This window comes from Priestia sp. TSO9 (assembly GCF_021029645.1).
Taxonomy (GTDB): domain Bacteria; phylum Bacillota; class Bacilli; order Bacillales; family Bacillaceae_H; genus Priestia; species Priestia megaterium_E.
This window is the reverse complement of sequence record NZ_JAJEKD010000013.1, coordinates 288,139-345,809: the sequence shown is the minus strand read 5'-3', so window position 1 is coordinate 345,809 and position 57,671 is coordinate 288,139. Positions and strand designations below refer to the sequence as shown.

General features: G+C 37.7%; 58 protein-coding genes and 1 pseudogene (2 of these 59 only partly in view). 16 read left to right on the top strand and 43 right to left on the bottom strand.

Features of this window, described 5'->3' with window-relative positions; translation table 11 throughout:
• A protein-coding gene (locus LJC66_RS09965) for a formate--tetrahydrofolate ligase (protein WP_195694379.1) crosses the window boundary here: on the bottom strand, positions 1–283 show its 5' end (the start). Its footprint begins 1,406 nt before the window's first position; the window shows 283 of its 1,689 coding nt (coding positions 1–283); the start codon lies at positions 281–283; the stop codon falls past the left edge of the window.
• Between the two features lie 351 nt (positions 284–634).
• Here LJC66_RS09965 and metA point away from each other — a divergent pair, with 351 nt between their 5' ends.
• The gene (metA, locus tag LJC66_RS09960; RefSeq protein ID WP_043982019.1) at positions 635–1,546 is read left to right on the top strand and encodes a homoserine O-acetyltransferase MetA; all 912 of its coding nucleotides are present in this window, start codon (positions 635–637) and stop codon (positions 1,544–1,546) included.
• A 214-nt stretch (positions 1,547–1,760) separates the two neighbouring features.
• On the opposite strand, the gene LJC66_RS09955 is transcribed toward metA, so the two are convergent.
• Entirely contained in the window at positions 1,761–2,489 is a 729-nt protein-coding gene (locus LJC66_RS09955; RefSeq protein WP_230932456.1) for a hypothetical protein, read from the bottom strand.
• Between the two features lie 103 nt (positions 2,490–2,592).
• Between LJC66_RS09955 and LJC66_RS09950 the strand changes: the two genes are divergently transcribed.
• Positions 2,593–2,838, top strand: coding sequence for a hypothetical protein (locus LJC66_RS09950; RefSeq protein WP_050690031.1), 246 nt, complete (start codon positions 2,593–2,595; stop codon positions 2,836–2,838).
• Positions 2,839–2,848: 10 nt separating this feature from the next.
• Here the strand turns inward: LJC66_RS09950 and LJC66_RS09945 are convergent, their stop codons facing one another.
• From LJC66_RS09945 to LJC66_RS09925, 5 genes are all read right to left on the bottom strand, one after another.
• Positions 2,849–3,046 (bottom strand): hypothetical protein, encoded by a 198-nt coding sequence (locus LJC66_RS09945; RefSeq protein WP_230932455.1) that lies wholly within the window; start codon positions 3,044–3,046, stop codon positions 2,849–2,851.
• Positions 3,047–3,387: 341 nt separating this feature from the next.
• Positions 3,388–3,630, bottom strand: coding sequence for a hypothetical protein (locus LJC66_RS09940; RefSeq protein WP_050690033.1), 243 nt, complete (start codon positions 3,628–3,630; stop codon positions 3,388–3,390).
• A gap of 29 nt (positions 3,631–3,659) precedes the next feature.
• Positions 3,660–3,860, bottom strand: a complete 201-nt coding sequence (locus LJC66_RS09935) for a hypothetical protein (RefSeq protein ID WP_223260161.1) — start codon at positions 3,858–3,860, stop codon at positions 3,660–3,662.
• A 639-nt stretch (positions 3,861–4,499) separates the two neighbouring features.
• Entirely contained in the window at positions 4,500–4,688 is a 189-nt protein-coding gene (locus tag LJC66_RS09930) for a hypothetical protein (protein WP_014460480.1), read from the bottom strand.
• 84 nt (positions 4,689–4,772) lie between these two features.
• On the bottom strand, positions 4,773–5,183 hold the full coding sequence (locus tag LJC66_RS09925; protein WP_025752021.1) for a hypothetical protein: 411 nt from the start codon (positions 5,181–5,183) through the stop codon (positions 4,773–4,775).
• 160 nt (positions 5,184–5,343) lie between these two features.
• Here LJC66_RS09925 and LJC66_RS09920 point away from each other — a divergent pair, with 160 nt between their 5' ends.
• Together LJC66_RS09920 and LJC66_RS09915 are read left to right on the top strand one after the other, a co-directional pair.
• Positions 5,344–6,075, top strand: coding sequence for a polysaccharide deacetylase family protein (locus LJC66_RS09920; protein WP_230932454.1), 732 nt, complete (start codon positions 5,344–5,346; stop codon positions 6,073–6,075).
• A gap of 464 nt (positions 6,076–6,539) precedes the next feature.
• On the top strand, positions 6,540–6,704 hold the full coding sequence (locus LJC66_RS09915; RefSeq protein ID WP_013056680.1) for a hypothetical protein: 165 nt from the start codon (positions 6,540–6,542) through the stop codon (positions 6,702–6,704).
• Positions 6,705–6,826: 122 nt separating this feature from the next.
• Here the strand turns inward: LJC66_RS09915 and LJC66_RS09910 are convergent, their stop codons facing one another.
• Positions 6,827–7,522, bottom strand: coding sequence for a peptidoglycan-binding protein (locus tag LJC66_RS09910; RefSeq protein ID WP_230932453.1), 696 nt, complete (start codon positions 7,520–7,522; stop codon positions 6,827–6,829).
• Positions 7,523–7,644: 122 nt separating this feature from the next.
• Positions 7,645–8,394 (bottom strand): Cof-type HAD-IIB family hydrolase, encoded by a 750-nt coding sequence (locus LJC66_RS09905; protein ID WP_195694393.1) that lies wholly within the window; start codon positions 8,392–8,394, stop codon positions 7,645–7,647.
• 245 nt (positions 8,395–8,639) lie between these two features.
• Here LJC66_RS09905 and LJC66_RS09900 point away from each other — a divergent pair, with 245 nt between their 5' ends.
• Positions 8,640–9,482, top strand: a complete 843-nt coding sequence (locus LJC66_RS09900) for a sulfurtransferase (RefSeq protein WP_195694395.1) — start codon at positions 8,640–8,642, stop codon at positions 9,480–9,482.
• 75 nt (positions 9,483–9,557) lie between these two features.
• On the opposite strand, the gene LJC66_RS09895 is transcribed toward LJC66_RS09900, so the two are convergent.
• The 4 genes from LJC66_RS09895 to LJC66_RS09880 all read right to left on the bottom strand — a co-directional run bounded on the left by LJC66_RS09895 (position 9,558) and on the right by LJC66_RS09880 (position 11,857).
• Positions 9,558–10,202 carry a FusB/FusC family EF-G-binding protein gene (locus LJC66_RS09895; protein ID WP_230932452.1) on the bottom strand — a complete coding sequence of 215 codons (645 nt, stop codon included), beginning with the start codon at positions 10,200–10,202 and terminating at the stop codon, positions 9,558–9,560.
• A 135-nt stretch (positions 10,203–10,337) separates the two neighbouring features.
• On the bottom strand, positions 10,338–10,607 hold the full coding sequence (locus LJC66_RS09890) for a CD3324 family protein (protein ID WP_230932451.1): 270 nt from the start codon (positions 10,605–10,607) through the stop codon (positions 10,338–10,340).
• Positions 10,608–10,982: 375 nt separating this feature from the next.
• Entirely contained in the window at positions 10,983–11,111 is a 129-nt protein-coding gene (locus tag LJC66_RS09885) for a YuzL family protein (protein ID WP_013056674.1), read from the bottom strand.
• A gap of 65 nt (positions 11,112–11,176) precedes the next feature.
• Positions 11,177–11,857: a class I SAM-dependent methyltransferase gene (locus tag LJC66_RS09880; protein WP_050690040.1), complete on the bottom strand. Its 681-nt coding sequence runs from the start codon at positions 11,855–11,857 to the stop codon at positions 11,177–11,179.
• A 104-nt stretch (positions 11,858–11,961) separates the two neighbouring features.
• Here LJC66_RS09880 and LJC66_RS09875 point away from each other — a divergent pair, with 104 nt between their 5' ends.
• Together LJC66_RS09875 and LJC66_RS09870 are read left to right on the top strand one after the other, a co-directional pair.
• Entirely contained in the window at positions 11,962–12,186 is a 225-nt protein-coding gene (locus LJC66_RS09875) for a DUF3892 domain-containing protein (protein ID WP_013056672.1), read from the top strand.
• 12 nt (positions 12,187–12,198) lie between these two features.
• Complete coding sequence (locus LJC66_RS09870) at positions 12,199–12,345, top strand: hypothetical protein (RefSeq protein WP_013056671.1); 147 nt, start codon at positions 12,199–12,201, stop codon at positions 12,343–12,345.
• A gap of 303 nt (positions 12,346–12,648) precedes the next feature.
• Here LJC66_RS09870 and LJC66_RS09865 read toward each other — a convergent pair whose 3' ends face one another.
• The 3 genes from LJC66_RS09865 to LJC66_RS09855 form a co-directional block, all read right to left on the bottom strand.
• Positions 12,649–13,524 (bottom strand): helix-turn-helix domain-containing protein, encoded by an 876-nt coding sequence (locus LJC66_RS09865; RefSeq protein ID WP_014460489.1) that lies wholly within the window; start codon positions 13,522–13,524, stop codon positions 12,649–12,651.
• A 434-nt stretch (positions 13,525–13,958) separates the two neighbouring features.
• The gene (gene ribD, locus LJC66_RS09860) at positions 13,959–15,050 is read right to left on the bottom strand and encodes a bifunctional diaminohydroxyphosphoribosylaminopyrimidine deaminase/5-amino-6-(5-phosphoribosylamino)uracil reductase RibD (RefSeq protein WP_230932450.1); all 1,092 of its coding nucleotides are present in this window, start codon (positions 15,048–15,050) and stop codon (positions 13,959–13,961) included.
• Positions 15,047–15,796, bottom strand: a complete 750-nt coding sequence (locus LJC66_RS09855; RefSeq protein WP_170943785.1) for a GTP cyclohydrolase II — start codon at positions 15,794–15,796, stop codon at positions 15,047–15,049. The genes ribD and LJC66_RS09855 overlap by 4 nt, the downstream gene beginning before the upstream one ends.
• 356 nt (positions 15,797–16,152) lie before the next feature.
• Between LJC66_RS09855 and LJC66_RS09850 the strand changes: the two genes are divergently transcribed.
• Entirely contained in the window at positions 16,153–16,494 is a 342-nt protein-coding gene (locus LJC66_RS09850; RefSeq protein ID WP_230932449.1) for a winged helix-turn-helix transcriptional regulator, read from the top strand.
• 123 nt (positions 16,495–16,617) lie between these two features.
• On the opposite strand, the gene LJC66_RS09845 is transcribed toward LJC66_RS09850, so the two are convergent.
• The 4 genes from LJC66_RS09845 to LJC66_RS09830 form a co-directional block, all read right to left on the bottom strand.
• Positions 16,618–17,826, bottom strand: coding sequence for an MFS transporter (locus LJC66_RS09845; protein WP_230932448.1), 1,209 nt, complete (start codon positions 17,824–17,826; stop codon positions 16,618–16,620).
• 333 nt (positions 17,827–18,159) lie between these two features.
• Entirely contained in the window at positions 18,160–19,215 is a 1,056-nt protein-coding gene (locus LJC66_RS09840; RefSeq protein ID WP_230932447.1) for a tartrate dehydrogenase, read from the bottom strand.
• Between the two features lie 148 nt (positions 19,216–19,363).
• A complete protein-coding gene (zwf, locus tag LJC66_RS09835) occupies positions 19,364–20,863 on the bottom strand; it encodes a glucose-6-phosphate dehydrogenase (protein ID WP_230932446.1) in 1,500 nt (499 codons plus the stop codon).
• A gap of 125 nt (positions 20,864–20,988) precedes the next feature.
• A complete protein-coding gene (locus LJC66_RS09830) occupies positions 20,989–21,900 on the bottom strand; it encodes an AEC family transporter (RefSeq protein ID WP_230932445.1) in 912 nt (303 codons plus the stop codon).
• Between the two features lie 256 nt (positions 21,901–22,156).
• Here LJC66_RS09830 and LJC66_RS09825 point away from each other — a divergent pair, with 256 nt between their 5' ends.
• The gene (locus LJC66_RS09825) at positions 22,157–23,674 is read left to right on the top strand and encodes an alpha/beta hydrolase (RefSeq protein ID WP_230932444.1); all 1,518 of its coding nucleotides are present in this window, start codon (positions 22,157–22,159) and stop codon (positions 23,672–23,674) included.
• A gap of 105 nt (positions 23,675–23,779) precedes the next feature.
• On the opposite strand, the gene LJC66_RS09820 is transcribed toward LJC66_RS09825, so the two are convergent.
• Positions 23,780–24,469 carry a DUF421 domain-containing protein gene (locus tag LJC66_RS09820; protein WP_230932814.1) on the bottom strand — a complete coding sequence of 230 codons (690 nt, stop codon included), beginning with the start codon at positions 24,467–24,469 and terminating at the stop codon, positions 23,780–23,782.
• A 135-nt stretch (positions 24,470–24,604) separates the two neighbouring features.
• On the opposite strand from LJC66_RS09820, the gene LJC66_RS09815 reads away from it, so the two are divergent.
• Positions 24,605–25,234: an NUDIX hydrolase gene (locus LJC66_RS09815; RefSeq protein ID WP_230932443.1), complete on the top strand. Its 630-nt coding sequence runs from the start codon at positions 24,605–24,607 to the stop codon at positions 25,232–25,234.
• Between the two features lie 4 nt (positions 25,235–25,238).
• On the opposite strand, the gene LJC66_RS09810 is transcribed toward LJC66_RS09815, so the two are convergent.
• The 4 genes from LJC66_RS09810 to LJC66_RS09795 all read right to left on the bottom strand — a co-directional run bounded on the left by LJC66_RS09810 (position 25,239) and on the right by LJC66_RS09795 (position 29,832).
• A complete protein-coding gene (locus LJC66_RS09810) occupies positions 25,239–25,637 on the bottom strand; it encodes a PaaI family thioesterase (RefSeq protein WP_098626762.1) in 399 nt (132 codons plus the stop codon).
• Positions 25,638–25,748: 111 nt separating this feature from the next.
• The gene (locus tag LJC66_RS09805) at positions 25,749–27,902 is read right to left on the bottom strand and encodes a DNA topoisomerase III (protein ID WP_230932442.1); all 2,154 of its coding nucleotides are present in this window, start codon (positions 27,900–27,902) and stop codon (positions 25,749–25,751) included.
• A 265-nt stretch (positions 27,903–28,167) separates the two neighbouring features.
• Positions 28,168–29,466, bottom strand: coding sequence for an arsenic transporter (locus LJC66_RS09800; RefSeq protein WP_230932441.1), 1,299 nt, complete (start codon positions 29,464–29,466; stop codon positions 28,168–28,170).
• A gap of 15 nt (positions 29,467–29,481) precedes the next feature.
• Complete coding sequence (locus LJC66_RS09795; protein WP_013056623.1) at positions 29,482–29,832, bottom strand: ArsR/SmtB family transcription factor; 351 nt, start codon at positions 29,830–29,832, stop codon at positions 29,482–29,484.
• A gap of 295 nt (positions 29,833–30,127) precedes the next feature.
• Here LJC66_RS09795 and LJC66_RS09790 point away from each other — a divergent pair, with 295 nt between their 5' ends.
• Both LJC66_RS09790 and LJC66_RS09785 read left to right on the top strand, forming a co-directional pair.
• Positions 30,128–30,808, top strand: a complete 681-nt coding sequence (locus LJC66_RS09790) for a hypothetical protein (RefSeq protein WP_230932440.1) — start codon at positions 30,128–30,130, stop codon at positions 30,806–30,808.
• Positions 30,809–30,880: 72 nt separating this feature from the next.
• Positions 30,881–31,582: a hypothetical protein gene (locus LJC66_RS09785; protein WP_195694433.1), complete on the top strand. Its 702-nt coding sequence runs from the start codon at positions 30,881–30,883 to the stop codon at positions 31,580–31,582.
• Positions 31,583–31,750: 168 nt separating this feature from the next.
• Here the strand turns inward: LJC66_RS09785 and LJC66_RS09780 are convergent.
• Both LJC66_RS09780 and LJC66_RS09775 read right to left on the bottom strand, forming a co-directional pair.
• Positions 31,751–32,534: pseudogene (locus LJC66_RS09780) on the bottom strand (YibE/F family protein).
• Positions 32,531–33,523 carry a YibE/F family protein gene (locus LJC66_RS09775; protein ID WP_230932439.1) on the bottom strand — a complete coding sequence of 331 codons (993 nt, stop codon included), beginning with the start codon at positions 33,521–33,523 and terminating at the stop codon, positions 32,531–32,533. The pseudogene LJC66_RS09780 and the gene LJC66_RS09775 overlap by 4 nt, the downstream one beginning before the upstream one ends.
• 526 nt (positions 33,524–34,049) lie before the next feature.
• On the opposite strand from LJC66_RS09775, the gene LJC66_RS09770 reads away from it, so the two are divergent.
• Positions 34,050–34,616, top strand: a complete 567-nt coding sequence (locus LJC66_RS09770) for a peptidoglycan-binding domain-containing protein (RefSeq protein ID WP_230932438.1) — start codon at positions 34,050–34,052, stop codon at positions 34,614–34,616.
• A gap of 223 nt (positions 34,617–34,839) precedes the next feature.
• On the opposite strand, the gene LJC66_RS09765 is transcribed toward LJC66_RS09770, so the two are convergent.
• The 3 genes from LJC66_RS09765 to LJC66_RS09755 form a co-directional block, all read right to left on the bottom strand.
• On the bottom strand, positions 34,840–35,160 hold the full coding sequence (locus LJC66_RS09765) for a 2Fe-2S iron-sulfur cluster-binding protein (protein WP_013082802.1): 321 nt from the start codon (positions 35,158–35,160) through the stop codon (positions 34,840–34,842).
• 524 nt (positions 35,161–35,684) lie between these two features.
• Positions 35,685–36,992: an MFS transporter gene (locus LJC66_RS09760; protein ID WP_195694441.1), complete on the bottom strand. Its 1,308-nt coding sequence runs from the start codon at positions 36,990–36,992 to the stop codon at positions 35,685–35,687.
• A gap of 324 nt (positions 36,993–37,316) precedes the next feature.
• Positions 37,317–37,874, bottom strand: coding sequence for a YdhK family protein (locus LJC66_RS09755; RefSeq protein ID WP_230932437.1), 558 nt, complete (start codon positions 37,872–37,874; stop codon positions 37,317–37,319).
• Between the two features lie 228 nt (positions 37,875–38,102).
• On the opposite strand from LJC66_RS09755, the gene LJC66_RS09750 reads away from it, so the two are divergent.
• Positions 38,103–38,531, top strand: a complete 429-nt coding sequence (locus LJC66_RS09750; RefSeq protein ID WP_195694445.1) for a hypothetical protein — start codon at positions 38,103–38,105, stop codon at positions 38,529–38,531.
• Between the two features lie 138 nt (positions 38,532–38,669).
• On the opposite strand, the gene LJC66_RS09745 is transcribed toward LJC66_RS09750, so the two are convergent.
• The 12 genes from LJC66_RS09745 to LJC66_RS09690 form a co-directional block, all read right to left on the bottom strand.
• Entirely contained in the window at positions 38,670–41,087 is a 2,418-nt protein-coding gene (locus LJC66_RS09745; RefSeq protein ID WP_230932436.1) for a heavy metal translocating P-type ATPase, read from the bottom strand.
• 85 nt (positions 41,088–41,172) lie between these two features.
• Positions 41,173–41,379: a copper chaperone CopZ gene (gene copZ / locus LJC66_RS09740; protein ID WP_195694450.1), complete on the bottom strand. Its 207-nt coding sequence runs from the start codon at positions 41,377–41,379 to the stop codon at positions 41,173–41,175.
• Positions 41,380–41,393: 14 nt separating this feature from the next.
• Positions 41,394–41,726: a metal-sensitive transcriptional regulator gene (locus tag LJC66_RS09735; protein WP_013056612.1), complete on the bottom strand. Its 333-nt coding sequence runs from the start codon at positions 41,724–41,726 to the stop codon at positions 41,394–41,396.
• 113 nt (positions 41,727–41,839) lie between these two features.
• Positions 41,840–42,520 (bottom strand): response regulator transcription factor, encoded by a 681-nt coding sequence (locus LJC66_RS09730; protein ID WP_230932435.1) that lies wholly within the window; start codon positions 42,518–42,520, stop codon positions 41,840–41,842.
• Between the two features lies 1 nt (position 42,521).
• Positions 42,522–43,898, bottom strand: a complete 1,377-nt coding sequence (locus tag LJC66_RS09725; RefSeq protein ID WP_230932434.1) for a sensor histidine kinase — start codon at positions 43,896–43,898, stop codon at positions 42,522–42,524.
• Positions 43,899–44,265: 367 nt separating this feature from the next.
• Positions 44,266–47,619, bottom strand: coding sequence for a trifunctional glycoside hydrolase family 18/polysaccharide deacetylase/glycosyltransferase family 2 protein (locus tag LJC66_RS09720; RefSeq protein ID WP_230932433.1), 3,354 nt, complete (start codon positions 47,617–47,619; stop codon positions 44,266–44,268).
• Positions 47,620–48,145: 526 nt separating this feature from the next.
• Positions 48,146–48,565 (bottom strand): universal stress protein, encoded by a 420-nt coding sequence (locus tag LJC66_RS09715; protein ID WP_060747452.1) that lies wholly within the window; start codon positions 48,563–48,565, stop codon positions 48,146–48,148.
• 175 nt (positions 48,566–48,740) lie between these two features.
• Positions 48,741–48,938, bottom strand: a complete 198-nt coding sequence (locus tag LJC66_RS09710; protein ID WP_195694460.1) for an IDEAL domain-containing protein — start codon at positions 48,936–48,938, stop codon at positions 48,741–48,743.
• A gap of 420 nt (positions 48,939–49,358) precedes the next feature.
• Positions 49,359–50,855 carry a CoA transferase gene (locus LJC66_RS09705; protein ID WP_230932432.1) on the bottom strand — a complete coding sequence of 499 codons (1,497 nt, stop codon included), beginning with the start codon at positions 50,853–50,855 and terminating at the stop codon, positions 49,359–49,361.
• A gap of 243 nt (positions 50,856–51,098) precedes the next feature.
• Entirely contained in the window at positions 51,099–51,344 is a 246-nt protein-coding gene (locus LJC66_RS09700; RefSeq protein ID WP_013082790.1) for a DUF2164 domain-containing protein, read from the bottom strand.
• A 118-nt stretch (positions 51,345–51,462) separates the two neighbouring features.
• On the bottom strand, positions 51,463–52,827 hold the full coding sequence (locus LJC66_RS09695) for a glycoside-pentoside-hexuronide (GPH):cation symporter (RefSeq protein ID WP_195694466.1): 1,365 nt from the start codon (positions 52,825–52,827) through the stop codon (positions 51,463–51,465).
• Positions 52,828–52,922: 95 nt separating this feature from the next.
• Positions 52,923–54,872: a beta-galactosidase gene (locus tag LJC66_RS09690; protein WP_230932431.1), complete on the bottom strand. Its 1,950-nt coding sequence runs from the start codon at positions 54,870–54,872 to the stop codon at positions 52,923–52,925.
• A gap of 1,044 nt (positions 54,873–55,916) precedes the next feature.
• Between LJC66_RS09690 and LJC66_RS09685 the strand changes: the two genes are divergently transcribed.
• Entirely contained in the window at positions 55,917–56,111 is a 195-nt protein-coding gene (locus tag LJC66_RS09685) for a twin-arginine translocase TatA/TatE family subunit (protein WP_043981948.1), read from the top strand.
• A 109-nt stretch (positions 56,112–56,220) separates the two neighbouring features.
• A complete protein-coding gene (locus LJC66_RS09680) occupies positions 56,221–57,312 on the top strand; it encodes an AI-2E family transporter (protein WP_016763781.1) in 1,092 nt (363 codons plus the stop codon).
• Positions 57,313–57,373: 61 nt separating this feature from the next.
• Here the strand turns inward: LJC66_RS09680 and LJC66_RS09675 are convergent, their stop codons facing one another.
• Positions 57,374–57,671 carry the 3' portion of a VOC family protein gene (locus LJC66_RS09675; protein WP_230932430.1) on the bottom strand. The gene runs 53 nt beyond the window's last position, so the window shows 298 of its 351 coding nt (coding positions 54–351); its start codon lies beyond the right edge, outside the window — the gene reads right to left on this strand; its stop codon occupies positions 57,374–57,376.

The following is a 57,671-nucleotide window of genomic DNA, read 5'->3' as shown; positions in this document are numbered from 1 at the left end:
CTTTTTTACCTAATCTATGTAATGCCTGAGCTAAGCCAACTGTCACTGTCGACTTCCCTTCTCCTGCTGGAGTTGGATTAATAGCTGTAACTAAAATCACTTTTCCATCTTGTTTTGTGTGTAAACGTTCCATAACGGACAAAGAAAGCTTGGCTTTATAATGTCCGTACGGCTCTAGCTCGGCCTCTAAAATATCCAGGTGCTCGGCAATCTCTTTAATCGGTTTAATCGTTGCCTCTTGTGCAATTTGCAAATCACTTTTTATTTGCTTCTTAGTTGTCATATAAAAACCCCTTTTCTGCTGAGAATTCTTTTTAAACACTTCATCAAAAAAGGATAAAATCCATTTTCTGGGGGAGATATGAAGTTTAATAAATACAAGAACGACTGTGCTATAAATTTTACTGAGTTTCAGTCAAGCTAAAAAAGCATAGCAACGCTCCAGTTTAACCTTATTGTACCATTTCATTTTAGCCATTACGCATATTAATGCTCTTTTTTTTCAAAATTCAATTGCTTAATATTCTGTATATTCCTATAATAGTATATTGTACATAAATGTTGGACCTCATCTTCACGTGAGAAAGAACATTTATACGCGTCATTACTTCGAAATCGAATAGGAGGAATTTTATTGCCTATTAATATTCCACGTGATCTTCCGGCAAAAGAAATTTTAGAAAAAGAGAGAATTTTCATCATGGACGACGTGCGCGCGGTTAACCAAGAAATTCGCCCGCTTAATATTGTTATCCTAAACTTAATGCCGGAAAAAGAAAAAGCTGAAACGCAATTATTACGTTTACTCGGGAACTCACCGCTGCAAGTGCATATTACACTTCTTTATACGGCAAGCCATAAAGCAAAAACAACGAGTAAAAATCACCTAGATCAGTTTTATAAAACGTTTGAACAAATTAAAGAACGAAAATATGACGGAATGATTATTACAGGGGCACCTGTAGAACATATACCATTTGAAGAAGTAAACTACTGGAAAGAGCTTCAAGAAATTATGGATTGGTGTAAAACAAATGTGACTTCTACCCTTCATATCTGTTGGGGAGCTCAAGCCGGACTTTATCATCACTTTGGCATTGACAAGCGACCTCTTTCTGATAAATGCACGGGTGTATTTACGCATGTGGTATCGAGTGAAGAACCGATTAAGCTGCTGCGAGGATTTGATGATGTCTTTTATTCTCCTCATTCTCGTCACACCGACGTCGACATGAATGAAGTAAAAAACCATCCTGGGCTTGAGCTTCTTTCCTACTCTGAAGAAGCTGGTGTTTATATGGCGATGTCTAAAGACGAAAAGTTTGTTTTCGTTACAGGTCACCCAGAGTACGACGTTCAAACACTGCAGGAAGAATTTCTTCGAGATACAGAAAGAGGGCTAGAACCAAAGCTTCCGGAACACTATTTCCCAAACAATGATCCTGACAAAAACCCTTTAAAAACATGGCGTTCTCATGCCAACCTGCTGTTTATGAATTGGTTGAACTATTATGTTTACCAAGAGACTCCATATCTGTGGGAATGAAAGAACCGATCTGTCCCAGTATTCAATTAAATTACGCATGCTCTTTTTTGTGTTAAAACTGCAGCAGCCGAGAAACAAACTAAAAAACCTGCTACTCCAAACAAGTAGCAGGTTTTCTATTACTAATTCTTCTTTATTCCGCAATTAAAGCTTCCTTTCAGAAATTCAGCATCAACAACACTGCTTTTGAAATCCAACATTCACATACTATTTCTTATTCCCCCTTTTCATCTTCATTTAGTTTTGTTTCATCCATTTCCTTCGTTTGTTCTTCTATCATTGTGTCCAGCCACTGGGGCGGCTTACCGTCTTGGTTTTCATTGTATACTTCCGATATACCTTTTTCTTCCAAAGAGGATAAGATGTCATGAATGTCATTTTGATTACCTAAAATATTGCCGAATCCTTGACTCACTTTTTTATGACTTCTAAAGTTTGTCGGAAAGTTATTGCCAAAATTCACAGCTGAAGCATCTTCGATTGTGCCAATGTGGATGTCACCTATGCTAAAAGTGGATTCTAGAGCTTGATCAGGCTCCCTCATTTCTTCCGTATGGATTAGTCTGTAAGGAACGCTTCTTTCATTAATTTTAACTGATATTTCAGAAGGGCCCTTTTCTTTATTTTTTGCTTTATTATTTTGACTACCCGATTTCCCATTAACATCAGAGTCATTTGTTGTTTGTTTACCTTTCTTTACCGGCGCTTGATATCGATTCGTTTGCGCAGGAAAAGTATTACCAATATTCAACGTTCCACTGAGTTCCTTTACATCAATATGTTCTAAATAATAAGACAGTTCGTCCAAGTTCAGTGTTTCAACGTTCTTTATATCCAAATGAAAAGAGTGGACCTTTTCTTTTGAAAGTTCATGCAGGTTTTTTTCTAAACTTGTGAGCCTTTTTTCAATGTTTTGGAGTATATTCAGCACCTTTTCATCCATAGAGTTTGACCCCTTATTTGATTTAACACTTTTAGCCCATTTACAACATATAGTAGTGTATTAGATAACTTGAACTAATGTCTCATATGTATCGGGAGGAATTATGAAAATACACCTTTGTTCTCCTCAAATCGTTTTTGATGATCTCACCGTAAATGCGGTTAAAAACAACGCAGGAGTTTTTATAGGGAAGAATGTTCAACAAAATTGGGAAACTACGATCAGCAGCAGTAATTCAGGTTTCGGCACAATTTCGGGAGATGATAATCAACTATCCTATAACACACATCTTGTTCTTGGTGAAGATGATGTAAATGATTCTTTTGAGCAAGTCGCAAAGAAAGCTTAACTCTACGTTCTTATTCATCATTCTTTTTAGGGATTTTCGCCACGGTGGTATTATTTAAAATTTTATTAGAATCACCAACTATTTTTCCGAAACCGTCAGAAATTCGACTTTTATGACTCCATTTATATTGAATATTAACGCCATAAAATAGGCCTGAACTGTTTTGAATTTTATTTACTTTGATGGAATGATAGTGAATATTAGACATAAAAACACCTCACAGACAGCAGTTTACTTCATCACATTCAATATAAAACTGAAAATACATTATCTTATGTTTAAATTCTTATCTGTTTACCTCAAATTGAACGTCTCTTTAATCATTTGAGCTTTTACGTCTTTTCTATGATACTTACTCCGTTTACGATAAAAGTATTCCTGTCATTACCTTTTGGTCTATGTTAATAGCTGCGATTACATCCTAAAATAAGCTAGCAAAAAACCATCTGTATAAAAGATGGTTTAACTCTATTACTAATCTATTCTCGCCACTCTGACAGAATAATAAGAGTGCTTAAAGGGGTATTTGCAGAACCCGTTTTTCCTCATTTAACTTTGTGTAACAGGGGCGTTGTTGACATCTATATTTTCAGAAAAATAGGAATCAACGACGTCATTATCGTTAATAACATTTACCATTTGAGAGGCAAAGTTATTATAGCCAATTATTTCACCAAACCCCGTATTACTTTTCCAATTCACTTCCCAATCTGATTGAGTATTTTCTCCTGTGAAAATACCAGAGTTATTAGAAATATACGTAACATTAAGATTAGTAAATTTTATAATCAACTTTTCTCAACTTCTTTCATCTTCTTTTCCTAGAACTGAGAAACTGGCTGAGGATTAATATTTTCCGGCTGAGTAATTGGCGTATCACAAACATCCTGATCATTAATGATATTTGTGCTGCCCAATATAGCTGAATTTATAGCAAAACCGTTTCCTAAGTTAAATTTACCTTGGGAATTCCAATCTGGCTGGCTATTTTGACCTGAAGCAATTACTGAATTGGACACCATACTTACCACGTTTATTTGGTTGAAAATGACGGAAACAGGCATTAGTCAATTCCTCCGTTTTCTAAAATTTTAATATAGTGTATGCTTCCTTTTAAAGTATGGTTCAATCGATTTTCTGCAATCAAAAATGTTAGTTAGGTCTTACAATTAGTCATTATACCTACTCTTCTTATAAATCGTTTTGCACTTGCCCTAATCAGCAAGCCTGAAGGGCGGAATTTATTGATTATCCTTAGGAAAAAAATTATTTAGCTATCTTTTTGCACAGCTATGTTTTTCTTTTTAATTTTCATTTAGAACATAGTTTTATCAAATAAACAGAGAGATTGAGACATAACGAAATCGATCTACAGACAAACAAATGAAATAAATGGTCTAATATGGATCGCTTGTTTCACCACTGTTGATTTCCGTACAAGACTTCGCTTTCCGCGGGCGGCCGATGAGCCTCCTCGCCGCTTCTGTTCCTGCAGGGTCTCACCTTTTCCGCTTTTCCCCAGAAGTCTTCACCTTACCCTCCAATCAACAGCTAGAAGCACCTACATACTGCCTACGTTCACTCTACCAATGAAAAAATCCGAACGCGTTTGATTCTTGGTGGAGAATCAAACGCGTTCGGATTTTCTTGTCCCAGCTTTTTTAAAGTTCTTTAATATATTCAATGACCGAATCTGGAAATTCGTTTCGAATTCCGCAATTCCCACAATAAAATCCGCTATATTCGTCTGTCGCAACGTACTGTCTTAAAAGAAACAATGTTAACCTGTTTGGGAGACCGCATTCTGTGCAAAACGCCAGGTATTTGCTGCGCTGTCTGTTTGCTGACATACGTTTCATCCTTTCGATTAACTATAGAAAGCGTTTTCTTATTTATATGGAGCTTTCTTGTTAGTTTATGACAGCAATTACGGTCTATCTCCAATTATTGTCGCGACGAGAAGGGCGGAATAAACGCAGAATTAAATTAATTATAAGCACAATAGCTAAAATGTTAATTAACAACCCAAAAATCCCGCCCAGTGCACCCATATGACCAAGCAAACCGCCAAATAACATCCCTGCCAGGCCGCCATAAAGCAGTCCACGAGCGAATCCTCCTCGTTTTGAACGGGTAACGCCTCGATTTACAGTTCCATTTCTGCGGTTTGAAAAATTAGACCTCGGCTCATTTTGTCTAACACTTGGCTGTCTATTAAACGACCGCTTCCCCGAACGATACGACCTTGCACTTGCGTTATAGTCATCATGATAGGAAATATATTCAGCTAAGGGAGATAAACTTAGCGAAAAAATCAATGCTACGGCAATCATTATTTTTTTCATCTGCTTTTTCCTTTCTTCACCTAATAGTAACTGTTTATTATAGTACGCTGTTTCATTCATATCATACGCTTTGACACAAAAGGGAAATTCAGCTTCATACAAAATTTTTAATCGGGTATCATAACGTTATACTTTGCCCTAGAAAGGAGCGTGCATGTACATGATACGAAAAATTAGCGTACTGCTTTTCACACTGTGTTTCTTATTTAATGGAGCCCTTCCTGCACTATGTAAAGCGGAACAAGTAAAAAATGTAGCTGTGCGTGACCGTTTGCTTTATCAAGGTAATAACCAACTAAAGCAAACCGCCCTAACATTTGATGATGGACCGGATCCGCGCTTTACTCCACATGTATTGGATCAATTGAAAAAGCATGGTATTAAAGCAACCTTTTTTCTTATTGGGGCAAAAGCTCACGAACACCCTGAGCTGGTGAAAAGAATGGTAGCCGAAGGTCATGCTGTTGGGATTCATACCTATTGGCACCCCAATTTACTAAAGGAATCTACTGAAAAGTTTCACTGGGAAATTGCCAAAACTCAGGCTATTATTAAAAACATTACCGGTTTTGAAACACAGCTGTTTCGTCCTCCATATGGAAATTTAACGAAAGAAATGATCAACGAGCTGCCAAATGAAAATGTCTATGCGATTAACTGGTCTTCTGATTCATTAGACTGGAAGCAAATCCCAGAAACAGAAATCACCAATAATGTATTTAAGAACATGCATGCCGGAACAATTGTTTTGATGCACGACGGCGGCCATTGGACCATGGACCTTTCTAACACCGCAAAGTCACTGGATACCATCATTCCTAGACTTAAGCAAGAAGGATATCATTTTGTGACCGTCCCAGAACTTTTGCACATCCCTTATCCAAAAAATTAAGCTCCAAAGAGTTTCTGATTTAGAAACTCTTTGGAGCTTTACGATTTCCCTTGATAGAAAGTAAATATGCCTCTCCTACAAAAAGAGCGTGTCAAAAGATCTAATTCAAATCCATCTTAACACTCAAAAATATGCCTTATTTCTTCAAAACATTATCATACTAAAGATACAAAAAGAGACATTCTTTTTTTGTTCCATCCCTCTACAATAGAGGGAATTTACGGATAACCTCTAAAATAGGTTTTAAGTTGCATGATTAGGAGTAAATATTACTATAACTACTCTCATATTTTTAGACAAGCTGCATATATATAAAATGAGAGAGTCGAACGCATTCCACATATCCCTAAATTTCTTCTTCTCACAAAAAAATTGACGAACTTTTTTTGTCAACAGGTGCGTATAGATATGATAGAATTCCTATATAATGACCTGGATTCATTTCTAAACAAGGAGTTTTGACTATGATTAATGAACAAGAGACGTTGTTATTTATTAAAGAACTTGGCCGCTTGTTGAAAGACTATCAAAACTGTTCAAACGCCTCTGTAAAAAGTGAAATATATAAAGATATCGTGTTGTTGAGCAATGTTATCCAGTTAGATCACGTGAACGTTTCTTACGCTTAGAAAATCCTTTTTATTTCTTTATAAATTTCAGTTTTTCTACTATAACTACAGAAAAGGAAGAAAGGAGACGATTTCCATCCATCTCCTTTCTTCCTTTTCTCGTTATCGGTTTTTATGGTTATTTAGAACATAGTTTTATTAAAATTATTGTAGAGCTTTTCGAGTGTTTTCGGTCCAACTATTCCATCTACCTGCAGATAAAGTGCTTGTTGAAAAGCTTTTACCGCTTTGAAAGTGGAAGACCCGAATATACCGTCTGCGCCTCCAAAAAGAGAATAACCTAAGTGAATAAGCATACGCTGAATTAACTGTACGTGATTTCCTCGATCTCCGTATTTAATTAACATGCTTGAAGCCTTTGGCGTCTGTTTTTTAGGTCCTTTTCCACTTCGAAGCTCCGACAAAGATAAACCGAATGTATATTGAAAATGAGGGTAATCTTTTAAGCTTGTCCAATCTCCTCCCCATTCCAACCCAATCCTTTTTCCTATCTCTCCCGCTTTGTCCCATCTTCGATCAATGGTCCAGTCAACTTTTCCGTCGTTATCGAGCAGCGCAATGTCAAAAGCTAGTCCATAGTTGTGATAAGAATACCCGCCTTTGGCATTAGTCACAATACTTCCTGGTGTTGTTCGGCCTTGTGAATATAGTTTGCGCTGATGCGCTATCGATCTAAATCCTTCAGTGATACTAACAAATATGCTTTCTTTATATGCTTGCCCAATGAGCTCGTACGCTTTTTCCTGCACTATTTCATGTACATCTTGCAACTTATTTTCTGCTTTTTGTAACAGCTTGTCTAATGATAAATCACTCATACTCCCCACTCCTTAACTAGATGGCTTCTCCTTATATATACGTATAAGACGAACTCTAAGGGAGGCATCCAGTATCAGTTTATGCGGGAAGCAGTTAAGTTGTGCAACATGGAGAGCTGCTGTTATTTCAGCACCCAGTGGCTGATAGCCTTCGCTACTCCGTTATTGACATTTGTATCTGTCACCCAGTCCGCTGCTTCTTTTACAGCTTCCTGAGCATTTCCCATGGCGATTCCACACCCTGCCGCTTCAATCATAGCCATATCATTTAAGCTGTCTCCCATGGCAATGACTTCATCCATTGAAATGCCCAAACGTTCACATACGGTCATGATCCCTTTTGCTTTGTTAATACCAAGTGCATTAATTTCTAGATTCGTTAAACTAGAGTTGCTAATTTCAAAATCTGAAATGCCTGCTATTTGTTTCAGCACATCTTCTCGTAAAGCATCATCTGGAATATCGTAGCCAAACTTCAGCCATTCCTGTGAGGCAATATCTTCTGGAAATTCGTCTCTCCATACTTTATCCGTAGTCACCGCCCAAAAGTTAAGCTTATGCTCTTGCGTTAAATTCCACATCTTCTCTATATAAGCAGCATCAATTAACTTTCGTTCTACAAGCTCTCCAGATTCATCCCAAATTTCACTTCCGTTTACTGTAATAAGGTAAGAAGATAGCTGAAGAGACTGCGCATATTCACGGCATGTTAAAAGAGATCGTCCCGTGCTTAGCACCACATGAACACCTTGTTCTTGAGCTTTAGCAATGGCATCACGATTTTCTTTAGAAATTTCTTGCTGATTGTTCAGCAGCGTTCCATCCATATCTAGTGCGATCAGTTTAAATTCTTTCTTTTCATTTGTTTGCATCTTTCTCTCTCCTTCTCTTCAATAGTAGGTATGACATTACGCTGAGCATTTGACTTACACTATGTAACTCTTATTATAACTGTAGCACAGGAGCATTTCGCTCTGCATCAGATAAGCGTTAAAATGGTCAATTATTCTACGGGGAATAATTGAAGGAAAACAAAATAGCTTTGCCGTAATTTACATATAACGCTTTTCATTTTTAGTTATTTCAACTAGAATTTTGGTAAAAGGATGTGAATGTTATGAATACTATTATTTCACCAGCAGACTTACATACTGCATTACAGCAACCTCAACACTCCATTGTGTTGCTTGACTGCCGATTTACCCTTGGAAATTCTGAGGCAGGCGCAAGCGCTTATCAAAAGGAGCACCTCCCGCATGCTCATTACTTGGATTTAGAGAAAGATTTGTCTTCTGCAGCTGCTTCTCCCGGAGGCAGACACCCGCTGCCTGACGTTCAAAAGCTAGCTCAAAAGCTCGGCAGCTTAGGAATTAATGCTGATTCAAAAATCGTCGTTTATGATGAACAAAACGGAATGATGGCTTCAAGAGCATGGTGGCTACTGCGATATATAGGAATTGAAGACGTGAAAATTTTAAATGGAGGTTTTAATAAATGGAAGCAATCGGGATATGAAACAACGAAGAACGTACCAGAAGCTTCTCCTCAAACGTTTGTACCTTTCGTTCAACAAGATTGGGGACTCGCAGGAGTTGAATACGTAAAAGAGAATCTTCATAACCCTAATGTTGTTCTTATCGACTCTCGTGAAAAAAGGAGATATCTCGGCTTAGAAGAACCCATTGATTTTGTAGCAGGACATATCCCAGGCGCCATTCATTCTTTCTGGCAAGATGTGTTAACTTCAGAAGGTTTGTGGAAAACAGATAAAGAGTGGAAGGAAATGTTTTCAGCTATTGATTCTCACGCTGAAATCATTGTATACTGCGGATCGGGTGTATCTGCTTGCCCGAACGTTTTAGCTTTAAAATCAGCAGGTTTTCCAAATGTAAAATTATATGCCGGCAGCTGGAGCGATTGGATTAGCTATCGTGACAATCCAATCGAGAAAAACAGATAGACAAAGAAGGCTCAGTCTCACCAAAAGTATAGAGGCTGAACCTTCTCTTTTTGTATTCTTCTTATTAGGCGCATGTTATTTACTAAGCCTTAACATAAAATCATGAAGCCGCTCTAAGGTAAGCAAATTTTGATTACATGCTTCGCTATCTTGACAAATATAATTTCCTCGTTGTGTAAATGTCCCTTGAACAGTTCCTTTGATTTCAGCAGTGAACATACCGACTTCCTCGTAGCTGTGGCAAAGTGTGCATATTCCCTTCTGGTTGATAGGTTTAAACGTTCCTTGAATACCTTTTAACTTCTGGGTATCCGGATCCTGCGCTACGATAAACTTTCTGTTTGAGCCTTTATCGATCCAGCTGACATAGGAAATGCTCGTTAGATCAATGCTATCAGCAGAAGGGACTTTTAACTTTTTCACTTTTGGAAACAGCTTTTTCACGCCAGCTTCTGTAAAAGATTTAAATGGAATCACGTAAGGCTTTATCGTTTCTAAAAACACCTCTGCTTGCTCCTTATTTCTAACCTCAGCAACTGACAGCAGTAATTCTTCCTGTTCATCGCTAAGAACATCAAACACATTTAATACTTTTTCTTTTGCAAGAGCTTTTAAAGCCTGCAACACATCAGAATTGTTTACTGTTCCATGCCCATTGATAAGAATTTGCGCTTGGCTTTTGATAAAATTATATTGATCATTTCTTATAAACGCTTCCACGTTCTTCACTCCTTCTTCATTTAATCAGCTACTTTTTACTTTACCGTACGGATTCCTTTTATGAAATGTAAAAAATAAATCAGAAATAAACTATACCTAAAAAAGCGCAGGCATTCAGTTGCCAGCGCTTGATTTCTACCGTTGCTTTTTATATACAATTTTTTTGATGGTTTCGGTTGATAAAAAGTATTCACGGGCTAGTTCCTCAATTGAAGTTCCTTTTTCAAACAAATTCTTAATCCGTTCGTTTCGCTCGTCAATCAACTTTCTTCCACCAGAGCAAGTTCCCCATTTTCTTTTTGCCTTCTGCGGCTTTGGAATATAAATGGTTTCTCCTTGAATGTATTTTTGAATTTCACTAATCAGCTCTTCAGGTAAAATATTTCTTGCTTTTACATACGTCATTTCTGCCAGCTCCTTATGTGGTTTTGCTTATACAATAAGGGGCAAAGCCGTATATATTAGAAATGAGATATGCGCGGTTAGGCGATGTCTATTACTAAACCGTCCACCCCATGCAAAGTATCGCCTTTCTAATATCAGGCTTTGCATGAGACGCTGCAGTATCCGGTAAACATCTTTTATTTACCATTTATTACACCTCCACTTTACATCGAATGTAAACCAAACTTGTATAAAATTACAATTATTGGCTCAGATTTTATTATAAGCTATCTATAATCTTGCACACAATACCTTCTTATTTATAAAACTGACCCCATAAATAAAACGAACTTGCAGGGAGCTCGTTGTTCTCCCTGCAAGTTCGTTTTATTTTTGTTATGAACGCTTCTGCTTTTTGTTAGCTGAACTGCTTTGAACACCTTGTTCAGAAGTGGTCGTCCCTTGTCCTTCTACATTTGGTGAACCCAGCTCTGATTTTGAGCGGTCTTTTTTAATTTTACTCATGTCACTCACCTCCAGTTTGTAGTGTACCCTTTGTACAGCTACATATAAGGAGAGGTGTGCTGTTTTTATTGTTTCTTGAGCATAAATAGCCATAGAAACGTTAAGGCTTGCTTTAATTCATTTGGGAGCTGTCCAATCAGTTTATCTGTAACATTTCGCTTATATACACCTTCGCCATCGATTACTTCCCATCCATTTTCTTTTGCAAGCTGTTCAAACTCCCACGGCATCATCGTATTGCAAATAACGTCTTCACCATATAGTCTTTGAAAACTATTGGTACGAGGCTGAGCAGTTGGTCCAAGAATACCTACACATGCATATCCTCCTGTTTTTACAACTCGGTGCAATTCCTTCAAAGCTAATCGCGGGTGCTCCGTCCATTCTAGGGCGTTGATTACCATAACCCCTTCTACTGATTCAGAAGACAGCGGAAGCTGCATAATATCAGCTTGAGCGAACGACAAATTTTCACTTTTATGCAGCTGGGATGCTTTTTGAATCATTTCTTCTGATAAATCAAGACCGACTGCTTTATATCCAGAAGCAGCTAGAAGAGACGTTCCAAACCCATCACCGCAGCCCACGTCTGCCACTATACCACCTGATTTAAGATGTTTTTGAATAAATGGAATCACTGTTTTCCGACTTCCGTTTTTCCACATCTCTTCACTTCGGCTATTCCAAAATGAGACTTTTTGATTCCATTCGTCTTGAGCTTGATCATGCCAATTAAATGTTGTCATTTTTTATCCCCTTTGCACTCTTTTCTTTACCTTATCACTTTTTATAATGAATAAAAACGACTATTTCAGCAACCATATAGATGTAAAGGAAGGTGTTTATTTGTATGAAAGAACGTTTCGTTGCAGTACGTAAAAATGCAGACGGTGACCTCTTAGAATTCCAAACGGCTTCAGGAGACGTTTTAACCTATGAAGAAGCGTTAAAGAAAGTAGAAGCCGGGGACGTTGAGCATGTGAGTACCTTTGTAGGGAAAGACGGCGGTACGTATATTCGCAGTATTCCTGATCATGACAAAACAAATAATCTCGATGCATTGCCATCGTTTTAAAGGAGAATGAAGATGACTAAAAAGAATAACAAAGGAAGCGCTAATCAAAGTAATCCAAAAACGCAGCACCATCTTGTTGAAATGGGTGAAGAAATTTCAAGCGGGGATAATTCAAAAGGAAACAAACGCAACAAAGATCAGTCAAGTAAAACACAATAAAAAAAGCCGTGCTTCTTAGCACGGCTTTTTTTATTAATGTTGGCTTGGAAGACCTAATGTTGAAAAATCTCCTGTTGCTACGCTTGTTCCAACTGAAGCAACACCTGCTACTAATGTAAACGCTAATGCCATACCGACTAATACTTTTTTCATAATTATTTCCTCCTCTTTCTTTGATTTGACTCTAGTGTATCACAGGATAAAAGTAGATGAATTCCTTTCTATCAGCATTTATCCCCTTAAAATCATGGATTTCCTCCATTTTAATAGAAATTTCTCAAAAATTATAATGATAGGAATATTTTAAACAAATAGAGCTTCAAGTTCTTTTTCTACTAGCTTGACAAATCGCTCATTTCGTTGCAGGGTGAAAATGGTCATAGACTTTTCCATATATTCTTTACCTTGTTCAATTTTACCTAATTTGATTAAGCTCTCTCCTGCTTGGTAATGAAGTTCTCCAAATAAATACATTGATTCATTACTAATGCACAAATCGATTCCTCGGTTGCTATATATTAATGATTCATCATAGTTACTCATATCTCCAAGCGTTTTGGCAAGTGCATTTAGAATTCTAATTTTTATATTTTCGTCTTTTGTTTGGGGCAACTCATTTAAGCTTTTGAGTGCTGTTTGATATGTATCTAGAGCCTGTTCATACTCTTTCTCTTCATAAAGAATAATTCCAATGCTATTTAAAATTTCAATTTCTCTTTCTTTATAAAACGTTGCCGATTGCTTAGTAAGCTCGATCGCTTGGTACATTTTAGACAGCGCATCTTCTTTGTTATGATGAATGTAATACACGCAAATACCTTCGTGCCACATTAAAAATTGCTTGTTCAGCGGATTTTGAAACAGCGGACTTTCTTTTTCTTTTACAATGATATTATGAATAGCATCATAATCTCTCTGACGAATATATTGACGAATTAACGATTGAACCGCATCTACGTAATCAAGTCGAGGTGATTCGACACTATCAAAAAAGTAGTTAACATCTACGCCAAGGCGCTTAGAAATTTTATAGAGGGTAATGCTTGATGGATATTCTTCACCGTTTTCAATTTTGCTGATTTGCGCTTGTGTACAAATGTCTCTTGATAATTCTTGTTGTGTCAACCCTGCCATTTTACGAAGGTCTCTCATAACACTCCCAATTCTATACTCTCTCATCTCTTTTCTCACCCTTACTTTCACATAATATATTCTCTCTATAAACATATAGTGCTTTTATTTAGATAGTCAACTGTAAACACGTTAAAAATTTATACGATGTTTCGAAATTGACCATTCCCTATAATAGCAAATTAATCTATAAGAGTAAAATAGTGTATGATTCCTCTTATCCAAAAAACCCCATAAAAAACGAGATTGAGACATAACTACATCAATCCAATCTAAAGACGAACAAATAGGATAAATAATCTGGACTACTTGTCACACCACCGTTGATTTTCGTGCAAGACTTCGCTTCGCCCTCCAATCAACCGCTAAAAGCATCTGCATCCATGAAACCTATGTTCACCATAACAGCAAAAAATCCGAACGATAAATCGCTCGGACCTTCCTTCAACTAACATATTTTTGTTCCAGTCTCATTCACATTTTTATTTATAAACAGGATATCCAACAAATTTAAAGTCTTTGCCGATTGACGTCACAGAAAGACGCTCCACGTCCACTGCGTCCCACATTTTCTCTACGCCTTTTCCTTCTAGGAAAGTAGGAGCTTCTTTTCCTCCTGAAAGCTTTGGAGCCATATACAGCACCAATTTATCAATTAAACGATTTTCCACGAATGCGGCATTCACTTCGCCCCCTCCTTCAATTAAAAGAGACGACACAAATTTCTGACCTAGTATAGAAAGCATATCTTCAAGATTTACTTTGTCCTCACCGCTTGTAACAAATACTTCGACGCCTTGCTTTTCGAGCTGTTCTTTTTTTTCTTTTGAATAGCCCTGACTTGTAAATACCCACGTTGGAGCTAAAGAATCCGTTGCTAGCTTAGATTCAAGCGGCATGCGCAGCTTTGAATCCATCACAATACGAATTGGACTGCGGCCGCCTTCAATGCGAGTTGTCAGCTCGGGGTTGTCCTTAATGACCGTGTTCACCCCTACTAAGATACCCGCTGTTTCATGACGCAGCTGATGTACATCCAAACGAGCTTCCTCAGACGTAATCCACTTGCTGTGAGAAGAAGCAGTTGCTATTTTACCGTCTAACGTAATCGCTGACTTTAATGAAACAAACGGCTTCTTCGTTCCAATATACTTATTGAAGACCTCATTCATTTGACGTGACTCTTCTTCACATACACCTGTTATGACCTCAATGCCTGCGTTTTCTAAAATTTCAACTCCATTACCTGCTACTAAAGGATTGGGGTCTAAAGTTGCTATGACCACTTTTTTTACACCGGCTTCAACTAGCGCTTCAGCACAAGGACCTGTACGTCCGTGGTGTGAACAAGGCTCTAGCGTTACGTAAGCAGTCGCTCCTTTTGCTTGTTCGCCAGCCATTCGCAGCGCGTGAATTTCAGCGTGCGGTTCACCAGCTTTTAAATGCGTACCAATTCCAACGATTCGATTATCGTTTACAATGACCGATCCTACAAGCGGATTTGGCTCTGTTTGTCCTTTTGTTGCTTTTGCGTTTTGTAAAGCTATATTCATATAAAATTCGTGATTGATCAAAGAAGAACCTCCTCTTTTAAATGTCCTGAACGTTTAACTTTAGTATCTAAATACTTTTCATTAAACTGCGATACATCTCCCCAAAGTGGAACGCGCCCTGATAAAAGTGCGCCGTTTTTCTCAAGCGCGATTAGCTTTTTCGGATTATTGGTAATCAGCGTAACCGGTTTTTGGCGCAGCACTTTTAACACGCTGATGGCATCACTATAGCTGCGAGTATCATCTTCAAATCCTAACCCTTCGTTCGCCTCTACCGTATCAAATCCGTTTTCTTGAAGAACGTATGCCATTGCTTTGCTGAATAGGCCAATGCCGCGTCCTTCATGATTTGCTAAATAAAATAGCGCTCCGCTTCCATTTTCGACGATCATTTTCATCGATTGTTTTAATTGAAAACCGCAGTCGCAGCGTTTGCTTCCGAATATATCTCCCGTATGGCAGATACTGTGCATACGAATGAGTGCCTCATGCGATTCTTGAAAATCTCCGTACACAAGAACACTCGATTGCTGCATGTCAGCTAAATTAGCTCCTTGCATTTTTTCAATAAGCTCTTCCGTACTTAAAGATCCTTCTTTTACATTATCAGAACGCAACCATGAATACCAACTAAATACTTGTGTCTCGCCATCCAGATTCACAGGAAGCGTAATAGGTCCTACTATATAAATAAAATGGTCTTCATTTTTTACTACGTTAATTTTATCTTTTAAAATTGAAACAACTTTTTGGTTAATCACAGTCATTTCCTCCTCTTATGTGTCTTTCACTTATCTACTATTTTCACATTGTGCTCAATCTCTCACATGAACAACTGTTTTTTTTAGCACTTCACTACATTTATCTTTTTTAGTTGATGTATCAGCTTACTAAAAGTAAGTAACTTTACTTGCTTAAAGTATTATATGACGATACATTTATCTTGTAAAGCTTTTATGCTCTTTTTGTTACTTTTAGTAATTAACTTCTATAATTATATAAATTATATAATCAAAATATAAATACGTAAAGTAATTTATAATCTTTAAGTAATTAAATTACATAACACTAGATAAAATGCTGACTTTGTTTTATAATATAGGAAGAGAATGGAGGTAATAACATGGACGGTTTAGCACTCTGCCCACGTTTTGAAAAGGCTGTTACTATACTAACGAAACGTTGGACGAGTTTGATCATTTTTCAGCTGCTTTCCGGCTCACAGCGGTTTTCTCAAATGCAAGAAGCACTTCCAGTAAGCGGAAGGCTCTTATCCGAGCGCTTAAAAGAATTAGAGCATGAAGGAATCGTCATTCGTACGGTTATTCCGGAAACTCCTGTTCGAATCGAGTATTCATTATCCGACAAAGGATTAGCACTAGCGCCGGTAATTCAGGAAATTCAGACATGGTCCAGTGAGTGGATTACAAAAGAAGAAGTGATTACAAAAGAAGAAGTGGAATAAAAGAAATCTCTAAAGAAATCAGGAGGCTTCTAAATCGATATGCTCACAGCCGTTTTCGTTTTCTTTAGAGCTCCATAAATAAAAAAGGCATGCTCCCCTTGAGCACGCCTTTTTTTATTTATGTTATTTTCCTAATGATTCATTTTGAGAAATAATGCGCTGTTTCTGACTTTTTCGACCGTGCAATACAAGGTATACTGCTATAGCTAAAAGAGCAACAATGGAACAGAATACATACATTCCTTTATACCCGGCTGCTGTGGATAAAATGCCTAATAAAAAGGACCCTAAACCCATTCCAGAGTCAAAAAACACAAAAAACGTAGCTGTGGCGACACCTCGGCGATGAGGAGAAGCTTTTTTTACAGCAATGGATTGAAAACTTGATGTAATCGTTCCAAAGCCTAATCCAATCAATGCTCCAGCTAATAAAAATACCCAGCTTGTCGTCGCTTGGCTAAGCAAAAAGATACCGATGGCTAAAGATAAAATGGACGGATATACCACGCTGTTTTCTCCGTATTGATCAAACCATTTTCCAGTAAAAGGTCTAGAAGCTAATAAGCACACCGCGTAGACAACAAAGAAAAAGCTTGAAGCTTGCGTAAAGCCCATTTCTTTTGCATAAATAGACACAAACGAAATAACACTTGCATATGAAAAAGCTACCACAAGCCCAGCAACAGAAATAGGCAGCGAACGGTATTCAAAAAACGCCGCAAGACCTTTAGCTGGCTGTATTTCATTTGTTACAGAAGAAGCTTGCACCTCAGGTACACGAAGTACTAGACTGCATAATACTGCTAAAACAGAAGATACAACCGCAACGGTAAAAACCGCTGTATGACTCAAAGTATTTGTTAACGTTAAGCCTACAAACGGACCTACTACCATCGCTAAGTTCATGAACGTCGCATAGTACCCCATCCCTTCGCCTTTTCTCTGTTCTGGGATTACATTTGCAACGATTGCTCCTGTAGCAGTTGTGCTCATTCCAAAACCAATACCATGAAGCACACGCAGCAGCAGCAGCGCAGATAATGAGTGAACGTTCATATATAAAATAGAACCAATTAAAAAGATAAAGACACCTATCAATAGCACTTTCTTCTGTCCTAATGTTGTCATCCACTTACCGGCTAGCGGTCTGAACACAATACCGGACACTAAAAAAATTGTCACAATTAACCCTAGGCTTTGTTTACTTGCATGAAGTTCATCTGTTGCAAACAGCGGCAATGTGACAGTTAACATATAAAAAATGACAAAAACAAAAAAGCTGGTCAATGAGACCGCTAAAAAATCTTTTGTCCATAATTTCGATTCCTGCATAATTTTCCTCCTTTTATTTGTTTATTCGTATCTATTTATTAAAACAAACTAAATCATAGTCTAGAAATAATATGTATACGAATTATCTCAACTCAAACTATTATAGGGTTCATATATGTAAGTGTCAACATGTATTTATCGATTTTGATTTCCGGGCAAGACTTCGCTTTCCGCGGGAATATTCGCCTTGCCCTCCAACCAACTGCTAGAAAGACCTACACAAATGAAACCTACGTTTACCACAAAAAAACAAACCATGAATCAAACACTTTGATCAATGGTTCGTTTTTCACTTCGTCTAATATTCTTTTGTCCTAGCCTCTTTTAGAACCTTCACTTCTTTAAATGAGAAATAATTTGATCCGTTACTTCACTAGTAGTTGCGCTGCCTCCAACATCTGGTGTAATGATACCCGATTCCGTCACTTGTTCGATAACCTCTAATAAATGACTGCCTAATTCTTGTTCACCAAAATGATCCAACATCATTTTAGCCGTCCAAATCTGTCCGATTGGGTTTGCAATGCCTTTTCCGACAATATCAGGAGCAGACCCGTGCACCGGTTCAAACATCGAAGGATATTTTCCGTTCACATTAATATTTGCAGCAGGAGCAACGCCAATACTTCCCATAATAGCAGCTCCGATATCTGTTAAAATATCTCCAAATAAATTGCTTGCCACAATTACATCAAAACGACTTGGATTTGTAACAAAAAAAGCCGCCAGCGCATCGATGTGCTGTGAGTCTGTTTCAATATGAGGATAACTCTTGGCAACATCTTGAAACACTTCGTCCCAAAACGGCATGGAATGAACAATTCCATTTGACTTCGTTGCGCTTGTAACTTTTGCTTTTCTTTTAGAAGCTAATTCAAATGCGCAGCGCATCGCTCGTTCTGTTCCTTTTCGAGAAAAAACCGCATTTTGAATAGAAATTTGATCTTCTCCTTGATAAATCCGGCCTCCTACTTCACTGTATTCTCCTTCACTATTTTCACGAACAACAATTAAATCAAAATCTTTTGGGTTCATTAGTGGAGATGCAATGCCTTTTAATCTCTTGGCTGGACGAATATTAATTACCTGCTGAAATTCTCGACGAATCTTAATGAGCAGCCCCCATAGCGACACGTGATCTGGCACAAGATTTAAATTTCCTACGGCTCCTAAAAAAATTCCGTCAAAGTGTTGAAGCTGCTTTAGCCCATCTTCCGGCATCATCTGTCCGTACTTCAAATAATAATCACAGCTCCAAGGAAATTCTGTAAATTCAAATTTTAATCCCCCGTGAAGATCTGCAATCGTACGAAGGACCCTAACCGCCTCCGGCACAACTTCTTTTCCTACTCCATCTCCTGGTATGTTCGCTATTTTTAACGTTTTCATCAAAAATCCCCCTGCGTCTTTTTATATTAATCTTTACACAATACTTCATGCATCTACTCTTTTGATTATACGCAGGGAACATAAGCGCCTCAAGAAAATTCAGAATATACAAAGTATGAAAAAGACACCCCTAAAAGAGATGTCTTTATTAAATCGGCAAAAACACTCCAGGTGCTTCCCCATGTTCATCGTCATCGAGCCACCACTTAAAGCCTTCTTGTTCAACTAATTTCTGGGCTTCTTCAGGACCTTGTGAACCCGATGGATATTCATAAAGCGGCAGCATGTCAGCTTCAAATGCATCTAATACAGGCTGTACCCATTGCCAAGACAGCTCTACTTCTTTCCAATGAGCAAAAAACGTGGAGTCGCCGATTAATGCGTCGTAAATAATTCGTTCATATGCTTCTGGAACACTTTCTTCTTCTCTTGAAAACGTAATACGAACCGGCTCAATAACACCATTTTTTAATGGATTTTTGCTGTTAAGCTGCAAAGCGACGTTTTCGCTTGGACTAATTTCAATAATAAATAAGTTTGGTGCTACTTTGTCATAAGGAGTTTCGTACAGACCTTTTAAAGAATCTTTAAATTCTACGACGATGCGAGTTGATTTTTCTTTCATTCGTTTGCCCGTTCGAATATAAAAAGGAACACCTTTCCAAAATGGATTATCGATCCATAAACGTACTGCTACAAACGTATCATTTTTAGAGTCTGCTTCTACGCCAGGCTCTTCTTTGTATCCTCTAACAGATTTGTGATCGATTTCTCCGCTTCCGTATTGCCCTCGTACAACATCGCGAGCTACTTCTTCCGCTTGAATTTTCCTCAGTGACTCCATTACTTTTTGCTTTTCTTCTAAAATGTTTTCTGAGCAAATTCGTTTCGGAAGATGCATAGCTGTCATCATGAGAACCTGCAGCATATGATTTTGAATCATGTCGCGTATGGCCCCCGTATGATCATAATACCCTGCACGATTTTCAACACCGACTGTTTCACTTGCCGTAATTTGTACGTTCGCAATGTGTTTGTTATTCCACAATGATTGCAGCACGGGGTTCGTAAATTCAAGCGCTTCTAAATTTTGCACCATCGGTTTACCTAAATAATGATCAATTCGATAAATTTCTTCTTCTTTAAACGTACTGCTTAGCTTCTCATTAAGCTCTCTTGCTGAAATAAGATCATGTCCAAACGGCTTTTCAATCATTAGACGCTTCCAGCCTCCAGTTTGATCTAAGCCGCTTTTTTTTATATGCAAAGCAATTACATCGAAGTATTCTGGTGCTACGGACAAATAAAACAAACGATTTCCTTTACTTCCATGAGTTGTTTCTTGCTCATTCACAAGTTTCAGCAGCTGTTCGTAATCTTCTGTTTTACTTGCATCTACTGCTTGATAATGAAACAGGGACAAAAAATCTTCTTCATTACTTTCCATTTTCCGTCTCGAAAAATCGTTTACAGATTGCTTTACACGCTCTTTAAAATCCTTATGAGACATCTGCTCGTACCCCGATCCAATAATAGAAATAGCATCAGGGAGCTTTTTGTCTGTAAATAAATTATAAAGAGCAGGAAAGATTTTTCTTTTTGCTAAATCACCCGTTGCGCCAAATAAAACAAAAGTTAAGGACTCCACTTTTTTTCCTCCCGTCAGGTTGTATGTATGATGGATTTTCTCTCCTCCTAGCTTACCTCTGTTTATTTGGGAATATCCTTTTTTCATCAAAAAGGACGCTCACAAGTGTGAGTGTCCTTTGCTATTTACATTAAAATGTTTGTCATTCCCCAAAGCAGCAAAAAGCTCAGCAGAATTGTCATATTTGACACGGTGCCGACAAATTTTTGATCGTATTTGAATTCTACTGCGTAAGGTAAAACTGACCCCGCTACCGGTAGAATGAAGCAAACTAAGATTGTATACCGGAACATATCTTCAAATGGAAGCAGGAAAAACAGCGCAATTCCTACGCCGAGTCCGATTACGTAGCGGATACTTAAAAACATAATAATTTTTTTCAAGTAGCTTTTTTGGAACGAGAAATTTAAATATACGCCTAAAAGCAAAAGAGAAAGCGGCATATTCGCTTTCGAGATAATGCCTGAAACGTCTAATACGTATGATGGTAAATGAATGCCTATAATCGCAAGAAGACAAATGATTATATAGGTAAGAAGCGGCATTGATTTTAATACTTTATATAAAATCTTTTTAAATTCAATGTCAATGTCATCCCTAGAGTAGTAGCTGCCAATTACATAGCATAAAACAAAAATAACAAAGGCATTTCCGACATCAAACATACCAAAGTATTTAAGTCCTTCTTTTCCCCAGATGCCTTCTACTAGTGGATAAGCAAACATTCCAATATTAAAACCTGGAATCATCATCATCAGCATGCCTTTCACTTTTCGCTCATCTTTTCGAAAAACAAAAATTCCTACCGCAGCTAACAGCAAGCCATAGACAATCCCAATAACTAATAGTAAGATAAGCGATCCATCAATTTTAATACTGCTGAATGTGACAATAATCAAGCAAGGCATTGTAATATTAAAAATAATTCTGGCTAAAGCTTCCCCGTCTTTTTGCTGAAGGAGGTTTGTTCGTTTTAGTATGTATCCTAATAGAATAATTGTAACGGAATACAAAAACTGATTGTTAAAGCTGCTCATAGACCTACTCCCTTGCCCTCTTTTATACTTATTTAATCGATTGTTTTACCCTGTCTTTTTTAATCCTTGTTTCATTATAATATAAGCAGCCTAAAAAGAAACTAGAGAATTGGATGCACTTTACCTGTTTGTTAGACAAAAACAGCTTAGAAACAAATGAAAAAATTTTCCTCCAAACTAATTTTAAAACAGGACATTTTTCTTTTTTATGGAATTTACTTAAAAGGTATGAGTATTTTTATGAGGAGGAAAAAATGTGAAACGAAAAATGATAGCGCTTACTTTTTCTGCTGCTCTTTGTTTTTCTGCTTCAGGATCTCTTGCTGAAGCTTCTAACAAAGCAGAGGTCATTCCAAATGCTGATCAGTCGGCAGAAACCTATTTTGACGGAGCGAACGGGAATTGGCTGACGACTAAAAACCCCGCTCAGTATCAGCAGGCTACGCTCTATGGCAATATTGGGCTTACTCCTTATAACTGGGGGAAACCTGAAGATGAATCGGGCTGGTATCGAATCAATCAGCCCGCTGAGGTCAAAGGAACGCAAGTGAACGGAATTTTTGAAGACGCTCAGTTCGTTATCCGCGTTCCTGATAACTGGAACGGAAAACTTGTGGTAGCCGGCATTCCTGCCACGCGCAACGAAACGTCCACCGATTTATTATTCAGTGATTACGTTCTTAAAAAAGGCTATGCGTTTGCAGCCACCGATAAAGGAACGCAAGGAGAAAGTGATCCTACCGATCCTTTTGCTAAAGTAAAAAATGTACTCGCTAACGATGACGACAGCGTAGCAGAATGGAATATGCGCTATCGTCAACTGACAAAAGCTGCCCAGAAATACTTGACTACTCATTATTCGGATAAGCTAATCAACCCGGCCAATCGAAAAAACCCTGCAAGCGATTTGATTCGAAACGATCATAAAGTACCAACGTATGCAATTGGCATTTCAAACGGTGGATACGTCGTCAGATATGCACTTGAACACGATGATCCAAAGCAAACAAAAGAGCCTCGTTTATTTGATGGAGGCGTCGATTGGGAAGGCGTATTATGGAGTTCAAAAGCACCAAATTTAATTAGCTCACTAACACCTGTTGTCAACAACTCGGAAGAAGCGCTGTACGGAACGGCAAAAGAACAGAAAAAAGCCATGAAACAAATGTATAAAGCAGGTCTTCCAAAAGGATCTGAAAAATTGTGGAATTATCATGATCAAGTGTACTGGGCGGTCACATTAAACATTTACCGTGATCACTTTGATCCAACTGCTCCAGGAAGAACAAACTGGCACAACTATTTAAACTTTACTTCAGCAGGTCTACGTGATCGCTCATGGGATTATATCTTTGAAAATTATCGCTATCAAACCCGGCCAAAAAGCGTAAAAGAAAATGTAGCAAAAGTAGAAAATACGGGTGATATCGATGTACCTCTTATCAGTATGGCCGGCTCTCTCGATTCACTTATCTTCCCGTCTATTCACGCGGAAGGCTATGAAAAACTCGTTAAAAAAGCTGGCAAAGCAAATCTGCATCGTCTCTATACCGTTAAAAACGGAAATCACGTTGACAGCTTAGTATGGAATAAACAAACGGATCCAAATCAAGAGCTTCAGCCTCTGCTTCCATATGCTCATCAATCTTTTGATTTGTTAGTAGACTGGGTGGAAAATAAAAAAGCAGCGCCTGCAAGTAAAGATATTAAAGCACCTCAAAATAACCTTAAAGTAATCGACATAAAATCAGGGCAAGAAGTAGATCCTCGCTGAGGTTGAGAAATAACTAAATGAATCCAACCTAAAGACGAACCGCTAATCAAACATGTTGATTAATGGTTCGTTTTTTACTTAGGGGAAAATGCTTTTGTCCCATCCTCAGTCTTCATAATAATCAAGATACAAATGACCTGCTGAGTCTGCTTGGCCTAAAAATACCTTATCCACTGCAGCATCTTTCTTTTGGAGTTGCTCCTTAACCCATGCTACGCTATACCCTAGCTCATGAACGGCTTCTTTCATTATATTTCCGTCCATGATAATCGTTTGAGGTAATCGTGTCGCCTCTCCTTTTATTAATAGATCTTCTCTCTTAACGTTTTGCTTTTCTTTTTTTAACAGCACGCTTAATTCGCCGTTGGTTTCAAGCATCGCAAAAGCTACGTCTTCCACATAAAAGATGTCTTTTTTACGAAGCTGCTCCATGAGCTCATCTACTGTATATTTTTCTTTTTTTACATTTTCCTCAAGAATTTTTCCTTCTTTAATGAGGATTGTTGTCGTCCCTTCCACCGCTTTTCGAAAGCTTATGCTTTTTAATGATACGTTTGATACAAAAATAAGAAAGGATGCCCACACTAAAATCGCGACTACCCCGTGACTTGCCTGTAAATCTACATCCATTGAAATTGTTCCCGCAATATCTCCAATTGTAATGCCAACGATATATTCAAAAAAAGAAAGTTTGGATAACTGTTTTTTCCCCAACAGCTTTGTAATAAAAAACAAGCCAAGTAAAATCAGCACTGAACGAAGTACTACTTCCATCCAATGATTCAACGCATGCACCTTCTTTACTAAAATTGATGTATCTTTTATTTTGTGCATATTTATATGGATCAAAGCAGATTTTCATCTTCCATTATTTACATAACTTTCATGGCAGGTTAGAGTAGAAAGAAGTAGGAAACAAATGGGGGTTTTATGATGAACGATGAAGTGTTAACCGTATTTAACGACCAACAGCAGCGCATAGGAACAGCGTCTCGCAAAGAAGTTCATGAAAAAGGCTATTGGCACGAAGCGTTTCACTGCTGGTTTATCAGCCGTGAAAATGATACAGACTATATTTATTTTCAAATTCGCAGCGAACAAAAACAAGATTATCCCAGTGCGCTTGACATCACAGCTGCTGGACATTTGCTTCATACGGAAACCGTTCAAAATGGAGTAAGAGAAATTCAAGAAGAGCTCGGCGTCAACATTTCATTTGATGAATTGCTTCCTTTAGATGTCTTTAAATACGAAGTAGCTCAGCCGTACTATATTGACAAAGAATTCGCACACGTATTTTTATACTACAGCTCCCACCCTCTTAGTGCGTTTACGTTGCAGCAAGAAGAGGTATCAGGCCTTGTAAAAGCTCCGTTTTCTCACTTTTGCGAACTGTGGCTTGGAAATCAAACAGAACTGACCGTTGAAGGGATAACAAATGAAAAAGAGCCAATTCACCTTATAGCACACAAAAGTGAATTTGCTCCTCATCCCAAAGCTTACTATGAAACGATTATTGCATTCATTAGCCAGCAGCTGAATTCAGCAAAAAAAGCTTAGAATCCTAAGCTTTTTTTGCTGAAAAAATCATATACGTTGCACTGCCAAGCGCAACAAGCTTTCCGCTGCTGTCTTCAATTTTCACTTCTCCAACAGCCAGCGTTTTGCCTCGGTGAGACAGTGTAGATTTAGCAACTAAATACTCACCTATACCCGGCCTTGTGTAATTTACTTTTAATTCAACTGTACTGGCACTTTCCTCTTCAGAAAGAGAAGACCGGACAGCTGAACCAACCGCCGCGTCAATAAGCGTGGCAATAACGCCTCCATGAACCGTTCCTCTTCCCTGCAGAAGCTGCGGCTGAATCGTGATTTTTAACTCTGCATATCCTTTTTCAAGCAGCGTTTCCTCAATGCCAATATAATCCCAAAACGGAATCATCCCTTTACTCGTTCGTTTCATCAATCTCATCCTTTACATAAATAAGCTATGTAAGAACTTCTAGAAGAGCTGGAGAAATCCTGTTTTTACATACAAAAAGCGCCTGCTCTTTAGCAAGCGCTTTTTATTTCTCTATTTTTCAAATAAAAACTGTACTTTGTTTTCTTTCCATTCTAACTTGGCATTAAAGGTCTTATCACCTTTTTTAAAACCTTCAATCAAATCTGTCTGTCCTTCACTTAACAGCTTTTTTAAATTAGCTTGAGTGACTGTTTTACCTAAAATCTTTTTCGATACGGTAAACGTGCATTTGGTTTTTGCATAGTTTGAGCATCCGTAAAATGAGCCTTTATCCACTACTTTTCCATCGCAAAGCTTACACGAACCAAACGATTTGGAAGAAAAGCTTTTACCTTTGCCCTTGCCTTTTCGCTGAATGGATTCAGTGTCGTATCCGCTGAAATTCCACTTGCTTTCGGCTTCGACAGCATCTTCGATAATTTTAGCTGACAGCTTCTTTGTTTGTTCCATGAAGGCACCGGCTGATGCTGTTCCTTCACCAATTTCAGCTAGACGCTGCTCCCACTTAGCCGTCATTTCTGGTGAAGCTAAAATTTTATCGCCAATCGCGTCAATCAATACCTTTCCTTTATCAGTCGCAAACACTTGGTTTTTTTTCACATCAATATATTTACGGTCTTTAAGCATTGTAATGATGCCGGCACGCGTAGCTTCCGTACCTAATCCTTCTGATTTTGCTAAAATTTTCTCCAGCTCATCATTATCCAAATGCTTACCCGCTGTCTTCATCAGTGTAATCAACTGACCTTCCGTGTAGCGTTTTGGAGGCTGTGTTTTACCTTCTTTTACGTCTACTTTAATAACTTTTCCTTCTTCGCCTTCTTGAACATTCGGAAGAATAACGTCGTCATCTTTCTCATTTTGAAAAATTACTTTACGCCAGCCTTCTTGGATTTGCTGCTTTCCTTTTGAAATAAAAGCTGCTCGCTTTTCAACGAGTGTCGTAATCGTTGTATAGTCGAAAATCGCTTTTTCATAGTGTGCCGCAATTAGACGCCTTACGACTAAGTCGTAAATTTTCTGTTCGTCTCCTGACAGTTTGCTCGGGTCCTTTACTTGTTCCGTTGGAATAATCGCATAGTGATCGCTTACTTTTTTTGCATTTACATAGCGTTTATTTCCCAGGACTGAAGAGTAAGGAAGCGGAAATAAATGTTCGTATTCAGAAAAAGCACTCAGCTTTTCTAAAATCTCAGGAAACGTTTCAGCTTCACCTTCTGTTACGTAGTTTGAGTCTGATCGTGGATAAGAAACAATTCCTTTCTGATACAGCCCTTGCAGCACATCAAGCGTCTTTTTAGGAGAAAACTTAAACGCTTTATTCGCCGTTGCTTGAAGTGATGATAAGTTAAATAATAAAGGCGGCTGGAACTCTTTTCGCTCCGTTACGAGTTCATGAACTTCCGCGTCTTTTCCTTCGCAAAACTGGGCAATTTTATAGGCCATTTCTTTTTCTTTAAGACGCGACTCTCCGTCTTGATGCCATTTGCCTTCATACTTCTTTCCTTCAATATCAAACTTAGCAAGCACTTCCCAAAAAGGCTCTGGTTTAAAGTTATCAATTTCCTTTTCACGCTTTACGATTAAAGCAAGCGTTGGCGTCTGCACGCGCCCTGCTGAAAAAACATCTGACATGCCATGCTTTTTTAACAAAATGCTATACACCCGTGAAGCATTCATCCCAACGACCCAATCTGCACATGCTCTTGTATATGCTTCATAATAAAGGTTACGGGTATCGCTTTCGTCTTTTAACTGTTGAAACCCATCATAAATAGCTTTTGGCGTTAAAGACGAAATCCACAATCGCTTCATCGGCTTATGCACACCCGACAGCTGAATGATATTACGAACGATTAATTCCCCTTCACGCCCCGCATCTCCCGCATGTATAATTTCTGTAACCGTGGGCTTTTTAAGCAACTTTTTTACCACTTGAAACTGCTTCGCTTTTGAGCGCGTCACTTCATATTGAAAACGGTCTGGAATCATCGGCAGCGTGTCAATTGACCACTTTTTCCACTCCGGCTTATAATCTTCCGGACTCACAAGCTGACATAAATGCCCCACTGCCCACGTTACATATGCTCCGTCTGTAAACACTTCATTCGGTGGAATCTCTAAATAGCCGTCGTGACGCTTCGGCTTAAACTGTGAAGCTAGCGTCGACCCTTGATCCGGCTTTTCTGCAATAATTAACTTCATGTATCTAATCACCTTACATTTCAAATTTCCATGTGAAACTTAGTCAGTTTTATCATTTTATCATAGAAAGAGCTGTTAGAGTATGAATGAGGAGAAAAGTAGTTTAGATGAGAGATACCTATCTCATTTTAAAAACGTGTCGCTATCCGTTATACTTTTTCAATAAAAAAGCTGTAGATCATTTTCTACAGCTTCGATACACATCTGAATTTTTCTGGCAACAGCCATTATCATATCGACTAAAACAAATCTCCTTTAGGACGTGTTATGAAATAATTGATAACCAAATATACAAACCAACAAGCGTAATAAACAATGTCGGAATCGTTAAGATAATACCTGTTTTAAGATACGTTCCCCATGAAATCTTCACGCCTTTGGTTGAAAGAACATGAAGCCATAAAAGCGTCGCTAAAGAACCAATCGGGGTAATTTTCGGACCTAAATCCGATCCAATGACGTTTGCATAAATCAACGCTTCCTTGATTGTTCCAGCTGCATGTGTTGCATCGATTGCTAGTGCATCAATCATAACGGTTGGCATATTGTTCATAATCGATGAAAGAATAGCCGCAGTAAATCCCATGCCAATTGTTGCTGCAAACAGTCCATGGCTGGCTGTTGCTTGGATCACATCAGCCAGAATTTCTGTTAAACCAGCATTACGCAAGCCGTATACAACGACATACATGCCGATAGAGAAAAAGACAATCGCCCATGGAGCTCCCTGTAACACTTTTTTTGTATGAACCGCTCGGCTTTTTTTAGCCATCATCAAAAACAGAATAGCAATAATGCCTGCAATAATCGAAACAGGGACGCTAAAGAATTCTCCAATTAAATAGCCTAGCACTAACAAAACTAAGACAATTCCGGATAACCGAAACATCTTTTCATCTTTGATGGCATCCACTGGCTTCTGCAAATCTGCTACATTGTATTTCTTAGGAATCCTTTTGCGGAAATACAGATATAAGACCATAATACTTGCAAACAGAGAAACCAAATCTGGAACAATCATGCGTGATGCAAATTCAGAAAAGCTAATACCAAAGAAGTCGGCTGATACGATATTTACTAAGTTACTAACAACTAGGGGCAGCGACGTTGTATCTGCAATAAATCCACTTGCGATAATAAACGGAAAAACCATTTTATCGTCGAACTTTAATGCCCGAACCATGGCTAGTACAATGGGTGTTAAAATCAGCGCTGCTCCGTCATTAGCAAATAGCGCTGCTACAACGGCTCCAAGAAGAGACACATAAACAAACATTCGCACGCCATTACCTCCTGCAGCTCTAGCCATATGAAGCGCTGCCCATTCAAAGAAACCAATTTCATCTAAAATTAAAGAAATAATAATAATAGCAATAAACGTAAGAGTCGCATTCCACACAATGCTGGTTACCTCAAGAACATCTTGAAAATCAACAACGCCTGCCAGTAAAGCAATCATAGCTCCCCCGCAAGCCGACCAGCCGATTGATAAATTTTTCGGCTGCCAAATAACAAAAATTAATGTTACTAAAAAAATCAATGATGCTAGTACAACTGATGCCACTTTTTAAACCTCCAATTATTCACAACAACTAATACGCAGTCCTTGTTTTTCCAGCTCTTTTAAACGTTCGTCCTGACTTGGTACAGATTCAAGTATGCCCAGAACAAACTCATAGTACTGGCTTTCTTTATTAAGAGAATAAAAAACCCATTGCCCTTTTCTTCTTTCCTTCACAAGCTCAGCATCTCTTAATTTTCGTAAATGCTGACTAATTGAAGGTTGGCTAGCTTGATAGATATCTACGAACTCACACACACAGCATTCATTGTTCTCTATTAATTTCACCATTGAAAGCCTTGTTTTATCTCCCAATAATTTTAAGATTTGGGCTGCCTTTTCAATACTATCTATAGATTTTGTGCTCATTAATGAATACCTCCTACTCCCTTTCAGTTGATAGATAATAATGTGCTTATGTATTAATGCTCATTACTATAATTGATTTCTAAATGTTTTACAATTTTTTAGTAAACTAAAAGTGATTTAGTAGTTGTCTAAGAATTTAAAGAAGTTATTTTTTCCCTACTAATCTAAACAAAATCTAGCACATAATACTATAGGTATATTTTCTCGTAAAAATGCTCCTAATGTCCTTGGACAAACATACATACTTATTTTGTCGATCCGCATAAAATATAGAGAAAAATAAGAAAGGATGATTATGATAAAAAAACATTATTCCTATTATAACCCTCAAGATGGTAAATATTATGTAGACAAGCCTTACTCTCTTAGAGACAATAAAGTATCCCCCTCTGCTTCTCCTAAAATCCCTTTGAAAAATACAGCCGACAGAGCTTTTAAAATCCCTGTATTCCTCAGCCACCCTTCTATGCTTAATACTACTCAAACAAGATTTCTTAATCGTTTAATTGATGAAATTGAACGTGCTCTTCTTTTCCCTCGTACACTGCCTGATACAGAGCAATATCCTAATAAAACAATAACAAGCGTTCGCCGAATGATACTCTCTAGCTATGGGTTGATCGCGGTGAATATGCAGCAAGTCTTCGCCAATTATACCATGACGAATATTCCCGGCGGTACACCTCCGCCACCATCATGGGAAGGTGCTCCGTTTTTACAAATAGAGCCAAGCATGGGTTACCAACGAGGCCTGCCTTTACTTCTTATCAAAGAATCAGGTGTCAACAGTATAGGCGTTTGGAATCCAGCAGTAGTTCCGTTCTTTATTATTGAATGGGATTCTACAAAACCGCTTGATGAGTTTTTTAACCGTGTTGAATGGAGAGAAATATTTCAAAACTGGGTGGCTCAAGTGCGAAATGGCTACTTTATTCAAACACAGCCTTCCTATCGATACGGCCCGGATGATCTATAGAAAGAATTTCAACCGAAGAGCACTTTCGAAAGCTGTTTCTATAAAACAAGTTAGAATGCGAGGTGAATATAATTGACTTTAATTAATAGTGGGACATGCGTAGGAGTTCTATATCGAGCTAATGCCGGTGCATCATGCAGAAACGGGTACTGTGTTCATAATGGAAGATTAGTAGGCGGCGTCATAAGCTCAAATGCTGGTACCTTAACGGTTACAAGAAGCATCGATAACACAAAGTTACAGACTTATAATGGTATTCTTCTTAGCCACCGAGCCGTAAACCGAACGACAGGGCAAGTCACGCAGCAATATTTGTATTTTAGAAAAAATCAGTTAGAAAAAGTAGAAGTTACGCCTTATACGCAATATAGTGACCCTAGCTGTCAAAGAGAGAATCATTATAATATCCGTGATATTATCTATCCTGGTGAATGTGTAGGAATCAGATATCGGATAGGAGATGAATGGCATATAGGAAACGGGCGATATCTATATTGGACAGGCCAAGTGAATCACTGTATATTTGATGAACGTCCACAAAGTACAAATAGACAATTTTTACGGCAGATTTGGTACGCACATTGGATACTCGATCCAAAAAATGAACGAAATATTATACCTCAAAAGACCTCTCGAGGACGTGGATCTCCAAGAGGTGAACGTAGAATTTATGCTTTTAAGAATCTGCTTCCAGCTAATGGTGAGACGGTCCTTGTAAAAGCTGCTTCTCCTGTAAATTCTGCTTCTTGGCCTTTTCGTATTATCTATCAGTAAGAAAAACAGAATGTAATCCTTAATGCTATTACAACTCCCATCCTCCACCTAGTTTCCTCTCAAAATTCCACAAATAGGCCGAGGTTAATTTGAACTGCCCCTCCAGTGGTTAACCATTGGAGGGGCAGTTTCTTATGATTTTCTGTTTTTATTTGTCCATACGCTTCTCTACTTTATTTCCTTGTACTGCTTCCCTTTTTCTCTTTTTTGTAAGAAAATAGAAGCGCTAATCCAAGAAGTAATCGGAATAATAATGGCTACACCAATGCCTCCGCTTAAAATAGAAATGACTTCTGCACAAAAGGTTTTTGAATTGATAATGTCTCCAAACGAATACGACAATCTCTTAAACCAGATAATTAACGTCAAATACCCGCCTACAAAGGCAAAATACAGTGTATTGGTTGTGGTGCCCAAAATATCTCTTCCGATTTTCAAACCAGAATTGAAGAGTTTTTTTTTTAGTTACGGACGGATCATGAACAAATAACTCATTCATAGAAGACGAAATAGATAGCGAAATATCAATGATCGCTCCTATGGCTCCCATAATAATTGTACAAATGGCTATTTTAGCAAAGTCAATTCCAACGTAAAGTGAAAAAGCGTTAATTTCTTCTTCTTGTTCTTCTCCAAACCCTTGAATCATGGCATGATGTTCAATGATAAAAATAAAGAGTACTAAAACGGCTAAGGTAATAATCGTTGAAACAAACGCAGCAAGCGTTTTATGATTGAATTTATTAATATAAAATAAATTAATGCAGCTAATGATTGTACAAGCGATCACCGTAACAATAATCGTATTTTTTATAGACAGCATAAAGAGAATGGTTAGAAAAATAACGCCAAAATTCAAGAACAAAGCAAGGAAAGATCTAATTCCTTTTTTTCCGCCTACCATACTCATCAGAATAAATAAAATAAGAGCTAGCAACAGTAAAACGTTCACTTTCTGTTCCCCTTCCTAAAAATAAAAAGAATCGAAAGATAGAGTGTAATTGGAATCGTTAGCACAATGCCAATGCTGCCAGTAAGAGCACGGATTAACTCTAACGAGAAATTCATTGAAAACGTGTATCCTAAAGGAGAACCGTTCTTTAAATAAAGAAGGACCATTGGAATTGTTCCACTTATATATGAAAAAAATAAAATATTCGTCATGGCTCCCATGATGTCTCCGCCAATTTCCTTGCCCGATTTCATTAAGTCTTTGTGCGCTATCTCTTTATTCTTTTCATATAGTTCATAAACAGAAGAAGTAATGGTAATGGCTACATCCATGACAGCTCCTAAAGATCCTATTAATACCTCACTCATAAATATTTTTTGTGGAGGAATTGTTACAAACTCCATTCCTTCATAATGAAGACCGTTCGAATCTGTTAGCTGCATGACTATGTATGCAATTAACAGAGAAACAAACGTACCTATTAAAGTTGAAATGATTGCTACATGCGTTTTTTCTTGATTACCGCTTACTAATAACAAAGAAATAACCGTAAAAAGAACGACCGCAACAATACATACAGCGAGCAAGCTCACATTCCCTAGTGCTAAATATACATTGAGAGCCCCGATTAAAAGGACAATATTAATAAGTAAGCTAATGATTGAATAAAAACCTTGTTTTTTTCCAATCGCCAGCAAAATTAATATAAATAAACCCGCGACGGCGGTAACCTGCGTGTCCCGCTTCACTCCTTCAATCGTGCCGCTTAAAGCATGCTGTGAATTCTTTTCTAAGGAGACAAAAAGATCTGTTCCGACAGTGTACTTTTGATCATAAGCACCTGAGTATGAGTACGTATTCTCTAAATGAATAAGCTTCCCTTTGTATTTTCCGTTCATGATTTTAGCAACAATTTTTTGATAATATACGGTATCTTTGTTGTGATTTAAATCAGTAGATTTATTTTGTTCTACAACATTCGTCTTCACTACCTCCGCTATCGGTTTTTTATAAAGCGAATAATTGTGGTTTGTTACTATTAGCGCTATACACAAACATCAAATTCCTAGTATATAGAGAAAGATTTGTTTACGTGATAATTTATTAAACTTTTGCTTCGAAAAAAGATTCCTTATATGCTGGGAATACAGAGCTGACATCACATAATTCCTTTCTAGTTATTATTTGAACGCAGGGCTTTTGAACATGAAGAGACTGCAAAGAGGTCTAAATTCTTTGCAGTCTTTTCATTCGTTTATTGTGAGCGCTATACAGCAAGACACTCCACCTGCTATTTTTCATTCCGTACTGTATCAGAGAAAAGTGAAATTATAGTGAAAGCATAGAACAATTTATCTACTTCACTAGTTTTTTATGACTATCTTATATAATCATAGGAATATAAAAACAAAGAGAAAACTGTTTGCGCTATAATAAATTGACTTTATAGCTACTGATTAGTTATAAAACTCATGAAAAGCGACAAATAGTTGCTAAAAACAAGGAGGTTATTTCATGTTAACGAAAAAAACACTTGTCATGCTTTCTACTCTCACCCTTGTAACAACATGCGTAGCATTCAGCACTCCAACTACTGAAGCAGCTGGTAAAGATACCTACTCACAAAAAATTGAAACTAAAGCAGAAGCAAGGCCTACGCTTCGTAAAGGTTCTCACTCTAGCTACGTAAAGGACTTACAGCAAAGCTTAAAAGATGTGAAGTATAACACATCAGTTGATGGAATTTTCGGTACGCAAACACAAAACGTAGTAAAAGAATTTCAAACCGATCACAGCTTGTCTCCAGATGGTATTGTTGGCCCCTTAACATGGGCAGCTTTAGATGAGAACAAGGTAGAAAGAAAGCAATTTCCTGTCAGCACAGCTATTACATTCGGTAAAAAAGAACTCGGTGACAACATTGTCTTCAGTACAGACGACCGCTTACGGAAAGATAACAATAATAAAGCTTACTACAGATTCGTAGCAAAAAACAAAGACTGGATGGATCAAGGCGGATCAGGTACCATAGGGTGGTATCACATTTACAAAAATGGAGATGTGATTGAAGCATCCAATTAAACCTATTTACAAATAACGGTTCGAAAAAAGCCTTCATAATCACTCTTTTGAGTGATTTACTACTTCTCTTACAGAATGCTAAAATTTAAAAGAATCATTCCATAGGTATTTTACTTGAACAAGAACAGCTTTTTCTCCCCACAGCTGTTCTTGTTATTTTTTAATAAAAATGAAAAAAGCAGCATACTGAACATTCCACACGCTGCTTTTTGAGATCACAGGACTACTCTGCGGGTCGAGGTCCTGCTTCTCGTCCTGAGTTCTCTACCGTTAGTATTGGCCGAACGGTGATATCTTCATTTACACGAATTTGGCATGATAAGCGCAAGTGATCTTCAATTGAACTTTCTGAGTATGCATTTTTCTCTGCGTGTGTTAAATCACAATATTCGCCTTCAAGCACTTCTACCCTGCAAGTCGTGCATTTAGCTTTCCCGCCGCATCGATGAAGAATATTTATACCGTTGTCTTCGAGTGCCAAGACAAGCTTTTTTCCTTTTGCCACTTCAAAACTTCCGTATCCTAAAACGGTTACTCTTGGCATGTATATCCCTCTTTCCCTCTACTGTGTACAAGCGATTTGAATTACACTATATGCAGTTTCTTTTTATTGCATGCCTAAATCCAATTAAGAAGACCATCGTTTTGTAATACGGCAACTAAAACGACAATCCCAAGTATAATAACAGGTATTAGTGCCTTTAAAATTTGATACTTAGATAATTCTATGCGCTGAGGCTCCTTTAACAGATGACTTTGATTTAACTCAGTATTGTTTTCACTTTCTTTATGATTCATGTTCCTCTGCCTTTCTATTTTTTATAGTGCGGTTCATATCTACTTCTGCTGACATCACAAAAATAGCCACAGAATTTCTTCATAAAAACCATCTTAACCTTTTTAAGAACATGCTATACCAACAATGCTATTTTAAAACAAGTCCCTATCATATGTTTTAAACAAATTCACCTTGTTTCTCTTCTTAATAGCGTTTCTCACATCACTAAACGCACAAGCAAGGTCGTTATTTATAATCAAAAGTAAAACCCCATAGCGAGTCATGGGGTTTTACTTCGTACGTTGGTTTTTTGGAATTTTAATTTGTTTAATATCTCCCAGCACATAAATATAAAAAATTAAGCCTAGCAACAGCACAATTCCCGCTACAATAAAGCTTAGATTAAAAGAACCGGTTTTATCCAAAAGATATCCCGTTAAAGCTGTAGCTATAATTCCACCAAACAAATTATTAGCTAAATTAACAATAGAACTGAGCAGAGAAATAGAGCCTGCAGGCGCAATTTCAGCAGAAATTGACCAGCCGATTGGTGCCGTTGCAGATATACCTGCCAGTCCAATCGAGATACAAATCATCGCTACTACAACACTATTGGTGAAAATAGAGCCTAAAAAAACAAACCCTAAGCATAATCCTACAACAATGATCGTGCGATATACTTTTTGACTGTTATATCCTTTTTTTATGAGGTAATCAACAAGCCAACCGCCAACTAAAATGCCAGCAAATGTAGCAATTAGCCAAGGTACTGCCGTAAGCAGACCCGATGACATGATATCCATACCGTATTTCTCTTTTAAAAAAGTTGGCAGCCACGTTAACAGTAAATTAAACGTATATCCATAGCCTGTAAACCCAATCATCAGCCCCCAAACTTTTCGATTCGTAAATAATACGTTTAAGGTATGTAAAAATTTTGATGTTTGTTCATCGTTCGCATTTAAATTATTTTCTTGAATATACTTCAACTCATCATCTGATATGCGTCTGTGCTTTTCTGGTTTTTCGTAATAAAACCAAAAAAGCAGCGTGAACAGCACGTTTATAATTCCAATGGATAAAAATGCTGTGCGCCAATCAAATTTGGTGATGAGAAACGCTACAAGAGGCGCGCCAAGTACATTTGAAAATTTGGCCGCTGAATCAAACAAAGAATTTGGTAAGCTTCTTTCGTTTGGAGGAAACCATAGAGACGTAGCTTTTGATGCTGCTGGAAAAGCTGAAGCACTCATTATTCCTATTAAAAACCGGACGATATAGAGAAGAAGTTTTCCTTGCAAAAATGCCATCGACATCGTTAATAAACTCCAAATTACCATACCCACTCTTGTTACCCATGCTACTCCGAACCGATCAAGTAAGCTTCCCGCAGGTATTTGCATGATCGTATAAGAATACGTATAAATAGAAAAGACAATTCCGAGCTCTGTTCCCGTTAAGTGAAATGCATCTTGTATTGCAGGAGCGGCCACTGACACCGCTACACGATCAAAATAATTTAAAATAATCATACTGCTTAACAAAGATGAAATAAACCATCGTGTACGTCCTGTTCGCTTTACTGAATGTTCACTCATAGCTAGCTCCTTTCATCAGTAGTTTGTTCGTTTTATTACCGTAGCATTCTACTTAATACCACAACTTCTTTTGAAAGAAACATGCGTTTTCTTCATCCACCATGTAAGAAATTCCTCATGATAAAACATAAAACAAAAAGAGATTGAGTCATAACTAAATCAATCCAAACTACAGCTAGAAGCCACCACCTACATGAAACCTCCGTTCACCATAACAATGAAAAAATCCGAACGAGTTGGATTCTCAATCAAGAATCTCGATTCATCGTTCGGACCTTTTTTACCTAAAATACTTTTGTACCAGCCTCTTTTTTCGCTAACAGTCTATTTGGCTGAAAGTTCACTTTCGGTTACCCACTTGTGATTTTTTACTTTCTCTCCGCCTGTAGTCGGTGCGTAGTCTACCATGTATACCGTTGTTTTTTCGGCTGAATCAATCGTTGCTTTTGCCCCTTTCATACCTTTCATATGATCTGCTTCAAGCGTTGCTTCGCTACCTGCCTTTAACTGCTCGTTACCCGCATCTTTTATTTCTTCTTGAATAACCCACTTATGATTTTTCACTTTTTTTCCGCCAGTCTTTGGCGTATACGAAACGGTATAGGCCGTAGTGTCGTAAGCACCGACAATGGTTGCTTCAGCCCCGTTCATGCCTTTCATATGATCTGCTTTTATAACGGCTTTATCTCCAACTTTATATGTTGGATTCTCTGCTTTTTTTAATCCTTTTGGAACCTCTCCTGAACTAGAGTGATTCATCTCTGAGTGATCGTGCATAGATTCGTTTTTGTCAGCTGAAGGCTTTTCATGACTAGAATCGTTTCCGCATCCGCTTAGTCCAATAATGACAGATGCACCAAGAATAAATAGCTGTTTTTTCATAACAGTCCCTCTTTTCCACATAATAAACTTTAAAATAAAAATCATTTAATCATTAGAAACAATTTATCTTTGCCTACTCTTCTTCTTTTCTTTATTGTAGCCAAAATTTGTGCAGATTTTGTGAAGATGAAGATAATTGGACACGAAAAATTCCTGTGCCTAAAAAAGGCCTTCGTATGAATCACTTACCACAAGGAAAAAGTATAAAAATAAAAGGAGGAAAGAAACATGCTAAAAATACGCTTTGCTCTGCCCTCACTGTTACTTGCGTTTAGCTTGGTGATGGGAGCGCCTTTTGCTTCCGCACACTCCACTCTCTCATCTAGCGTACAAAAAATAGAAGTAACGTCCATTAAAATGAAAACGCTCAAAACATTTATTGATGAACAAGATATGAATTCATTCACTAACAGTATAAAAAAAGCGCAGCATATGAAACTTCTCTTGGATGAAGAATCTGCTGGGAGCATCGATTGCAAAATGACTATTACCTATGGAGATGGTTCTAGCCGTCATTATTTCATTTGGATTATGGATGACGGACGTGATGTGCTAATTGCTCAGCAAAAGCATCCAGAAGACCTTCATCTTAAAGGGTATGAATTGAATCAAAAAAATTCCTTGCACCTAACAAAGCTGCTAAAGAATATTCTTTAGCAGCTTTGTTTTTAGATTACTTTCACCGAGAATAACTCGATGACTCCAATATTTTTTAGTTTATATTGCCAACATAGCATATACTGCTATGACTGCGAGCAAGTACAAAATAGCTGAGACGATCCACTTTTTCATATCTTATAGCCTCACTCTCTGCAATCGCAGTGCATTTAATACAACCGACACAGAACTAAAGGCCATCGCGGCTCCAGCGACCCAAGGGGCTAACAGCCCAACTGCTGCAATTGGAATACCAAGCGTGTTGTAGCCCATTGCCCAGAATAAGTTTTGCTTAATATTAGAAATTGTTTTTCTACTCATTTCAATTGCATCTGCAATGCTCATCAAGTCTCCTCGCATCAGCGTAATATCAGCGGCTTCCATCGCTACATCCGTTCCTGTTCCGATGGCCATTCCAATATCAGCTAACGCAAGTGCAGGAGCATCATTAATACCGTCTCCTACCATAGCGACTTTTTTACCTTGCTGCTGAAGCTTTTTCACTTCTTCTGCTTTGCCTTCTGGCAACACTTCTGCTATAACGTGCTCAATACCCGCTTGCATCGCAATAGCCTGAGCTGTTTGACGATTATCACCTGTAATCATCATCACTTCTAAGCCCATTTCTTTTAACCTGGAAACTGCTTCTTTAGAAGTCGCTTTAATGGTATCTGCAACAGCAAGCATACCGGCATATTTTCCGTCAAGAGCAACGAGCATAGCCGTTTTTCCGTCTCGTTCTAAATTTGTCATTTCTTCTAAGGCTGTATCAATATTTACTTTATGTTGGTTCATAAGCTTTCTTGTTCCCACTAACAGCTCTCGCTCTTGTACAGTTGCTTTTACTCCATACCCTGGAATAGCTTCAAAAGATAACGGATCTTGAATCTCTATACCTTTATTTTTTATACCTGCTACGAGTGCTTGAGCGAGAGGATGCTCCGACAAACGCTCAGCCGATGCAACTAACTGTAATAGCTCATTTTCTTCGTAGCCTTGTGCAATACGTACATCGGTTAACTCTGGGGTTCCATTTGTAACAGTTCCCGTTTTATCTAAAAGAATCGTATCGATTTTATGCGTTGCTTCTAAATGCTCTCCGCCTTTAAACAAAATACCAAATTCTGCTGCGCGGCCCGACCCAGCCATAATGGAAGTTGGAGTAGCTAAGCCTAACGCGCATGGACATGCAATCACTAATACGGCAATAAGCTTCTCTAAAGCCGGTGCAAATTCGCCAGGCGCAATCCAGATATACCAAACAAAGAAAGTAAGAAGTGCAATTCCGACTACAATTGGCACGAATATACCTGAGATATAATCAGCTAATCGCTGAATAGGCGCTTTAGAACCCTGCGCTTCTTCTACTACTTTAATAATTTGCGCAAGCGCCGTCTCCCTGCCAACGTTTGTAGCTTTTATTTTCAGAAAACCATTTTTATTAAGTGTAGCTCCAATTACTTTATCTCCAATGTTTTTATCTACCGGTACGCTTTCACCTGTCAGCATGGACTCATCTAAGGCCGATTGCCCGTCAATAATCTCTCCGTCTACAGGCACTTTTTCACCAGGCTTAATAAAAATAACTTCGCCTTTTTGGACTTCTTCCACTGGAATTTCAACTTCCGCTCCGTCTCTTATGACAACGGCCGTTTTAGCCTGTAAGCCCATCATCTTTTTAATTGCCTCTGAAGAACGGCCTTTGGCATTTGCTTCAAATAATTTCCCTAAAAGAATCAGCATAATCAATATAGCGCTCGTTTCATAGTAAAGCTGATTCGTATGAGCAGATGACCCAAGCGATTTAAGAGAAGAGTATAGACTGTAGAAATAAGCTGCGCTTGTACCTAGTGCTACTAAAACATCCATGTTGGCGCTTTTGTTACGCAGAGCTTTAAATGCGCCTACATAAAATTGCTTCCCTACCACGAATTGAACAGGCGTAGCTAAAGCGAGCTGAACCCATGGATTCATTAGCATATGAGGTAAAGGAATAAACGACGTAAACGTAAAATGGCTAACCATTGCCCACAATAACGGTACGCTTAAAATAAATGCGAACCAGAACTTTCCTTTTTGTTTACTCAGTTCTTTTTCTCTATAGCTTTGCTCTTCTTCGCTTTCTTCCGACTTTAGCTTTGCTCCGTATCCAAGCTTTTCAACTCGCTGCGTTATATCTTGCGGAGCTATTTGAGAAGGGCTGTATTCAACAGAAGCCGTTTCTAAAGCAAGGTTAACACTTGCCTTTGTCACGCCTTCTAATTTGTTTAACCCTTTTTCAATACGAGTCGAACAAGCGGCGCACGTCATTCCCGTAATAGCAAATTCGGCTTTTTCACTTACAACTCCGTACCCAAGCTTTTCGATTTTTTCTTCAAAGACCTGTGGACTTGTTTTAGACGGATCAAATATGATAGTAGATCTTTCCAAAGCCAAATTCACGTTTGCTTCTTTTACACCTTCTATTTTTTTTAATCCTTTTTCAATTCGGTTAGAACACGCTGCACATGTCATACCTGTAATTTGCAAGGTGGCTTCTTTTTGTTTGTCACTCATCACGTTTCGCCTCCTGTTATATACCTATAAGGGGTATATATTTTTCTTAAATCAAGCGTGCGAAGGTATTCGCACGCGATGATGTTTATGCTACGTCATAACCTTGGTCATCAATAGCCTCTTTAATATCTTCAACCGTTACTTGACTTGGATCAAATGCCACTGTTACTTTTGCATCTTCTAAGCTTACTTCTACGCTTTTAACGCCACTAAGTTCGCCTACGCCGCCTTCAACAGCTTTGACGCAATGACCGCAAGACATTCCTTGTACTGATAATGTTACGTTTTCCATTTCTAGCATCTCCTTTATTTCATTAATCGTTTAATGGTTGTTAATAATTCATCTACTACTTCTTCATCACCATCTTGCACACGTTCTACAATGCAATGCTTCAAGTGACCTTCAAGCAAAATTTTACTTACACTATTTAAAGCAGACTGCGCAGCTGCGATTTGAGTAATCACGTCGTCACAATACGTATCTTTTTCAATTAATCCTTTAATTCCTCGAATTTGTCCTTCAATTCGATTTAATCGGCTTGTTAGATTTTTTTTCACTTCTGGAGAATGGTGACTTTTTCTTTCACTATTTATCGTACAACATTTTTCTTCACTGTTCATGTGATTCGCTTCGACCATCTAACATCCTCCCTTCATGACTTCATCATACTATACCCCCCTACCCTATGTAAAGGGAAAGAAACGTTTATTTTATCTTTTCACCAATTTCGATAGCTATGCTCATATCATTTTCAACTAACATCAACCCACTTATAGCCTATTCCCCATACGGTTTGCAGGTATTCGTCTACAGGAAAACCCGCTTTTCTAAGCTTATCCCGAACATTTCGCACATGGGAGTCAATAGTACGATCTCCAATCTCAGCCTCATATCCCCACACTAACACAAGCAAGTCGTCCCGGCTGAACACACGATTTAAATGCTGAAGAAGTAATCCCACTAATTCAAACTCTTTAGGGGTCACTTGAATGTACTGATTTTTATATTGTAATACGTGGTCTTCCTTGCTCCATACTAACCCTTTATAGGTGATTTCATTCTTTTCTTTTAAGGAACGCCTAAGAACCGCGCTGATGCGTGCAACCAATTCTTCTTCGCTAAACGGTTTAGTAATATAGTCATCTGCCCCTATATTTAATCCTTTTACTACATCTAACGTTTGGCTGCGGGCTGTGAGCATAATCACTGGTATATCAGACATTTTTCTTACTTCTTGGCAAATCTCCCACCCATCTTTGCTTGGCATCATAATATCTAATAGCATCAAATCTGCTTTTTTGCCTTCACAAAGATAGCGCAGCGCTTCTGTGCCATTTTCAAATTTTATACATGTAAATCCGTTTGGCAGCAGATAAAGTTCCAGTAAATCCAGCATCCTTGCTTCATCATCTACTAATAAAATAGTGGCCATCCTATCCATCCTCTCTTAATACAATCTCTACAGTCGTTCCTTTTTCCATCTCGCTTGTGAGTGTTATGTCTCCTTCATGAGCTTCTACAATCTCCTTTACAATTGATAAGCCTAATCCGTAACCTCCGCTTTTTCTCGAGCGAGATTTTTCCACTCGATACAGCTTATCAAATACGTAAGGCAGATCTTTTTCTGGAATGCCTATTCCTTGATCTTTAAGAGTTATTGTCAATAATTCAGCTGATTTTTTTACAATTACATCAATTTTAGTCCCTTCTTTTGAATATTTCATTGCGTTATCAAGTAAATTGATAATCACTTGCTGAAATCTTTCAGGATCTAGTGAAACGTAAAGGTCTTGAGGGCAGCTTATGTCCAGCTTCATCTCTTTTTCTTTTAAAGCTAAATGAAAATGTGCGCATATGGCGTGCAAATACGTAGCCAGTTCTACTTTTTGTTTTTGAATAAAAAATGTGTGCTGATCCAGCTGCGCCAGCTGAAACAAATCTTTGACTAGCTGTGAAATTCTTTCCGCTTCTTCTTCCACAATGGTAAGATATTTATCACGTTCTTGCGGTGTATTAGAAGGCCTTCTCGCTACGTCCGCATAGCCCTTTAAATACATCAAAGGAGTTTGAAGTTCATGTGAAATGCTGCTTAAAAATTCATTTCTCTCTTTTCGTAACCGCTGCAGCTCATTCGCTAGCGATTGAATGGACGTTCCTAATTGTCCAAGTTCATCTCTTGAATGAGCACCAAGCTTTACAGACAAATCCCCTTGACTCAGCTTCTCTGTTGCTTTTTTCATCTTGATTAAAGGAGCGGTTATAAATTTAGACAGAGCAAAAATAGTCACAATCGAAAATAAAATGGAAACAGCTCCCGCTACGTAAAAATGATGCTGCAGTCTCGCAATCATTTCGTGAATATCATTTGTGTTTTTGAACATATAAACCGTTCCGAACTGCTGACGGCCTTTTTCAATGGGTGATGCTGTGGCGATATAAGGTCTGCTTTTCCAGTCGCCTTGCATAATTTCACCTTCGTATGTAAGAGACTTTCCTTTCCATTTCTCTACTGCTTTTCTTGCACCTTGAATTAAAGGCCTAGATGAACTGATAATTTTTCCTGTTTTATTTGTTATGACAACATCAGTTTCTGCTTCAGATTCCATCAGTGCAACATGGTTAAGCGTAGCCGCATCATGATGCTTCTCTAATACTTCCCGGTGACTGTTTCCTCTTAAACGCAAACTTTCTAATTCTTCCGAAATTCGTGTGTTGGCAAGACCGCTATATAAGTAAAAAAAGAGAGCAACTTCAATTAGTAAAATGAACATTAAAAATAAGAGTCCAAGCTTAATAGAAATTTGATTCATTTATTCACATCCTTTGCTTTCATTATAAAAGTAATAATTGAAGAAACTGTGCAGAATACAAATACGCCACAAAATAATTATCTTTATACTATGAAAAGTTTTCTAAGAAGAAGCTTCCTCTGTTGATACAACTGTACTGAATTGGTCAAATAAGCGTTATTCTCTGACATTTTACCATAGGTAGAAGGAACGGATACGTACGCAGAACAGCATTTTAATGAACAAAAAAGGAATGTGAATGATCCCTATGGATACGCGTAAAAATGAAGGTTCTTTTAAATATCATTATTAAGCGAACTCTTTACTGTTTTTCTAATAAAAAAGGTTAATCAGCAAAAGCTAATTAACCTCGTTAAATAGTGCAATTTCACCCAGTTCTCTCAGTTGAACTGTCTCCCGTTACCTGCAAGTTTCCGGAGCGTTTTAATTTGTTCCACCCTACTTTTGTTCCTTTTAATGCAGCTAAAACTGCCTTCCAAGCTACCCATAGTAATAAGTAGCGATACACAATTCTTTGTATCACTAGAGCAATCAATGGTTTACTGCTTATTCGCTCTAATCTAAAGGCCACTAAGCAAACAAGAAAATCAACAATAAAGTAGCACCCGTATAAAAGAACCGAATGTTTAACATCTCCAGTACATAGCCTCAAAACAAATAAAAGGTCTAAAAATGGTGCAAATAAAGGAAAAATGAATTGAAACAGCAGCATATTAGGAAGAGCCATAAAACCTAATGCTTTATGCTTGCGCCCTCCAAAAGCTCTTTTGTGCTTCCATAAGCACTGTAAAGTCCCAAAGTTCCAGCGATGGCGCTGTTTGAGAAAATCTTTACGCTTTTCCGGTGCTTCTGTATATGCACTTGCTTTCTCTTCAATTGAAATTTTATAACCGCTGCGCAATATACGCAGAGACATGTCTGTATCTTCAGCTAATGTATCGGCCGTAAAATACCCTAATTCTTGAACAAGTTTTTTTCGCCATGCTCCTATTGCGCCTGGAACAACTGTCACACAATTAAGCATGGAAAAAGCACGTTTCTCTAAATTAAAACCTGACACATATTCAATATGCTGCCATGTTGTTAATAAATTACGGACATTTCCTACTTTGATGTTCCCAGATACCGCTCCTACTTTTTCGTCGTTAAAGTGTCTTACCATAAGCGATATAGCTTCAGATGAAATAATGGTATCGGCATCAATTGACACAATAATATCTCCTTGTGCTTTTTGGATACCCAAATTGACCGCCGCAGCCTTTCCTCCGTTTTTCTTTCGAAGAAGACGAAACTTGTCATTGTTTTTAAAAGCTTCAGTAACAGTCTTTGACGTGCCATCTGTTGAACCATCATCAACCATAATAATCTCAAGGTTTTGATATGAACTCTTCAACACCGATTTAATTGTCCTGTTTATGACATTCTCTTCGTTGTATGCAGCGACAACTACGCTGACTAAAGGCTGATATGAAGCATCAAACTGCAGTTTATCCGCTTTTCTTTTATGTTTAAGAGCGAGATAAAATACAATAAGCAAACGCAGTGTAAATACAATTAATGTTCCATAAAACAAAACGAAAAAAACAGTATGCAGCGCAGCAATATTCACTAGAATCAATTTGATGTTTTGAATAATAGGATTCTCTGCTTTTAAAACGGCTGGCATTGTACTTTCCCTGCTTTTGTTAGTCAAATTACCTGCTGTTACAAATGTATACCCTTGCGCCTGTAGCTTTTCAATGATTTGAGGCAGTGCTTCTACTGTTGCTTCTCGGTTTCCTCCTCCATCATGAAGTAAGATAATATCACCGTTCTCTGCTTGCTTCATCACACGGTTTACAATTTCTTTACTATTTTTGGCTTTCCAGTCACTCGAATCAATATCGTAGTTAACCGTTATATATCCCATGTTCGTCGTATCCGCCATTTTTTGAAATGAAGCTGGGTCATATACCGTTTCATCGTAACCATTATAAGTGCTTTGATTATCTCCATACGGAGGACGATATAAAATAGATGAATGACCAGTTATACCTTGAATGACTCGTTCTGTTGCATTTACTTCATACTTTAGCTGATTTTTAGAAATATTGATTGTATTTGGGTGGGAAAACGTATGATTTCCAATTTCATGACCATCTTCATATACTTGTTTAACAATATCTTGATGAAATACTGCATTTTCACCAATCATAAAGAAAGTAGCTTTTACATTGTGAGCTTTTAAAATTTTTAAAATTTTCTCTGTGTATTTAGGATCTGGCCCATCATCAAATGTCAAAACAATTTCTTTGTTAAATATTTTGCTTAACCGCTCAATCTCAGGAGCTTGCGGCATTGCTGTGTACTCTTCCCCTGAAATAAATCCTTTCGAATCAAAAGCAAAACGTCTTTCTCCCGGAGAAGGCTCTGTTTTTGCATGAAGTATGCTTCCTTCTCCATAATTGTAAGCAATTTCTCCATTTTTAACAGTCTGAATCTCACTTACTTTATGTCCTTTTACTACATCCCATACAGACGGGTCTTCCGTTCCCAGTCTCCATAAAGCAACTCCTTTGGCACCGCTTGATGAAGCAGCTTTCCACTGGTTATAAAATGTCACGCTGTCCAAAAACCATAGCTCATGCGTACCCGTTCCGTCTTTATAATTTACATATGGCGTTTTGCTTTCATCATCCCACTCAACATTCAAGTGGGCTTTTTGAGCCATTCGCATGACGTCTTCAAATGATACAACCTCTCCTCCTTGCTTGCTTTTTTCGTTCCAGTCATATCCATAGTTTCCAAGACTAACAATCATCTTATCTTTTAACGATTTTGATAAATTGTTTTGATACCAAGAAAATGAAGCAATAGGACCTGGACTTTGAAAGTGCTCGTCGTACATCATTAAAATCATACGGTCATTATACTGTTCTAAACCACTATAATCGAATGCTTTATTAGCTGGAGGCACATCCATAGTTACCATTAAGCCATCTTCATGGAAGGCTGTATAAAGTTTCTTCATAAAATCTGTTAGTAACTCTCTGTCGCTGCTTTTGATATTTTCAAAATCTATATTTACTCCATCATATCCATTCTCTTTAATTTGATGATGTAAATTATGTATGAGTTTGGATTGTTCCTGAGGAGATTGCAGCAAGCGGTGAACCGTTTGCTCATCCCATTTTCCATTTGACTCGTTTGTGAGCAGCGGTAAAACCTTTGTATGATGCTTTTTAGCAAAATCTCCGATATCTTTTTGAACACTGCTTTTTAATTCCAAGTTCGAATTTAATGAAAACCATTGAGGTACAAGAACGTCAATTTGGTCAATATTATTTTTTAATGAACGCTCACTATTTTTATCCCAATTAACATAGAACGCATAAAAATCATCTTTGTTCACAATCCGGTTTTCTAAAAACTTTTTATGAGACTCATCTTCTGAAAAAGAAGAGAGCTGGCCGCTATCATTATCGGACGGATAAATAGTCGAAAATTCATTCTTTTCTTCAGTCCCCCATGTTGGCAAGACCGGATTAAAGTGAAGGCTTAAGCCTGAAACGAAAGCTGAAAAAAGAGTAAAAATAATTACGAGTATAAATAGACTTACAATAATATGCCATCGTTTTAAAGAACTAGTCTCAAAAATGAATTTTTTCTTACTTTTGTCCGTATGCGAACCAGCCGTCTTCTCACCTCGCCTGTTCTTTTTGTTGAATTGTGTTGTTTGCACATGCATACCTGCTTTCTATCCTTTTTAGCTATGATGTAAAGGAAAAAACGTTTCTACCTCTGTTTTTGTATCCTCTACGTATTTTTATCACTTTCTCTACACTTTTTAGTTTGCTAGTAGAAAAAAGAGTGGAGATCGCGTTGTTTTTGTAAAAAGTCATATACTCAAAAGAGCGAAAACTTTTATACCCCTGTGCGTCTGACACTATAAGTTTTTCTGCAAACAAAAGGATAACAGAAGTAAATCAAGCGGTATATATGCTAATTTATCGAATTTAGAGATAACTTATGGAAGTGTAAGGCTTTACAGTTATACCTTTTTCTAGGTCTTATCTCGTCTTATTAGTTATTTAGACATGTATTTTTTTCATTTTCTTAGAGCTTCTAATAAAAGTAGTGTATTGCTTAGAGAACTTCTGCGTTTTTACCGTATTAAAAATTCCCAACCAGCTAAAGCACTAGGCGATTTAAAGGCGACACAGATTAACTCATAACAAAAAGCATGTTCTCCCTGGAGAACATGCTTTTTATTTAACAATGATAACAGGACATTCTGCGGATTGAGCAACTTCGTGACTTACACTTCCTAAAAATGTCTCTTTCACAAAGCCCTTTCCTCGACTTCCTATTACAATGACGTCTTGTTGATTGTCATGTGCGTATTCGATAATTTTCTTTGAAGCGGTGCCCTCTAAACCGTATGCCTCATATGGAATACCTGATTGAGTTAAATGATTGTGAGCTTCAGATAAAATATCGCGGTTTTCTTCTTCTATCAGTGCGTCTAAGTCAACGCTAAAAACAGGCTGCTGCAAGTGAATTCTTTCCTTAATATGTACAATTGTCAGCTTATTAGCATTTACGCTTTTAGCTAGTTTACTTGCATGTTGAAGAGCACGAATAGAAGGTGCCGAACCGTCAAAGGCAACTAAGATTTTGTTATACATATAAAGAACCCTCTCTCTTTTTGTTCTTTCATGATGCGTTACCATCTAGATGCTTTATCAGCCATACTATACTTTTACCGCTTTCAGAAAAAACAAAACATTTATCCGTTTTTCCCCATATAAAAAGCCTTTGCTCACTAGAAGCAAAGGCTGATTGTTTATGTTAGTAGGTTATTTAACAAACTTCTTTTAACTCTTCAGTTAAACGTAAAAAAGTTTCTTTATCTCTTTTTTCTAAAGACTGATCAATTTGCAGTAAAAGCTGTGCTTTTTTAAAGTCACGAAGAGATTTGTTTAGCACTAGTTGAGCTGCTGTCGCGTCTGATACTTTTACTTCTGCTTGTGTCATTTTGCGGGACGTATAGTTTTCCATTACAAGTCAACTCCTCATCCTTTTCGCTATTATATAAGAAATCATATAATTATTCAAATATTTTTTCTTATTTTTCATTTTAAATTCACCTCTCAAAATGAGCTTTGGACATACCCAAATCATTTTAATCCAAAGGCGAGCGAATTGAATGAATTGATTTCCGTGCAGGGCTTCGCTTTCCGCGGGCGGCCGGTGAGCCTCCTCGTTGCTTACACTCCTGAGGGGTCTCAACTATTCCGCTTTTCTCGCAGGAGTCTTCGCCTTGCACTCCGATCAGCAGCTAGAAGCAACAGAATACACAAAATCCACGTTCACCATCACCATGAAAAAATCCGAACGAGTTGGATCCTTTACCAAGAATCTCGATTCATCGTTCGGATTTTCTTTCAACTAAAATACTTTTGTCTCAGCCTCTTGTTATCACAACCACTCTGGGCGTGAAGAACCTCGAGGAACCAGAACCGTTTTATATTCCCCTGGAGTTTCCGCCATTTCGATTTGTTCTGTAAGCCCTTGGTACAATCCTAAAGGTGTTTGGGCCGTAAAGAGATCCGGTGCAATGTACTCATGCTTCTCTGACGAACCAGCTGTTTGATGAGCGTACGCTTTCTCATAGATGCCCATTGATAAAATCCATAAAGATACGCGATCTAATGATACACGCACGCGGTAGCTGCCTCCTTCTTTTGCTCTTCTTTCCAGTGCCATCAAAGCACCGACTTCAAGCAGCCAAGAAACCGCATAATCATTGACCACTACAATAGGAGGCAGCTTAGGATTTTCTGGCGATCCTTCTAACGTCATGACTCCCGTTACGCTTCCCGCTGTTTGGTCAAATCCATTTCTTTTTGCCCACTCTCCTTGCGTTCCATGCAGGTTGACCGTGCAGTGGATGATTCCTGGTTTTAGTTCGGCACACTCTTCAGCTGTTAGACCGTATCTCTCTAGAAATCCGTATCGACGGTTCGCAAAAAAGATATCTGCTTCTTTTAGAAGTTCAACCATTTTTTCTTTTCCTTCTTTTTCACCGATATCCAGCGTTGAAGAGCGCATACCGATATTAGATGTAGCGTAAATCGTATCATGCTCCCAATCCGTTGGCTTCCAAATATTTAAGACGTCCGCACCGTGTAAAGCAAGAGCTCTACCAAATCCTGCTCCTGCAATAACATGACCAAGGCCTAATGCTCGAACACCATCTAGCGGCGTTTTAGGATTCTTTGAAAAAGGAATCGGCTCACTTTCTCCAATCTTTTCAATTTCAATTAAAGGAAGCTGCGCTACTTCTTCATACACGGGTTCTTTCATAAACTCTTCAATTGTCCGCACAACAGGCATGATAACTCCTCGCTCCGCTGCAGCTTTTTCTAATTCTTCTGCATTCCAACCGCGAATGGCTTTTGCCACTGCATCAGGGTCTTCTATACAATTTAACAGCTTTAGCGTTTCATGCTTAGAGCGTGGATATGGATTCAGCGGCATCACCCATTTGTCATCTTTTGTTTGATAAAAGCGAAAGCCTAATGGGTTATATGGATCATTTGCTTTACTTGGTGCGTACCCATTAAGCTTTTCCCATTTTTTATCGTAAAAAGGTGATAACCTTCGGATCGCTTTTCGTAAATCCATATGAATATCTTGACCTTTTCCCCCGCGTATTCTCCAAATTTTTGAGACAGCTACTGATTTAGCAACTAGTGCAATAGCTGCTGCTGAGGCAAGGCGCAGCGTACTAGGAACAATCGGATCTTCTCCGTAAAACGTAATGCTTCCTCCGCTGTCTTTTGCTGATAAGCCGACTCCTTGAAGCACATTTTCTAGCTCTTGATAGATATCAAAATCACTATTATCTGTTAAACGATTTTCATTTGCTTTCACAATAGATTTTGTTAGCTGATCTTTCGTAATGTTGCTCACGTATAGTCCCTTCTTTCCTCATATAATTACCTCATTATGTCCCTGCTTGCTGAAGTTATGCCCTCATCGAGTTAAATCAAAACACTCCTAATATAACCTTTACGTTAACGTTAATATTATCTTAAAACGAATGTATCATATATCACTCATGCGAACAAATAATTTGTTTCACAGACAAACAAAAGCGCTTTATGTTTTTGTACATAAAACGCTTTTTTCCTATTTCATATTTTCTTTTTCGAACTACTTTTCAATTGGTTTTTTTAATGCATGTAAATTTTCTTCTGCAGAAAGCATGACTTGGTTCATAATATCTTCTGCATCTTTAATTGCTTGGTTATAAAAGTGAGGACCGATATGTTCTTTAATAAACTCTAATACATTTTCTGCTGCAAATTCACTGATTTCTTCATCTCGTTCGTTATAAAAAAACGTTTGAATTTCATTCAGCATTTTATCTTTGTCTTCTTTTGAAAAATTAATAAACATAAACAAAACTCCTCTTTACATTGATATCTGTCTACCTGACATCATAGCAAGAGGAGCTGAGAAAATGCAGTCTTTTTTTCTTGTTGTTTTTGTGTACAATGCTTATGCTAATTTTTAATTAGCTAGACACTTTCATAGCCGGTTTTTCTTTTATGCGGCCTGAGCGCTTTTTCATATCTTGTAAAATTTCTAAATATCTCTTTTCCGTCAACTCATATTTTGCGAGTGGGACAAGTGATAACAAGCAAAGGATGCCTGGAATGATCGTAAAGATTAAAGCAATCCAAATGAGTGTGCTGTGTGACTGAATTTGATTTGGCACGTACCCTACTGCTGAAAGGATGTACCCGCCTACTGCTCCACCCACTGCTGAAGCAACCTTTGTTTTGAAAATATTCGTAGAAAACACCATTCCTTCCGCTCGGTTCCCCGTTTTCCACTCGCCGTATTCTACACAGTCAGCGAGCATAGATGTTTGAGCAATGTTGCTAACTCCACCGCCGAAAGAAGCTAAAAAGCTTAAAACCATTACCGGCATAACGTGAAAACCGGTTACAAACATTGTAAGAGTGGCTACAGCATTTAGCGCAATTCCCCCTATTGCTGCGCGTTTCTTTCCAAATTTATTTGAAATGAAAGGAGACGCAATCGCTCCTACAATTTGTGCTGTAAAAAATAAGGTTAAATAAAGAGACGCGATATTCTCTGCATTTAAATTGTATTTAAAATAGTAAATAGAAAACGTAGTTCGAATTGTTAAAATCGTTTCAACTAAAAGCATCGAGAAAATTAGATAACGCAACGGTTTATTTTGAATAAATAAGTTCCAAACTGCTTTTGGCGTCTGCTTTTCCTGTCTTTTTACGGTATAGTTTTCTTTTACTCCTGAAAATGTAATAATCATTGTAATCATTAAGATACACGCATAAATAAGACTAAGCATAAACCAGTTTCCAAAATAATGAGCTAATGGAAGAGTTAATAAACTAGCAAATAAAGACCCTACTGCTGCAATGGTTCTAGGAAACGCCACTACTTTATTTCGTTCTTTTACATCTTGTGTAATCGTTGCTGAAAGCGACCAATAGGGAATATCCATAATAGCAAAGCTTGTTCCCCATGCGATATAGGTGATATAAGCGTAAATTAATTTTCCTGTATGAGAAAGATCAGGACTAATAAAACACGCGACTGTAGCAACAGCTGCAAAAAATCCGCCTATTAAAAGATAAGGCCTAAACTTACCAAATCTCGTTTCTGTATTATCAACAATCATTCCGATAATAATGTCTGCAATCCCATCCCATATCCTAGCAATAAGAAATAAAGTTCCTACAGCTGCGGCATTTAATCCTACGCTGTCCGTATAAAAAATCATTAAATATGTACTTGTTAATGCATAAATAATATTGTTTCCAAAGCTTCCCATTCCGTATGATAGTACGGTTTTCAGAGAAACTTTTGACTGTACCCCCATGCTCATATAACCTAACTCCCTTCTCCTATAAAACGCTTTCATATCATATTATGAGTGACTAGAATCTCATTGCTTTATGAGATTCTAGTCTCCTGTTGCTGCTACATGTTTTCTACAACTCGACTTTCGTAAGGCTGCAGAACAATATCTTTAAATACTTTTACTTCTGGCGTATGGTTCATAAGGAAGTAATAACTTTTCTCTCCAAGCTTGCGAGGATATACTTCAACTCCATCTTCACTTTCCGTATGCTCAATCTGCTGCTGTTTTACAATATCAAGCGCAATTTTTTCAAACGTTTGCCCTTCAATTCCACAGCCTACATAATAAACCGTCCCGCGACCAAACTGATTTTTTGTTACAGCGGCTTGATTATAGAATGGATCATCATACTCATACAGCACTTCAGCTGTTACAGGTGTGACAATGTCTCTCCACACGGACGCACTTGACTGTTCTCCTTCATACGGTCCTACCCCTTTAATGGCTGCTTTTTGAGTAGAAGACAGTGCTTCCACTTCATGAATTTCGATGCCTGTTATTTCTTTTACATATCCAGGCAGCGTCTGTTTAAAGTGAATATTATTTTGTTTGTCTTTAATGCCGGTTCTAAACGTAAAAACGATGACGCCTCCGTTTTTAGTAAATTCAGTAAATCTCTTGCCTAGTTCTTCATCAATTATTTGCAAAGCTGGAACAACCAGTACTTTATAGCTTGAAAAATCTCTCGCAGCAGGAATAACATCAATAGGTGTATTCAACTTATAAAACGGTGTATATCCTCTAAGAAGCTCTTGCGTAAAGTCAAATCCTTCACTTTGCTGCTGAAAGCGCCATGACCATATATTTTCATAGTCATACAAAACGGCAACATCGGATTTAATATCAGACTCGAGTACATGTTCATAATGAACGATTTCACTAAATAACGACTGAACTTCTTTGTAGCGTCTTCCATAGTGATTATCGTGACCTACAACTCCATAGCAGTACTGCTCGGCTCCTCTTGTCATTCCCCGCCAACGGAAATACAGCATATTCGTACATCCATGAGCAAAAGCCTGATAAGACCACATCTTTGCCTGGTTAGGTCGCGGAAGGTAACCGATGACATCATGACCTTGAGCGCCCATTAACTCCTCTACAATCCAGAAGTTTTTATGCAGCAAACCTCTATTAAAATCATGCCCTAGTGCAATATGAGCTGGGGTAATTGGCTCTGTTTGACCGCCCCATACCGGATAATTGTCATAAGATACAAAGTCCATTACTTCTAGATTTTCTTCATGATCAAACCATTTATCAAAAAAGCCCCCTGATACGTTTGTTGTCAACAGCTGGTGATCACCTTTATATTTCTTCACAATTGCTGTTTGTTCGTGAGCGTATCTGTTTAACGAAAAAGAGCGAAAGCGCGCCCAGTCAAGCTTTAACGAAGGGCTGTGGGTCGTAATTGTTTTTACAGGCATAGGCACTTCAGTAAACTCGTTATATGTTTGTCCCCAGAAAATAGTCCCATACTTTTCATTTAGCTCATTAATATCTTTATATTTTCTTTCCAAAAACTGCTGAAACTCTTTATGACATTGTTCGCAGTAACACATGTCACTACCTTCATGGCCAAATTCATTATCAACTTGCCATGCTACAATTGCGTCTTCTGAGCTGTATTGTTTTACTAATTGTTCTGTAATCTGAGCGCTATACTTCCGGTAAAGAGGCGAATTAAAACAATATTGACGTCTTCCTCCGAAGGCTCTGACCGCCCCATTTTCATCTTTCGATAAAATAGAAGGATGCTGTTTCGCAAGCCAAGCCGGAAAAGTGGCAGTAGGTGTACCAAACATAACATCAATATTTTGTTTTTTAAGCTTATTGATAACGCTATCAAAAAAAGAAAAGTCATATTCACCTTCTTTAGGCTCCATTAGATGCCAAGCAAACTCTCCTATTCTCACCATGTTTGATCCTAGCTCTTTAATGCCTTGGATATCTTCTTCTATCATATTCTCTGGCCAATGTTCAGGGTAATAATCGACACCGATGTACATTTTTCTCTACTCCTATCTATTTCTTTATTTCATTAAATGAACGATTTGCTGCTACTTATTAAGGTCTACTCGGAAACGGTGATCAAAAGCAAAAAAATCACATTTATTTTCTTCATAAATAAATCTCTATTCAACTTTCAAGATACATACTTCCTAATCTTTTAAAACGCTTACAAGTTTATTTTATGAACTTTATTCAAAATATTCAATGGTAAAAATTTAGAGAAAAACATCCTTTTTTTGCTCTTTATTAAAATAAAGAATAAAACGCTTACAAAGACAAAAGTTTTTATAATTCTTTTATATATCTTCCCTCACACTTCCCATATCCACATTTAGGTAATAAATTGCTTAGAAAACAATCGGTAAAAGTAATTTCTTTCATACATGTTATCTATCAATTAGTAAGAGTCATTTGACTTATCTATAAGATAGGAAAAATTACAGAGCAGGTTTTTACCATTATTAACACATTAAACCTACGTTCACCATCACAACAAAAAAAGACCGCACAATTAATCGATAATCTCGATTAATTGTGCGGATACTTCTTGGGCTAAGATACTTTTGTTCCATCTTTTACTTGCAGCTGCATGAACACACACCTTTTACCGGTTTGTGTTCATGCAGCTTCCATTTATACAAAGCTCTTCAAACACAGGATCACATTTTCCATTAATAATGGTGTTGCAACATGCTGGAAATTAGAATGACGAATCGTTAGGTTTGTGACAGGAGAACGTTCATAGGCTCGAATCCACAAGCCGTATTTGCCTCCGTTGCTTTGCAAATTCTTATGAAGACTCTTTTACATGAAGCTTATACAGGGGTAATAAGGCGAACGGCTGTCTTTAATGCTATAATTAATTTCGTATGCGAAATATCACTACTAGCATTTAAATCGTACATAGCCGCTGCACCTTGTTTTCGTATCATTTAAAATAAAGGAATTTTAAAGAGAAAAGTGAATAGTATAAACATGCACTTTATTTACTATCTCTTTTTAATTTTCATATATTCATTGCTTTTAAAGGAGAGGATATCATGCCAGGAGCCACAAGCATGGTCGTAATCGGGATTACTGCCTTAATTGTATTTGGACCAAGTAAATTGCCGGACATAGGACGAGCATTTGGACATTCCCTGCGAGAATTTAAAAATGCAGCAGAAGGAATTATACAGGATGACGACAAAAAAACTCCAGAGGATACTACTGAAAATAAAGAGGAAAAATCCTAATTTTCATGTAAATAAAAGTTATACAGACTAAAAAGCCCACTTTTAACGTGCAGTGGGTTTCTTTTTTGATGTATGATAGTAAAAAATAGTAAAGAAAGAGGGTACCTTTTTGTTTAAATCGAAACTGCATTTTTGGACATTAGAACTATTAATGATTGCTTTACTGATTTACATTTGTAAACATATTTCGTTTGTTTTTCTACCAATCGGTGTGTTTATCTCCACTTTGTTTTTCCCTATTCTCGTAGCTGGTTTTCTTTTCTTTTTATTCGAACCAATTGTGTCATTTCTCACAAGAAAAAAAGTGCCAAAAACACTGGCCATTTTACTATTATATGTTGTTTTTATCGGCGTAATTGCTTCTATTGTAGGCGGTGTGGGACCTACTTTATCTAAACAATTAACTGATTTGGCTAAAAATATTCCGTCTTATATTGTAGAAACGAGAGAGTACATAAATGATTTATCTAACTCAAGATGGTTTAACTGGCTCGTTGAACAAAAATATGTTTCGCTCGATCATATTGAAGAGTCACTTTTAAACTACGCGTCTACTTTACCTACGAATCTTACAAACAGTATTTCATCTGTTTTAAGCGTCGTAACCAATATTACACTTACGGTTGTAACCGTTCCTTTCATTCTTTTTTATATGCTTAAAGACAGCCATAAACTTCGTAAAAATACGCTGCGTATGGTTCCTGCTTCTTACCGAAAAGAAACGTTACGTACAATGAAAGAAACAACAAATACGCTAGCTACTTATATTCAAGGCCAAATGCTCGTTTGTTTGTTTGTCGGTATTAGTACATTCATTGGTTACCTCATCATCGGGTTGCCTTATGCATTGATACTCGCACTAATAGGAGCCCTTACTAATATTATCCCGTACGTCGGCCCTTTTATTGGCGTAGCACCTGCTTTAATCGTAGGTTTATTATACTCTCCTACAAAAGCGATATTAGTAATTATCGTCGTCGTAATCGTTCAACAGCTAGATGGGAACATTATTTCTCCTCTGGTAATTGGAAAGAAATTAAACACTCATCCTTTAACGATTATTATTTTATTGCTTGTTGCGGGTAACATTGCAGGAATACTTGGAATGATCTTAGCGATTCCGGCTTATGCTGTAACAAAAACAATTGTGATAAATATTGTAAGAATGATTCAATTTAGAAACAAATCTGTCAAGCTGTAAAATGCAAAGGCAATACAATAAAAGGACCTTCTCTTGAAGGTTCTTTTATTGTTCCGTAGGTTCAGCATTCACACACCATAAGATGATTTCCATCTGGATCTTTAAACGTAAACCAGTGATTGTGTTCAATTCCTGTCGTTAGCTCTACTTTTTTCTGTCTCATATATTCATAAGCTTCTTTGATATCGTTTGTATTCAAATGAAAAGCTGGCGTTTTAAAAAGCGTATTTTTTGAATAAGTTTTGCTATCTAATACAATTCCGGTTCCATTCATAGGTATCACATATAAATGATCATATAAAGTGTCTCCATCTGCTATCAAACCTAGTATGTCACAATACCAATCTCGTGCTTTTTTT

What these genes read in the sequence shown, in the direction of transcription:
- LJC66_RS09955 (WP_230932456.1), bottom strand. Translation starts at nt 2,489, where the DNA reads ATGGATGAAAAGGTGCTGAATATACTCCAAAACATTGAAAAAAGGCTC.
- LJC66_RS09950 (WP_050690031.1), top strand. Translation starts at nt 2,593, where the DNA reads ATGAAAATACACCTTTGTTCTCCTCAAATCGTTTTTGATGATCTCACC.
- LJC66_RS09945 (WP_230932455.1), bottom strand. Translation starts at nt 3,046, where the DNA reads ATGTCTAATATTCACTATCATTCCATCAAAGTAAATAAAATTCAAAAC.
- LJC66_RS09935 (WP_223260161.1), bottom strand. Translation starts at nt 3,860, where the DNA reads ATGGTGTCCAATTCAGTAATTGCTTCAGGTCAAAATAGCCAGCCAGAT.
- LJC66_RS09930 (WP_014460480.1), bottom strand. Translation starts at nt 4,688, where the DNA reads ATGTCAGCAAACAGACAGCGCAGCAAATACCTGGCGTTTTGCACAGAA.
- LJC66_RS09925 (WP_025752021.1), bottom strand. Translation starts at nt 5,183, where the DNA reads ATGAAAAAAATAATGATTGCCGTAGCATTGATTTTTTCGCTAAGTTTA.
- LJC66_RS09920 (WP_230932454.1), top strand. Translation starts at nt 5,344, where the DNA reads ATGATACGAAAAATTAGCGTACTGCTTTTCACACTGTGTTTCTTATTT.
- LJC66_RS09915 (WP_013056680.1), top strand. Translation starts at nt 6,540, where the DNA reads ATGATTAATGAACAAGAGACGTTGTTATTTATTAAAGAACTTGGCCGC.
- LJC66_RS09910 (WP_230932453.1), bottom strand. Translation starts at nt 7,522, where the DNA reads ATGAGTGATTTATCATTAGACAAGCTGTTACAAAAAGCAGAAAATAAG.
- LJC66_RS09905 (WP_195694393.1), bottom strand. Translation starts at nt 8,394, where the DNA reads ATGCAAACAAATGAAAAGAAAGAATTTAAACTGATCGCACTAGATATG.
- LJC66_RS09900 (WP_195694395.1), top strand. Translation starts at nt 8,640, where the DNA reads ATGAATACTATTATTTCACCAGCAGACTTACATACTGCATTACAGCAA.
- LJC66_RS09890 (WP_230932451.1), bottom strand. Translation starts at nt 10,607, where the DNA reads ATGACGTATGTAAAAGCAAGAAATATTTTACCTGAAGAGCTGATTAGT.
- LJC66_RS09885 (WP_013056674.1), bottom strand. Translation starts at nt 11,111, where the DNA reads ATGAGTAAAATTAAAAAAGACCGCTCAAAATCAGAGCTGGGTTCACCA.
- LJC66_RS09880 (WP_050690040.1), bottom strand. Translation starts at nt 11,857, where the DNA reads ATGACAACATTTAATTGGCATGATCAAGCTCAAGACGAATGGAATCAA.
- LJC66_RS09875 (WP_013056672.1), top strand. Translation starts at nt 11,962, where the DNA reads ATGAAAGAACGTTTCGTTGCAGTACGTAAAAATGCAGACGGTGACCTC.
- LJC66_RS09870 (WP_013056671.1), top strand. Translation starts at nt 12,199, where the DNA reads ATGACTAAAAAGAATAACAAAGGAAGCGCTAATCAAAGTAATCCAAAA.
- LJC66_RS09865 (WP_014460489.1), bottom strand. Translation starts at nt 13,524, where the DNA reads ATGAGAGAGTATAGAATTGGGAGTGTTATGAGAGACCTTCGTAAAATG.
- LJC66_RS09855 (WP_170943785.1), bottom strand. Translation starts at nt 15,796, where the DNA reads ATGACTGTGATTAACCAAAAAGTTGTTTCAATTTTAAAAGATAAAATT.
- LJC66_RS09850 (WP_230932449.1), top strand. Translation starts at nt 16,153, where the DNA reads ATGGACGGTTTAGCACTCTGCCCACGTTTTGAAAAGGCTGTTACTATA.
- LJC66_RS09845 (WP_230932448.1), bottom strand. Translation starts at nt 17,826, where the DNA reads ATGCAGGAATCGAAATTATGGACAAAAGATTTTTTAGCGGTCTCATTG.
- LJC66_RS09840 (WP_230932447.1), bottom strand. Translation starts at nt 19,215, where the DNA reads ATGAAAACGTTAAAAATAGCGAACATACCAGGAGATGGAGTAGGAAAA.
- LJC66_RS09830 (WP_230932445.1), bottom strand. Translation starts at nt 21,900, where the DNA reads ATGAGCAGCTTTAACAATCAGTTTTTGTATTCCGTTACAATTATTCTA.
- LJC66_RS09815 (WP_230932443.1), top strand. Translation starts at nt 24,605, where the DNA reads ATGATGAACGATGAAGTGTTAACCGTATTTAACGACCAACAGCAGCGC.
- LJC66_RS09810 (WP_098626762.1), bottom strand. Translation starts at nt 25,637, where the DNA reads ATGAAACGAACGAGTAAAGGGATGATTCCGTTTTGGGATTATATTGGC.
- LJC66_RS09805 (WP_230932442.1), bottom strand. Translation starts at nt 27,902, where the DNA reads ATGAAGTTAATTATTGCAGAAAAGCCGGATCAAGGGTCGACGCTAGCT.
- LJC66_RS09795 (WP_013056623.1), bottom strand. Translation starts at nt 29,832, where the DNA reads ATGAGCACAAAATCTATAGATAGTATTGAAAAGGCAGCCCAAATCTTA.
- LJC66_RS09790 (WP_230932440.1), top strand. Translation starts at nt 30,128, where the DNA reads ATGATAAAAAAACATTATTCCTATTATAACCCTCAAGATGGTAAATAT.
- LJC66_RS09770 (WP_230932438.1), top strand. Translation starts at nt 34,050, where the DNA reads ATGTTAACGAAAAAAACACTTGTCATGCTTTCTACTCTCACCCTTGTA.
- LJC66_RS09765 (WP_013082802.1), bottom strand. Translation starts at nt 35,160, where the DNA reads ATGCCAAGAGTAACCGTTTTAGGATACGGAAGTTTTGAAGTGGCAAAA.
- LJC66_RS09760 (WP_195694441.1), bottom strand. Translation starts at nt 36,992, where the DNA reads ATGAGTGAACATTCAGTAAAGCGAACAGGACGTACACGATGGTTTATT.
- LJC66_RS09755 (WP_230932437.1), bottom strand. Translation starts at nt 37,874, where the DNA reads ATGAAAAAACAGCTATTTATTCTTGGTGCATCTGTCATTATTGGACTA.
- LJC66_RS09750 (WP_195694445.1), top strand. Translation starts at nt 38,103, where the DNA reads ATGCTAAAAATACGCTTTGCTCTGCCCTCACTGTTACTTGCGTTTAGC.
- LJC66_RS09745 (WP_230932436.1), bottom strand. Translation starts at nt 41,087, where the DNA reads ATGAGTGACAAACAAAAAGAAGCCACCTTGCAAATTACAGGTATGACA.
- copZ (WP_195694450.1), bottom strand. Translation starts at nt 41,379, where the DNA reads ATGGAAAACGTAACATTATCAGTACAAGGAATGTCTTGCGGTCATTGC.
- LJC66_RS09735 (WP_013056612.1), bottom strand. Translation starts at nt 41,726, where the DNA reads ATGGTCGAAGCGAATCACATGAACAGTGAAGAAAAATGTTGTACGATA.
- LJC66_RS09730 (WP_230932435.1), bottom strand. Translation starts at nt 42,520, where the DNA reads ATGGCCACTATTTTATTAGTAGATGATGAAGCAAGGATGCTGGATTTA.
- LJC66_RS09725 (WP_230932434.1), bottom strand. Translation starts at nt 43,898, where the DNA reads ATGAATCAAATTTCTATTAAGCTTGGACTCTTATTTTTAATGTTCATT.
- LJC66_RS09715 (WP_060747452.1), bottom strand. Translation starts at nt 48,565, where the DNA reads ATGTATAACAAAATCTTAGTTGCCTTTGACGGTTCGGCACCTTCTATT.
- LJC66_RS09710 (WP_195694460.1), bottom strand. Translation starts at nt 48,938, where the DNA reads ATGGAAAACTATACGTCCCGCAAAATGACACAAGCAGAAGTAAAAGTA.
- LJC66_RS09700 (WP_013082790.1), bottom strand. Translation starts at nt 51,344, where the DNA reads ATGTTTATTAATTTTTCAAAAGAAGACAAAGATAAAATGCTGAATGAA.
- LJC66_RS09695 (WP_195694466.1), bottom strand. Translation starts at nt 52,827, where the DNA reads ATGAGCATGGGGGTACAGTCAAAAGTTTCTCTGAAAACCGTACTATCA.
- LJC66_RS09690 (WP_230932431.1), bottom strand. Translation starts at nt 54,872, where the DNA reads ATGTACATCGGTGTCGATTATTACCCTGAACATTGGCCAGAGAATATG.
- LJC66_RS09685 (WP_043981948.1), top strand. Translation starts at nt 55,917, where the DNA reads ATGCCAGGAGCCACAAGCATGGTCGTAATCGGGATTACTGCCTTAATT.